At 70.7% G+C, this 55,819-nt stretch carries 58 protein-coding genes, 1 pseudogene and 1 riboswitch (1 of these 60 cut by a window edge); of the genes and pseudogenes, 22 read left to right on the forward strand and 37 right to left on the reverse strand.

Annotated features, from left to right (window positions below):
- Positions 1–71: 71 nt before the first annotated feature.
- A complete protein-coding gene (locus AB0M73_RS26870; protein ID WP_363895669.1) occupies positions 72–2,261 on the reverse strand; it encodes a LuxR C-terminal-related transcriptional regulator in 2,190 nt (729 codons plus the stop codon).
- A gap of 230 nt (positions 2,262–2,491) precedes the next feature.
- On the opposite strand from AB0M73_RS26870, the gene AB0M73_RS26875 reads away from it, so the two are divergent.
- The gene (locus AB0M73_RS26875) at positions 2,492–2,938 is read left to right on the forward strand and encodes a MarR family transcriptional regulator (RefSeq protein ID WP_363895672.1); all 447 of its coding nucleotides are present in this window, start codon (positions 2,492–2,494) and stop codon (positions 2,936–2,938) included.
- On the opposite strand, the gene AB0M73_RS26880 is transcribed toward AB0M73_RS26875, so the two are convergent.
- Positions 2,929–3,648 carry a hypothetical protein gene (locus AB0M73_RS26880; RefSeq protein WP_363895674.1) on the reverse strand — a complete coding sequence of 240 codons (720 nt, stop codon included), beginning with the start codon at positions 3,646–3,648 and terminating at the stop codon, positions 2,929–2,931. The genes AB0M73_RS26875 and AB0M73_RS26880 overlap by 10 nt on opposite strands.
- Positions 3,649–3,653: 5 nt before the next feature.
- Positions 3,654–3,974 carry a PadR family transcriptional regulator gene (locus AB0M73_RS26885; RefSeq protein ID WP_363895677.1) on the reverse strand — a complete coding sequence of 107 codons (321 nt, stop codon included), beginning with the start codon at positions 3,972–3,974 and terminating at the stop codon, positions 3,654–3,656.
- A gap of 196 nt (positions 3,975–4,170) precedes the next feature.
- On the opposite strand from AB0M73_RS26885, the gene AB0M73_RS26890 reads away from it, so the two are divergent.
- Positions 4,171–4,659, forward strand: coding sequence for a hypothetical protein (locus AB0M73_RS26890; protein ID WP_363895680.1), 489 nt, complete (start codon positions 4,171–4,173; stop codon positions 4,657–4,659).
- A 49-nt stretch (positions 4,660–4,708) separates the two neighbouring features.
- On the opposite strand, the gene AB0M73_RS26895 is transcribed toward AB0M73_RS26890, so the two are convergent.
- Positions 4,709–5,287: a GNAT family N-acetyltransferase gene (locus AB0M73_RS26895; RefSeq protein ID WP_363895683.1), complete on the reverse strand. Its 579-nt coding sequence runs from the start codon at positions 5,285–5,287 to the stop codon at positions 4,709–4,711.
- Between the two features lie 14 nt (positions 5,288–5,301).
- Positions 5,302–5,417: riboswitch (SAM riboswitch) on the reverse strand.
- An 85-nt stretch (positions 5,418–5,502) separates the two neighbouring features.
- Here AB0M73_RS26895 and AB0M73_RS26900 point away from each other — a divergent pair.
- Positions 5,503–6,087: a hypothetical protein gene (locus tag AB0M73_RS26900; protein WP_363895686.1), complete on the forward strand. Its 585-nt coding sequence runs from the start codon at positions 5,503–5,505 to the stop codon at positions 6,085–6,087.
- Positions 6,088–6,162: 75 nt separating this feature from the next.
- Here the strand turns inward: AB0M73_RS26900 and mutM are convergent, their stop codons facing one another.
- From mutM to AB0M73_RS26970, 14 genes and pseudogenes are all read right to left on the reverse strand, one after another.
- Positions 6,163–7,029, reverse strand: a complete 867-nt coding sequence (gene mutM / locus AB0M73_RS26905) for a bifunctional DNA-formamidopyrimidine glycosylase/DNA-(apurinic or apyrimidinic site) lyase (protein ID WP_363895689.1) — start codon at positions 7,027–7,029, stop codon at positions 6,163–6,165.
- Between the two features lie 86 nt (positions 7,030–7,115).
- Complete coding sequence (gene rnc / locus AB0M73_RS26910) at positions 7,116–7,859, reverse strand: ribonuclease III (RefSeq protein ID WP_052395720.1); 744 nt, start codon at positions 7,857–7,859, stop codon at positions 7,116–7,118.
- A 31-nt stretch (positions 7,860–7,890) separates the two neighbouring features.
- Entirely contained in the window at positions 7,891–8,073 is a 183-nt protein-coding gene (gene rpmF / locus AB0M73_RS26915; protein WP_043722758.1) for a 50S ribosomal protein L32, read from the reverse strand.
- A gap of 2 nt (positions 8,074–8,075) precedes the next feature.
- Positions 8,076–8,657 carry a DUF177 domain-containing protein gene (locus AB0M73_RS26920; protein ID WP_043722756.1) on the reverse strand — a complete coding sequence of 194 codons (582 nt, stop codon included), beginning with the start codon at positions 8,655–8,657 and terminating at the stop codon, positions 8,076–8,078.
- A gap of 269 nt (positions 8,658–8,926) precedes the next feature.
- Positions 8,927–9,652: a DivIVA domain-containing protein gene (locus AB0M73_RS26925; protein WP_363895695.1), complete on the reverse strand. Its 726-nt coding sequence runs from the start codon at positions 9,650–9,652 to the stop codon at positions 8,927–8,929.
- A gap of 120 nt (positions 9,653–9,772) precedes the next feature.
- Positions 9,773–9,859, reverse strand: a pseudogene (locus AB0M73_RS26930) (ribonuclease); the annotation flags it as partial.
- A gap of 24 nt (positions 9,860–9,883) precedes the next feature.
- Positions 9,884–10,366: a pantetheine-phosphate adenylyltransferase gene (coaD, locus tag AB0M73_RS26935; protein WP_363895698.1), complete on the reverse strand. Its 483-nt coding sequence runs from the start codon at positions 10,364–10,366 to the stop codon at positions 9,884–9,886.
- 30 nt (positions 10,367–10,396) lie between these two features.
- A complete protein-coding gene (gene rsmD / locus AB0M73_RS26940) occupies positions 10,397–10,954 on the reverse strand; it encodes a 16S rRNA (guanine(966)-N(2))-methyltransferase RsmD (RefSeq protein WP_363895701.1) in 558 nt (185 codons plus the stop codon).
- 10 nt (positions 10,955–10,964) lie between these two features.
- The gene (locus AB0M73_RS26945; RefSeq protein ID WP_363895704.1) at positions 10,965–12,653 is read right to left on the reverse strand and encodes a hypothetical protein; all 1,689 of its coding nucleotides are present in this window, start codon (positions 12,651–12,653) and stop codon (positions 10,965–10,967) included.
- On the reverse strand, positions 12,650–13,582 hold the full coding sequence (locus tag AB0M73_RS26950) for a hypothetical protein (RefSeq protein ID WP_363895706.1): 933 nt from the start codon (positions 13,580–13,582) through the stop codon (positions 12,650–12,652). Before AB0M73_RS26950 ends, AB0M73_RS26945 begins: the two co-directional genes overlap by 4 nt.
- 84 nt (positions 13,583–13,666) lie before the next feature.
- The gene (locus AB0M73_RS26955) at positions 13,667–15,352 is read right to left on the reverse strand and encodes a hypothetical protein (protein ID WP_363895708.1); all 1,686 of its coding nucleotides are present in this window, start codon (positions 15,350–15,352) and stop codon (positions 13,667–13,669) included.
- Complete coding sequence (locus tag AB0M73_RS26960; RefSeq protein ID WP_363895711.1) at positions 15,349–16,266, reverse strand: hypothetical protein; 918 nt, start codon at positions 16,264–16,266, stop codon at positions 15,349–15,351. Before AB0M73_RS26960 ends, AB0M73_RS26955 begins: the two co-directional genes overlap by 4 nt.
- Positions 16,267–16,372: 106 nt before the next feature.
- Entirely contained in the window at positions 16,373–17,257 is an 885-nt protein-coding gene (locus AB0M73_RS26965; protein WP_363895714.1) for an arginase family protein, read from the reverse strand.
- Between the two features lie 190 nt (positions 17,258–17,447).
- On the reverse strand, positions 17,448–20,825 hold the full coding sequence (locus tag AB0M73_RS26970; protein WP_363895717.1) for a pyruvate carboxylase: 3,378 nt from the start codon (positions 20,823–20,825) through the stop codon (positions 17,448–17,450).
- Positions 20,826–21,104: 279 nt separating this feature from the next.
- Here AB0M73_RS26970 and AB0M73_RS26975 point away from each other — a divergent pair, with 279 nt between their 5' ends.
- Genes AB0M73_RS26975 through AB0M73_RS26985 form a run of 3 tightly spaced genes read left to right on the forward strand, consistent with a single transcriptional unit; the run spans position 21,105 to position 24,252 of the window.
- Positions 21,105–22,004, forward strand: coding sequence for a sugar ABC transporter permease (locus AB0M73_RS26975; RefSeq protein WP_363895720.1), 900 nt, complete (start codon positions 21,105–21,107; stop codon positions 22,002–22,004).
- Positions 22,001–22,840 carry a carbohydrate ABC transporter permease gene (locus tag AB0M73_RS26980; protein WP_043722743.1) on the forward strand — a complete coding sequence of 280 codons (840 nt, stop codon included), beginning with the start codon at positions 22,001–22,003 and terminating at the stop codon, positions 22,838–22,840. The genes AB0M73_RS26975 and AB0M73_RS26980 overlap by 4 nt, the downstream gene beginning before the upstream one ends.
- Before the next feature lie 20 nt (positions 22,841–22,860).
- The gene (locus tag AB0M73_RS26985; RefSeq protein WP_363895723.1) at positions 22,861–24,252 is read left to right on the forward strand and encodes an ABC transporter substrate-binding protein; all 1,392 of its coding nucleotides are present in this window, start codon (positions 22,861–22,863) and stop codon (positions 24,250–24,252) included.
- Positions 24,253–24,358: 106 nt separating this feature from the next.
- Here the strand turns inward: AB0M73_RS26985 and sthA are convergent, their stop codons facing one another.
- On the reverse strand, positions 24,359–25,762 hold the full coding sequence (gene sthA / locus AB0M73_RS26990) for a Si-specific NAD(P)(+) transhydrogenase (RefSeq protein ID WP_363895726.1): 1,404 nt from the start codon (positions 25,760–25,762) through the stop codon (positions 24,359–24,361).
- A gap of 76 nt (positions 25,763–25,838) precedes the next feature.
- On the opposite strand from sthA, the gene AB0M73_RS26995 reads away from it, so the two are divergent.
- The 3 genes from AB0M73_RS26995 (at position 25,839) to AB0M73_RS27005 (ending at position 28,746) form a co-directional block, all read left to right on the forward strand.
- A complete protein-coding gene (locus tag AB0M73_RS26995) occupies positions 25,839–26,636 on the forward strand; it encodes an alpha/beta hydrolase (RefSeq protein WP_363895729.1) in 798 nt (265 codons plus the stop codon).
- Between the two features lies 1 nt (position 26,637).
- Positions 26,638–27,192 (forward strand): TetR-like C-terminal domain-containing protein, encoded by a 555-nt coding sequence (locus AB0M73_RS27000; protein WP_363895732.1) that lies wholly within the window; start codon positions 26,638–26,640, stop codon positions 27,190–27,192.
- A 159-nt stretch (positions 27,193–27,351) separates the two neighbouring features.
- On the forward strand, positions 27,352–28,746 hold the full coding sequence (locus tag AB0M73_RS27005; RefSeq protein WP_363895735.1) for a hypothetical protein: 1,395 nt from the start codon (positions 27,352–27,354) through the stop codon (positions 28,744–28,746).
- Here AB0M73_RS27005 and recG read toward each other — a convergent pair.
- Positions 28,743–30,926, reverse strand: coding sequence for an ATP-dependent DNA helicase RecG (gene recG / locus AB0M73_RS27010; RefSeq protein ID WP_363895738.1), 2,184 nt, complete (start codon positions 30,924–30,926; stop codon positions 28,743–28,745). The genes AB0M73_RS27005 and recG overlap by 4 nt on opposite strands.
- Before the next feature lie 76 nt (positions 30,927–31,002).
- On the opposite strand from recG, the gene AB0M73_RS27015 reads away from it, so the two are divergent.
- Entirely contained in the window at positions 31,003–31,620 is a 618-nt protein-coding gene (locus AB0M73_RS27015; RefSeq protein WP_043722735.1) for a TetR/AcrR family transcriptional regulator, read from the forward strand.
- The gene (locus AB0M73_RS27020; RefSeq protein ID WP_363895742.1) at positions 31,617–32,495 is read left to right on the forward strand and encodes a phosphotransferase; all 879 of its coding nucleotides are present in this window, start codon (positions 31,617–31,619) and stop codon (positions 32,493–32,495) included. The genes AB0M73_RS27015 and AB0M73_RS27020 overlap by 4 nt, the downstream gene beginning before the upstream one ends.
- A 7-nt stretch (positions 32,496–32,502) precedes the next feature.
- Here the strand turns inward: AB0M73_RS27020 and AB0M73_RS27025 are convergent, their stop codons facing one another.
- Entirely contained in the window at positions 32,503–33,681 is a 1,179-nt protein-coding gene (locus tag AB0M73_RS27025; protein ID WP_363895745.1) for a Glu/Leu/Phe/Val dehydrogenase dimerization domain-containing protein, read from the reverse strand.
- Between the two features lie 264 nt (positions 33,682–33,945).
- Positions 33,946–35,523: a DAK2 domain-containing protein gene (locus AB0M73_RS27030; protein WP_363895748.1), complete on the reverse strand. Its 1,578-nt coding sequence runs from the start codon at positions 35,521–35,523 to the stop codon at positions 33,946–33,948.
- Positions 35,524–35,713: 190 nt separating this feature from the next.
- Between AB0M73_RS27030 and rpmB the strand changes: the two genes are divergently transcribed.
- On the forward strand, positions 35,714–35,905 hold the full coding sequence (gene rpmB, locus AB0M73_RS27035; RefSeq protein WP_043722728.1) for a 50S ribosomal protein L28: 192 nt from the start codon (positions 35,714–35,716) through the stop codon (positions 35,903–35,905).
- 60 nt (positions 35,906–35,965) lie between these two features.
- Here the strand turns inward: rpmB and AB0M73_RS27040 are convergent, their stop codons facing one another.
- Positions 35,966–36,943, reverse strand: a complete 978-nt coding sequence (locus AB0M73_RS27040) for a bile acid:sodium symporter family protein (RefSeq protein WP_363895752.1) — start codon at positions 36,941–36,943, stop codon at positions 35,966–35,968.
- Between the two features lie 101 nt (positions 36,944–37,044).
- Between AB0M73_RS27040 and AB0M73_RS27045 the strand changes: the two genes are divergently transcribed.
- A complete protein-coding gene (locus tag AB0M73_RS27045) occupies positions 37,045–37,263 on the forward strand; it encodes a DUF2277 family protein (protein WP_363895755.1) in 219 nt (72 codons plus the stop codon).
- A gap of 1 nt (position 37,264) precedes the next feature.
- Here the strand turns inward: AB0M73_RS27045 and AB0M73_RS27050 are convergent, their stop codons facing one another.
- On the reverse strand, positions 37,265–37,915 hold the full coding sequence (locus AB0M73_RS27050) for a hypothetical protein (protein WP_363895758.1): 651 nt from the start codon (positions 37,913–37,915) through the stop codon (positions 37,265–37,267).
- 289 nt (positions 37,916–38,204) lie between these two features.
- Positions 38,205–38,882 carry a uracil-DNA glycosylase gene (locus tag AB0M73_RS27055; protein WP_043722719.1) on the reverse strand — a complete coding sequence of 226 codons (678 nt, stop codon included), beginning with the start codon at positions 38,880–38,882 and terminating at the stop codon, positions 38,205–38,207.
- 83 nt (positions 38,883–38,965) lie between these two features.
- On the opposite strand from AB0M73_RS27055, the gene AB0M73_RS27060 reads away from it, so the two are divergent.
- Positions 38,966–39,724: a DUF5710 domain-containing protein gene (locus tag AB0M73_RS27060; protein ID WP_363895762.1), complete on the forward strand. Its 759-nt coding sequence runs from the start codon at positions 38,966–38,968 to the stop codon at positions 39,722–39,724.
- 7 nt (positions 39,725–39,731) lie between these two features.
- Here AB0M73_RS27060 and AB0M73_RS27065 read toward each other — a convergent pair whose 3' ends face one another.
- Positions 39,732–40,391, reverse strand: coding sequence for a VC0807 family protein (locus AB0M73_RS27065; RefSeq protein WP_363895765.1), 660 nt, complete (start codon positions 40,389–40,391; stop codon positions 39,732–39,734).
- A 47-nt stretch (positions 40,392–40,438) separates the two neighbouring features.
- Here AB0M73_RS27065 and AB0M73_RS27070 point away from each other — a divergent pair, with 47 nt between their 5' ends.
- A complete protein-coding gene (locus tag AB0M73_RS27070; protein ID WP_363895768.1) occupies positions 40,439–41,017 on the forward strand; it encodes a helix-turn-helix transcriptional regulator in 579 nt (192 codons plus the stop codon).
- A 168-nt stretch (positions 41,018–41,185) separates the two neighbouring features.
- On the opposite strand, the gene AB0M73_RS27075 is transcribed toward AB0M73_RS27070, so the two are convergent.
- The 5 genes from AB0M73_RS27075 to AB0M73_RS27095 all read right to left on the reverse strand — a co-directional run bounded on the left by AB0M73_RS27075 (position 41,186) and on the right by AB0M73_RS27095 (position 45,915).
- Positions 41,186–42,163 carry a bile acid:sodium symporter family protein gene (locus AB0M73_RS27075; RefSeq protein ID WP_363895771.1) on the reverse strand — a complete coding sequence of 326 codons (978 nt, stop codon included), beginning with the start codon at positions 42,161–42,163 and terminating at the stop codon, positions 41,186–41,188.
- Complete coding sequence (locus tag AB0M73_RS27080) at positions 42,144–43,016, reverse strand: isocitrate lyase/PEP mutase family protein (protein WP_363895774.1); 873 nt, start codon at positions 43,014–43,016, stop codon at positions 42,144–42,146. The genes AB0M73_RS27075 and AB0M73_RS27080 overlap by 20 nt, the downstream gene beginning before the upstream one ends.
- Positions 43,017–43,416: 400 nt before the next feature.
- Positions 43,417–44,349, reverse strand: a complete 933-nt coding sequence (locus AB0M73_RS27085; protein WP_363895777.1) for a hypothetical protein — start codon at positions 44,347–44,349, stop codon at positions 43,417–43,419.
- Between the two features lie 32 nt (positions 44,350–44,381).
- The gene (locus AB0M73_RS27090; RefSeq protein ID WP_363895780.1) at positions 44,382–44,903 is read right to left on the reverse strand and encodes a gamma carbonic anhydrase family protein; all 522 of its coding nucleotides are present in this window, start codon (positions 44,901–44,903) and stop codon (positions 44,382–44,384) included.
- Positions 44,904–44,949: 46 nt separating this feature from the next.
- Positions 44,950–45,915 carry a thiamine-phosphate kinase gene (locus AB0M73_RS27095; RefSeq protein ID WP_363895783.1) on the reverse strand — a complete coding sequence of 322 codons (966 nt, stop codon included), beginning with the start codon at positions 45,913–45,915 and terminating at the stop codon, positions 44,950–44,952.
- A 96-nt stretch (positions 45,916–46,011) separates the two neighbouring features.
- Here AB0M73_RS27095 and AB0M73_RS27100 point away from each other — a divergent pair, with 96 nt between their 5' ends.
- On the forward strand, positions 46,012–46,245 hold the full coding sequence (locus AB0M73_RS27100; protein WP_184865781.1) for an Lrp/AsnC ligand binding domain-containing protein: 234 nt from the start codon (positions 46,012–46,014) through the stop codon (positions 46,243–46,245).
- Between the two features lie 12 nt (positions 46,246–46,257).
- On the forward strand, positions 46,258–46,821 hold the full coding sequence (locus AB0M73_RS27105; RefSeq protein ID WP_363895787.1) for a DUF3515 domain-containing protein: 564 nt from the start codon (positions 46,258–46,260) through the stop codon (positions 46,819–46,821).
- Between the two features lie 92 nt (positions 46,822–46,913).
- Here the strand turns inward: AB0M73_RS27105 and AB0M73_RS27110 are convergent, their stop codons facing one another.
- Positions 46,914–47,996 (reverse strand): D-alanine--D-alanine ligase family protein, encoded by a 1,083-nt coding sequence (locus AB0M73_RS27110; RefSeq protein WP_363895790.1) that lies wholly within the window; start codon positions 47,994–47,996, stop codon positions 46,914–46,916.
- A gap of 168 nt (positions 47,997–48,164) precedes the next feature.
- Here AB0M73_RS27110 and AB0M73_RS27115 point away from each other — a divergent pair, with 168 nt between their 5' ends.
- Positions 48,165–48,794, forward strand: coding sequence for a hypothetical protein (locus tag AB0M73_RS27115; RefSeq protein ID WP_363895793.1), 630 nt, complete (start codon positions 48,165–48,167; stop codon positions 48,792–48,794).
- Here the strand turns inward: AB0M73_RS27115 and AB0M73_RS27120 are convergent.
- Positions 48,725–50,110 carry a PLP-dependent aminotransferase family protein gene (locus AB0M73_RS27120; RefSeq protein WP_363895796.1) on the reverse strand — a complete coding sequence of 462 codons (1,386 nt, stop codon included), beginning with the start codon at positions 50,108–50,110 and terminating at the stop codon, positions 48,725–48,727. The genes AB0M73_RS27115 and AB0M73_RS27120 overlap by 70 nt on opposite strands.
- Before the next feature lie 67 nt (positions 50,111–50,177).
- Here AB0M73_RS27120 and AB0M73_RS27125 point away from each other — a divergent pair, with 67 nt between their 5' ends.
- Positions 50,178–50,807, forward strand: a complete 630-nt coding sequence (locus AB0M73_RS27125; RefSeq protein WP_363895799.1) for a pyridoxamine 5'-phosphate oxidase family protein — start codon at positions 50,178–50,180, stop codon at positions 50,805–50,807.
- Here AB0M73_RS27125 and AB0M73_RS27130 read toward each other — a convergent pair.
- The 4 genes from AB0M73_RS27130 to AB0M73_RS27145 form a co-directional block, all read right to left on the reverse strand.
- Entirely contained in the window at positions 50,797–51,267 is a 471-nt protein-coding gene (locus tag AB0M73_RS27130; protein WP_043722696.1) for a cysteine dioxygenase family protein, read from the reverse strand. The genes AB0M73_RS27125 and AB0M73_RS27130 overlap by 11 nt on opposite strands.
- Positions 51,268–51,397: 130 nt before the next feature.
- Complete coding sequence (locus tag AB0M73_RS27135) at positions 51,398–52,498, reverse strand: cystathionine gamma-lyase (protein WP_363895802.1); 1,101 nt, start codon at positions 52,496–52,498, stop codon at positions 51,398–51,400.
- Positions 52,495–53,499 (reverse strand): NAD(P)H-dependent glycerol-3-phosphate dehydrogenase, encoded by a 1,005-nt coding sequence (locus tag AB0M73_RS27140; RefSeq protein ID WP_084581422.1) that lies wholly within the window; start codon positions 53,497–53,499, stop codon positions 52,495–52,497. The genes AB0M73_RS27135 and AB0M73_RS27140 overlap by 4 nt, the downstream gene beginning before the upstream one ends.
- Positions 53,500–53,506: 7 nt before the next feature.
- Positions 53,507–54,247 (reverse strand): lysophospholipid acyltransferase family protein, encoded by a 741-nt coding sequence (locus tag AB0M73_RS27145; protein WP_363895805.1) that lies wholly within the window; start codon positions 54,245–54,247, stop codon positions 53,507–53,509.
- Positions 54,248–54,297: 50 nt separating this feature from the next.
- Between AB0M73_RS27145 and cofC the strand changes: the two genes are divergently transcribed.
- From cofC to AB0M73_RS27160, 3 genes are all read left to right on the forward strand, one after another.
- Positions 54,298–54,921, forward strand: a complete 624-nt coding sequence (cofC, locus tag AB0M73_RS27150) for a 2-phospho-L-lactate guanylyltransferase (RefSeq protein WP_363895808.1) — start codon at positions 54,298–54,300, stop codon at positions 54,919–54,921.
- A 30-nt stretch (positions 54,922–54,951) separates the two neighbouring features.
- Positions 54,952–55,140 carry a hypothetical protein gene (locus AB0M73_RS27155; protein ID WP_043722684.1) on the forward strand — a complete coding sequence of 63 codons (189 nt, stop codon included), beginning with the start codon at positions 54,952–54,954 and terminating at the stop codon, positions 55,138–55,140.
- A gap of 94 nt (positions 55,141–55,234) precedes the next feature.
- Positions 55,235–55,819, forward strand: partial view of an RNA degradosome polyphosphate kinase gene (locus tag AB0M73_RS27160; protein WP_363895812.1) — the start only. Its footprint extends 2,163 nt past the window's final position; 585 of the gene's 2,748 nt are visible here — the first part of the coding sequence; the start codon lies at positions 55,235–55,237; the stop codon falls past the right edge of the window.

Genomic DNA, 55,819 nt, shown 5'->3' on the forward strand with positions numbered 1-55,819 from the left:
CTGCGTTCAACGCAGGTAAGGCGTCCTTCCCTGCATCAGAACCGTGACTCGGTGTGGTCGGGCGTCAACGTTCAGGCGCCGTGCTGAGTGATGTGCGCGGCGACCTGGGTGCGGTTGTTGACGCCGAGCTTGTTCATGATGCTGCGCAGGTGCGTCTGCACGGTTCGCGCGCCCACGAACAGTTTCGCCGCGATCTGAGGATTGGTCAGCCCCGCCGCGACCAGCTCCGCCACCTCGCGTTCGCGCGCCGTCAGCTCGGACGACGGCGGCGCCACCGACCGCATCGGCCGGCCGGCCCGGGCCCCGATCGCCACCGCCCGGGCGAAGCCGATCGCCGCGCCCTCGGCCATCGCCGCCTCGAAGGTCCGCTCGCCCAACGCCGTCCTGAGCAGGCCGGCCGCCGCCTCGTGCCCCATGGCGAACGGCCCCGGCTCGTACAGGCGCAGCCCGATGTCCGACCACAGCTTGGCCGAGGCGCCCATGAGCAGGGCGGCCCGGTCGTGGTGGCCGGCGGCGGCGCAGGCCCACGACAGCGTCTCCATCGTCCAGCCGCAGCCCCACATGTCGTCGATCGCCTGGAACCGCCGCAGCGCCTCCTCGATCAGCGTGATAGCCCGCTCCGGATCCCGGCGGACGAAGTGCGCGCCGAACGCCCAGGTGGCATTGGCCAGCGAGTAGTCGGCCTGGAGGCGCTCGGCCCTGGCCACCAGCTCACGGCAGTTGGCCTCGGCGTTGCCGTCGCCGCTGTTGTAGGCCAGCCACATGTCCGCCGCGAACACGTCGCCGTCCGCGCCGGCCCGCTCGAACAGGTCGCGAGCCCGCGTCAGGTTCCGCACCACCGCGGCGTTGTCGGCCTCCACGATCCAGGCCCGGATTCCCTTGGCCTGCAACGTGGTCGCGTCGGCGATGTCGTCGCCCGTGTCGGGGATCAGCTCGGTCGACAGCGTCGGATCGCCCAGGAACACCGCGGTCATCGACGCCCACGCCAGCCCGATGGCCCGCAGCGGCGTCGGCTGCGGCTCGCCGCTGGCCAGCGAGATCCGCAGCCAGCGCAGGCCCTCGGCCAGACCGCCGACCACGTACCAGCAGTGCGACCGCAGCAGGGAGACGGCCATGTCCAGCGCGGCCGACGATTCGCCGGGCGTGCGCAGGCTCCAGTCCATCGATGCCAGCACGTTGGGCAGCTCGGCGCGGATGCGTTCCAGCCAACGCAGTTCGTCCGGGCCGAACCAGCTGGTGGCGGCGTCGTGGGCGAGCCGCTGGAAGTAGTCACGGTGGCGTTGGCGCACCCTCTCCGGGTCGTCCAGGCGCTGCGTTCCGTACTCGCGAATGGTCTCCAGCATCCGGTACCGCACCCGGCCGCCGCGGTGCTCGCTCGTCAGCAACGACTGCTCGGCCAGGCCGGCCAGCGCGGCGAGGACGTCCTCGCGGGGCAGGCGGTCGTCGGCGCACACCTGCTCGGCGGCGGCCAGGTCGAGGTCGCCGGCGAACACCGACAGCCGGGCCCACAGCAGCCGCTGGTGTTCCGTGCAGAGCTGATAACTCCAGTCCAGGGCGGCCGCCAGGCCGTTGAGCAGCTTGAACCGGTCGTCCAGGCGTTCCAGCAGGGTGGCCATGCCGATCGACCGCAACTGCGCCGCCGCGAGCTCGATGGCCAGCGGCAGGCCCTCCAGCCGCTGGCACAGCCGCAGCGCCGTGTCCCGATCGCCGGTCGACGGCGTGAAGTCGGGCATTGCCGCCTGCACGCGGTCCATCAGCAGGTTGACCGCCTCGGCCGCGAGCGGGCGCAGCTCGACGACGTGCTCGCCGGCGATGCCCAGCGGCTGCCGGCTGGTGGCGATCACCCGCAGCTCCGGCGCCACCGACAGCATCGCCCGCACGACGTCACCGACCGTGTCGACGAGGTGCTCGCAGTTGTCCAGCACCAGCAGCAGCCGCCGGTTCCGGACGTGATCGACCAGCACCTCCAGCGTGGTGCGGGTGGAGTGGTCGTGGACGCCGAGGCCCTTGGCGATCGTCTCGCACACCTGCTGCGCGTCGGCATTGCGGTTGAGCGTGGACAGATCGGCCCACCAGGCGCCGTCCGCGAAAGACCGCCGCAGCTCGTGCGCGAGCCGTAGGCTGACGCGGGTCTTGCCGACGCCGCCGACACCGGTCACCGTCAGCAGGTGCGCCGAGGTCAGCAGCCGGCGCATCGCCGCGAGATCGTCACGCCGCCCGACGAACGAGCTGATCTCGGTTGGTAGCGATCCTCCCGCCATGGACCAACCCTAAAACGCCCCCGGCTACGCCACCGCCTACGCCATCGCGCGGATGCCGTGACAATGCCCGAAAAGGCACGCTGGGTGACGGGGGTGGAGGGGAAGGCTGATGGTCCACCCGCCGGGGGGTTGGGTGGGCCATCGTCCCCTCATTCGCGCACTTGGCGGACCGGGTCCATGGCCGCGGGGATATCCTGGCCATCCGTTGTGACCGGTTCGTGGAGGCTGCCGTGACCACCGATCACCAGGTCGGCCAGCAGCAGTCGCTCCACCTGCTGATCTCACTGCACCGGCTGCTGCGCACCATCCGCCAGGCCGCGCCGGCGGGTCTGTATCCGACGCAGCTGATCGTGCTGAACCAGCTGTTGCAGGCCGGGCCGATGCGGGTCGGCGAGCTGGCCGCGCAGGTGCCGTGCTCGCAGCCCACCGCGACCACCATGGTCAGCCACCTGGAGGCGATGGGCCTGGTGGCCCGCGAGCCCGACCCGTCCGACGGCCGGGCCATCCAGGTCATGCTGACCGAGACCGGCCGGGAGACGATCATCTCCGTGACCCACGGCGACGCCGAGTTCATCGACGCCCGGCTGGCCGAGCTCACCCCCGAGGAGGCCGCCCAGGTGCTGGCCGTCGTGCCGCTGCTGGACCGGCTGTCCGGCCAGCGCGGCGATCAGAGGTAGATGGTGAAGTAGGTCAGCAGGAGCGCGGCGACCAGGGCGTTGGCCGGCACCACCAGCCACAGCAGGCGGCGGTCGACCCGGCTGTAATGGCCGACCAGGATCGAGATCACCGCCGCCGGCACGCCCAGGATGACCAGGCCCACGAGGCCGGCGCGGGTCAGCATGACCACCGGCAGCACCCGCACCAGCCACCAGGCCGGCTGCAGGCTGTAGACGTAGGCCAGCACCTTGCCCGAGACCGTGGACTCGTCCGGCTCGCGGAACTCCAGCAGCGCCCGGACGGCCGGCAGCTCGGCGACCGCGCGCATGCCGCCCGGGCCGCGGATCAGCAGCGGCAGCGAGATGGCCAGGCCGATCAGCCCCGACAGCGCGAACAGCGGCACCAGCACCTGGGCGCGGTAGGCGCCGACGATCACCGCGCCGGCCAGCAGCATCGCGCTGGCCGTCATGACCGTCAGGCCGGCCAGCCCCAGCACCTCGACGCCGTCGCCGCGTTCGGCCGTCAGCTGCTGCGTCGGCTGCTCCGGCTCGGGCGGCGGCGGGTAGCCGGCCGCCGAGCGCAGCTCCGCCGCGTACGCCTCCGGGTTGCCCAGCCGCAGCTCCAGCTGGTCCTCCCCGTGTTCGCGGGCCAGCTCGCGGACGTGCTCCTCGGTGTCCTCCAGCAGCTCGTCCACCTCGGCCGGCGGCAGGTCGGACAGGGCAGCCCGCATCCGCGTCAGGAAGCGCTCAGTAGTTGATCCATCGTCTTCGCGAACGTCCGCCACGTCCTGCACGACTCCTCCAGTCGAACGCGTCCCGACTCGCTGACGCGGTAGTACTTGCGGTGCGGTCCCTCCTCGCTGGGCACGACGTAGGAGGTGAGCAGGTCGGCCTTGTACAGCCGGCGCAGCGTGCCGTACACGGACGCGTCGGCCACCTCGTCCAGGCCGCTCTGCCGCAGCCTGCGCAGCACGTCGTAACCGTAGCCGTCCTCCTCCCGGAGCATGGCCAGGACCGCGAGGTCAAGGACGCCCTTGAGCAGCTGGCTGGTGTCCAACCGATCCTCCCGGTGATGCGCTGTGCCCACTATTACGCAATGCGCACTACTACGCAAGTCGGAGATGCCGGCACGGGAGGACTCCTCACATCCGGCGTTGTCCGGACGTTGATGTCCGGCGCCGGATCCCCGGCGCCGGACAACCCGTCCTCGCTACACCGGTGGTCAGCACACCAGCTGTCTACGAGGGGAATTCATGTCCACCATCTCCCGGCGGTCCGCCGCCGTCGGCGTCGCGTCCCTGGCCGCCATCGGCGCCCTGTTCGCCGCCGCCGTGCCCGCCTCCGCCGCCCCGGCCGCCGCTCAGTCCTGCGCCGTCAACCTTCAGACGCACACCACCGCCTGCGGCGCCGGCGAGTCCCAGGCCAAGCAGCTCGCCGCCGTGCCCGCCGCCTCCGTCCTCGCCGTGCGGCTCTACGACGGCTACAACTACACCGGCACGTCCTGGGACTACTACGTGCCCAAGGCCTGCACCGCCGGCTACGACGGTGAGTACGGCCTCGCCGACCTCGGGCCGGCCAGCAACAAGGCCAGCTCGGTGCACACGTACAACCACTGCGACGTCCACCTGCACGACCCGCTCAACTACGGCAACCCGCACTCCGTCTGGATCGACCAGGCCCCCGACCTCCGCACCATCGGCGACGGCTGGAACAACCGCGCCAGCTCCATCGGCATCTCCTGACGCATCACCCATGCCGCCGTGGATCCAGGGGGTCCACGGCGGCTGCGTGTCAGGGGCTTTCTTCGAGCAGGCGGGAGGCGTTCGGCCAGGCCATGCGCAGGGTGGGAGGGCCGTTGAGGCGCCATGGGTTGTCGCCGGGCGGCGCCGGGAGCGTCTCGACGCAGGTGCCGCCGCGAGCGACGTAGAAGTGCTGGGCGGCGGTGTTCTGCTGGAGCACCCACAGATACATGGCCTTGCCGGATGCCCGGTCGACCACGGCTTCGGCCGCACGGGTCAGGAGTTGGGTGCCGAGGCCGGCGCGGCGCTGGTCGTGGCGGACGTGGAGGTTGTCGACGAGGCTGCCCCACTGGGGATCGGCGTCGAAGACGACGTGGATGAAGCCCACCAAGCGGTGGTCGTGCTCGGCGAGCACGGTCTCGCTGTTGGTGGGCGAAGCCAGTCGGGTCGTCCACACGGCGCGGCGATCAGCCATGACGTCGCCGTCGAGGTATGCGTCGGCGTAGGCGCCACGGTAGAACCGGCGCCAGCTGTCGGCGTGGAGCTGCGCCACCTGGCCGGCATCGGCGGCCCCGGCGGGACGGAACAGCGGAGTTTCCCCTTGCAGGACAGTGTTTTGGTCAGCGGGCATGAGCAGCTCCGTCGCTTCGCGGCTTGCCCGACGCCGGTGCGCCGAGCCCGGTCCTCACCCGGAGCACCCCGCCCGCGAACGCCGGGGTTGCCGGCCAGCAAGCCGGGGCTGAACGCTGGCACTCATGACCTGGCGCCGAAATTAGCACCGGTGATCCACCGGCGCCACGGCCTATTTCGGCCACGGGCGGCGCGGTGTGCTGCAAGACTGCAGGCATGACCGAGGACTTGTTCGTACAGCAGGAAAAGCTCCAGATCGAGGCGCACGCCGTGTGCACCGACCTGAACATCGACGCCCTGCTGGCCGAGTTCGGCGACCCGGTGCACACCGGCAGCTCGGTGCTGGGCCTCATGGTCAAGCGGGACGTCGACATCACCGTGGCCTGCCCCAAGCTGGACACCGGGGCCGTCGCCCGGCTCGGGGCCGAGATCGCCCGGCACGAGCGGATCTGGAAGGTCCAGTTCCGCAACGACACCGGCCACTGGAACGTCGAGCCCGAGCAGTACCCGGACGGCCTCTACCTCGGCCTCGGCTACGGCTCCGCCGAGGGACAGCGCTGGAACTTCGACATCTGGTTCGTCGACGAGCCGTCACGCATGCCCGACCTCGACCACGTCAAGACGCTGCCACCCCGCCTGACCCCCGAGACCCGCCGCGCCATCCTGGCCATCAAGCACGCCTGGGCCGACAATCCCGCCTACGGCAAGACGGTGCGCAGCTACACCATCTACTCCGCCGTCCTCGACAACGGCGTCCGCACCCCGGCGGACTTCGACGGCTGGCTGGCCGATCGCGGGTAGCTCGTGGTGCGGCCACCGGCGGCAGAGTCGCGAGGCCCCGCCGGTGCTTCGCCCGGTTGCCGGAGGCGGCGCCATTTAGATACGCGGATTCTTGGGCATTGGCTGGCATTTCGGGCAGGAGTAGGAGGAGCGGTTCATGAAGGGGTCGCGGCGGATGACGCTGCCGCAGCGGCGGCAGGCGCGGCCCTCCTGGCCGTAGACGGCGAGGGCGCGGTCGAAGTAGCCGGACTGGCCGTTGACGTTGACGTACAAGGCGTCGAAGGAGGTGCCGCCGGCGGCGAGGGCCTCGGTCATGACGTCGGTGGCGGCCGAGAGCAGGGCGGCGGCCTGGGGGCGGGTGAGCTTGTCGGTGGGGCGGGCCCAGTGCAGCTTGGTGCGCCACAGGGACTCGTCGGCGTAGATGTTGCCGACACCGGACACGAGGGTCTGGTCGAGCAGGGCGCGCTTGACGCCGGTGCGCTTGCGCCGCAGGGCGGCGACGGCGGCGTCGGGGTCGAAAGCGGGATCCATGGGGTCACGGGCGATGTGCGCGACGGGGGCGGGCAGGGAGGCGCCGTCGACCTCGACGAGGTCGGCCAGGGCCAGGCCGCCGAAGGTGCGCTGGTCGACGAAGCGGAGCTCGGGGCCGCCGTCGTCGAAGCGGAGCCGGACCCGGAGGTGCTTCTCGTCGACGGCGTCCTCGGGCTGGACGAGCATCTGACCGCTCATGCCGAGGTGGGCGATGATCGCCTCGGAGTCGTCGAGCTCCAGCCACAGGTACTTGCCCCGGCGGCCGGCGGCGACGATCGAGCGGCCGGCGAGGCGGTCGGCGAAGTCGACGGGCCCGGGCACGTGCCGGCGGACGGCCCGCAGGTTGAGCACCTCGACGGCGGTGACGCGCCGGCCGGTGACATGGGCGTCCAGGCCTCGGCGCACGACCTCGACCTCGGGCAACTCCGGCATGTCCATCCTTCCCAGGAGAACCCAGAAGGGGGCATTCCTGGCGTGAGACGCCTGGAATGCCCCCTTCCGGGCACCACTTCGACAGATCAGCCGGTCGCGTCCTGCGCGCGCGGCCCTTCCGCCTTGAGCGTGGTGTAAGCGGCCTCGGCCGCCTTCTGCTCGGCTTCCTTCTTCGTTCGGCCGCCGCCGGAACCCAGTCCCCGCCCGCCGACATAGACGGTGGCGGTGAACTCCTTGCGGTGATCGGGTCCCTCGTCGTCCACCCGGTACTCGGGCACGCCGAGTCCGTGGGCGGCGGTCAGCTCCTGGAGGCTGGTCTTCCAGTCCAGTCCCGCGCCCTTGAGCGGCGCGGCCTCCAGCAGCGGGTCGAACAACCGGTGCACAAGGCCCCGGGCAACGTCGATGCCATGGGCAAGGTAGACGGCGCCGATCATGGCTTCGAGACCGTCGGCGAGGATGCTCGCCTTGTCCCGGCCACCGGTCAGCTCCTCGCCGCGCCCCAACAGCAGGTGCGCACCGAGGCCACCGTCGCTGAGGTCACGAGCGACGCCGGCCAGCGCCATCATGTTCACCACGCTCGCTCGCAGCTTCGCCAACTGCCCTTCGGGCAGGTCGGGGTGTCTGCGATAGAGGTGGTCCGTCACCACGAGTCCGAGGACGGCGTCTCCGAGGAACTCGAGACGCTCGTTCGGCGGCAGGCCGCCGTTCTCGTACGCGTAGGACCTGTGAGTGAGGGCCAACACAAGAAGCTCGGGGTCCAACTCGACACCCAGTGCCTCAAGTAGCAGGGCCCGATCTGGCGCCGGGCCCCGTGATCCCTTACCTCCCACCGCGCTCAGCCTTCTCGCCGGGAGGTGGCGGTCAGGCCGGCTGGACGACCTGGCGGCCGTCGTACTGGCCGCAGGCCGGGCACGCGATGTGCGACAGCTTGGGCTGGCGGCAGGCGCGGTTGGAGCAGGCCACCAGGTTCGGGGCGACGGCCTTCCACTGGGCACGGCGCGTACGGGTGTTGGAGCGGGACATCTTCCGCTTCGGGACGGCCACGACTAGCTCTCCTCCTCGGTCCCGCCGAACTTCTCCTGCAGAGCAGCCCAGCGAGGATCAATCGTCTCATGCGCGTGGTCGGGGCCCAGGTCGGCCCACTTGACGCCGCACTCGGCGCACAGTCCACGACAGTCCGGCGAGCACAGCGGAACCTGCGGCAGCGCGAGCACGACCGCGTCGCGCACCACCGGCTCCAGGTCGAACAGATCGTCGACGAGCCGTGAGATCTCGTCTTCGTCCGTGGTCGCCTCGGTCGCGCTGTCCGGATAGGCGAACAGCTCGGTGAAGCGGACCTCGACCGTGCCGGACAACGGATCAAGACACCGCGAGCACTCCCCGACCGTCTCCGCCGTGGCGGTCCCGGTGGCGAGCACACCCTCCACTACCGACTCGACCAGCAGATCCAACACGACCTCACTGCCCACCTCGACCCCGATGACGTCCGGGTAGCCGAAACCACCCGGTGCCGGAGCCACTCGGTGGTAGCTGCGGCTGGAGCCGGGTCGGCGGCCGATGTCCCTGGTGTCGATAACCCATGGGCCGGCCATCTGCTGGGTGCGCGCGTGTGATCGTTGCTTAGGCATGGTGGTTGTGTCGCTGGTGGGGTGACTTACCGTGGCCAGCCGGTCAAGAGTACTCAAGAAGAGGGCCAGAAGGAAAATCGCCTGGTCAGTGCCTATGCCGCGCGTTCCGCGCGGGGTGAGGCCGCTCGAACCCAGCGCCTTCGCTTGCCGACTTTAGCCCGCCGCGTCGGCTCGGGTGGCGGGGCACGTCGGGTGGCGGCGGGCGAAATCCGCCCACCGCTCCAGGCGCCGGCGCGGCCTCGCGACTCCAGGTCGGGGGCCGCGTTCGGTCAATCCCGGGCGTAGTCGAACGGGGCCGCCGAGGAGGCGGTGCTGGACATGGGGGCCCGCAGGCTGGCCCGGCCCTTGCCGACGGTGCGCAGGGTGTGGGCCAGCAGGTCCTCGAAGTCGGCGAGCTTGGCGTCGACGTAGGCGTCGCACTCGCCGCGCAGGCGGTTGGCCTCGCCGCTGGCGGCGTCCAGGACGCGCGCGGACTCGGCGTGCGCGGCCTGCACGACCTCGGTCTGCTGGACCAGCCGGTGCTGCTCGTTGCGGCCGTCCTCGACGGCGCGCTCGTAGGAGGCGCGGCCGGCCTGGACCATGCGGTCGGCCTCGGCGCGGGCCCGGCCGGTGAGGTCCTCGTACTCGTGCCGGCCGGCGGCGGCGACCCGCTCGGCCTCGTTCTCGGCCTCGGCGACCATGCGCTCGGCGTGCGCGCGGGCGTCGGCCACCATGCGCTCGGCCTCGGCGCGGGCCTCGGCCAGCATCCGCTCGGACTCCTCGCGGGCCTTGCCGACGCCGCTCTCGCTCTCGTGCTGGGCCTTGGAGATCATGCTGTCGCGGTGGTCGAGCACGTCCTGCGCGTCGTCCAGCTCGCGGGGGATGGCGTCCCGGATGTCGTCGAGCAGCTCGAGCAGATCGCCTCGGGGCACGACACAGCCGGAGGTCATCGGCACGCCGCGCGCTTCCTCGACAATCGTGACGAGTTCGTCGAGGGCCTCGAACACCCGGTACACGTCGCACTCCTCATCGGCTATACGGCTGGCAGTCTCCAGTCTGCCCGCTCCACCGCCGCCGCGCCGGGAGATCGGGGCGTGTCCGGCGCCCGATCTTTTCGACCGGGCGCCGGCGCGGGCTCACTGGTCGACGTTGACCAGGGAGAACGTCGCGTAGTGGTGGCCGGTGCAGAAGTGCTCGCCGGCGGAGCCGGTGACGACGCGACGGGCGCCGTTGACAGTTCTGCGCGTTCAGGCCCGCTCGGCCAGCCGCGCCGTCAGCCGTTGGTGGACGAGTTCGGGCAGCAGGTGGGCGACGTCGCCGTGGTAGGTGGCGACCTCCTTGACCAGCGAGCTGGACAGGAAGCTGTACTCCGGGTTGGTCGGCATGAACAGCGTCTCCACCCCGGACAGCCGGTGGTTCATCTGGGCCATCTGCAGCTCGTAGTCGAAGTCGCTGATCGCCCGCAGGCCCTTCACGATCGCCTTGACGTCGTTGGCCCGGCAGTAGTCCACCAGCAGCCCGTGCCACGAGTCGACCCGCACGTTGGGCAGGTGCGCGGTGACGTCGCGGATCATCTCCATGCGCTCGTCGACGGTGAACATCGTCTTCTTGCTCTTGTTGATCATCACCGTAACGATGACCTCGTCGAAGACGTCGGCGGCCCGGGTGACGATGTCCAGGTGGCCGTTGGTCACCGGGTCATAGGAGCCGGGGGAAACCGCACGCCTCATACGGCGGACCGTAACAGGGATGCCGGCCGATCACCGCGTGGCGGCGATCACGGCCCAGTGCAGGGTGGTCTCCCCGTATTTACGGCTGCGCGCCGGCTCGATGCCCTCGGGCCAGCGCGGATCCTCGCCACGGGTGGACCGCTCCACCACGAGGGTCGCGTCCTCGGCGGCCCACGACCGCAGGGCCTCCAACACCTCGGCCAACTCCTGGTCTCCCAGGGCGTAGGGCGGGTCGACGAAGATCACGTCGTACCGGTCGCCCGGCTTGGTGGCCAGCACCGACTGCACGGTGCCGTGCCGCACGTCCGAGCCGGGCAGCCCGAGGGCCTTGGTGTTGCGGCGCAGGATGTCGGCGGCGCGGCGGTCGGACTCCACGAAGGTCGCCTTCACCGCGCCCCGCGACAGCGCCTCCAGCCCCAGCGCGCCGGATCCGGCGTACAGGTCGAGGACTTTGGCCCCGTTCAGGCCCACGGCCGCCTCCAGGGCGCTGAACAGTGCCTCCCGCACGCGGTCCGAGGTGGGGCGGGTGCCGCTGGGCGGCACCTCCAGCCGACGTCCCCCGGCCGCGCCGGCCACGATCCTGGTCACGCGTCCATGGTTACGTATCGGACTTCGCGCCGCCGAGGTAGCCCAGGCCTTTGGCCAGCCGGATAGCGGCGGCGCCCGCGGCGAACGCGCCCCAGGCCGGGAGGGCGAAGTGCAGCAGGGCGTGTCCCACGTTGTCGCTGGTGACCAGGGCCGCGGTCGCCACCAGGGCCAGCACCGGGCAGAGGACCGCGACGAGGGCGAGCACGAGCTTGGCCTTGAGCGGCGTCTTGACCTTTATCACCGGCGGCGGTGCGGCCGGGGCCGGCCGCTGCGGGATCCGGTCGGCCGCGCGGGCCGGCTGCCGGACCATCAGCTCGTCGGCGATCTTGCCGTCGAGACGGGTGATCGCCCGCTCGGGGATGTCGTACAGGGTGGGCTCGATGCTGATGCTGATCCCGTCCGGGCCGACCAGCCGCCGCGCGCCGTCGGGCCAGCGCTGCATCAGCACGCACTCGCGGTACTTCACGGTCAGCACGCCATGCGGGGAGGTCACACTCACGCCGTCGTGGCCGAGGACGAGCACGAAATCGCCGTTCTGGAGCGACGGGTACTGCTCGCCGACGACAGCCTTGTCCGAGAACATCGGGGCCTCGGCGAAGCCGGCCCAGTCGGCCCGGCCGCCCCGGGGGACCTGCAACAACAGGGTGTCCATCAGCTGCCCGGCCACCTCGCCGAGATCGTCGACGGTGACGGCGGCCAGCTCGGCGCGGAACTCCTCCAGCGTGCAGCGGGTCCGGCCGTAGAGGATGTCGATGGCCTCGGTGAACAGCAGCGCCCGCGCCGCCTCCGGCCGATCGAGCGAGGTGGATGCCTTGTCCCGCACCGTTTCCAGCTCGTCGACGTCGAAGCGGCCGGCCTGCAACGCGGCCAGCACGTCGATCAGTCCACCCAGGACGGCGTCCTGCTTCTCCGGCAGCGCGTCGGCCATCGCGGTGATGGTGGCGTGCGAGCCGTCACGCGGCACGTACGCGGCGGCGATGGTGTAGGAGTTGCCGTCCTCGGTGCGCAGCGCCCGGAACAGGGCCCGCTCCAACACCATCGCGAACAGCGACGCCCGGGCCGACCGCTCCGTGACCGCGCTGAAGCTGATCTTGCCGCCGCCCTCGGCGAAGTACGCCGGCGTGGCCGGCAGGGCGGAGGTGATCTCGGGCAGCGGGTGCGGGGATCCGGACGGCAGCGTCAGGTTCAGCCCCTCCGGCACCTCGCCGGAGATCCACAGCACCGCGTTTTCCCGCGTGAACCGGGTCGCCGCCCAGTCCCGCACGTCCTCGTCGGTGATGGCCTCCAGGCCCCACTCCGGATAGCCCGCCGCGCCGAAGCCGACCGCGCCGTAGCGCCAGACCAACAGGTTGTCGTGCGGGCGGCCGGCCTGCTCGGTGCGCAGGATCGTCTTCTCCGTGGCGATCCGCTCCAGCGGCAGGTCACGCAACGAGTCGCAGACGTTGGTCAGGTACGTCACCACGGCCTGCTCGCTGCCGCTGGTGTAGAAGTGCGTGGTCGTGATGCCGGTGGCCGCGTTGGCGTCGTGCTCGATCAGGCCGTGCCGGTGCAGCGCCAGGTGCTCGATCAGGTGGGTCAGCCCGCGCCGGGACAGCGGCTCGTCCGCGCAGCCGACCCGGAACACCAGCCCCGCGACGAGCGGCCCGTTGCCCGGCGCGACCAGGGTCCTGATGCCGCAGACCTCGGTTTCCTTGATCACTTCGCACCGCCGAGCGCCTTGTCGCGCATCCGCCGGAAGAGGGCCTCGGGTGTGCCGGAAGCGCTCTGCCAGGGGTATTCGCTGAGCGCCTCGCCGAGGGCGGTGAAGTGGACCTTGGCCCGCTCCTGGTCGCCCATGCGCCCGAACAGCAGGGCGTAGACGCCGTGCGCGGTGGGCCAGTGGTAGCCGCCGGCGAAGTCCGGGTGCAGCACCGACTTCTCGGCCGACTCGATGATCTCCCGCTGCACGGAGACCTGTCGCAGGTAGCGGCCGGCCTCCGGGCCTTCGAGCTCGAAGTAGTGCTCCAGGTGCGCCTCGGCCATCACGATCGGGCTCAGCGAGCCCGGCGGCGCCGCGTCCATGCACTCCCGGCCGAACGCGTGCAAGACTTCCCAGTTGCCGCCCCATTTCGGGCACAGCTGCTGGAGCAGCCGGCCCTGCGCGGTGAAGCAGTGCGGCGCGGACCGGGCCAGCCGGTCGTAGCGGCGGCGGGACTCGCTCTGTCCCATTTGCAGGCCCAGCGCCGTGTTCAGGCGCAGGCACCAGGCCACCGCGTCGGACGGGTCCTCCGCGGTGAGCTTGATCAGGATCGGTTCGGCGACGCGCAACTGCTCGTGCATGCCCGCGAACTGGTCCCGGCTGACATGGGTGGCCCGGTAGCCGGACCGGATCTCCCACGCCTTGGCGATGCGCCGGGACGCGTGCAAGCGGCGGGCCAGCGGCGTCGGCGGCAGGGTGGCCAGGAAGTCCTCGGCCCCCTCGACTCCCCCGACCACGTTCACGGCGAAGGCCGTCATGTCGACGTCGGACAGGCCGGCGAAGAACAGCTCGATGGCCGTCCAGTCGGCGGCGCGCACCGCTTCGCGCAGCCCGAGGAGCTCCGGAAAGGCCGCCGCCTGGTCGAACGGGCGGGCCGAGGGCTTGATCACCAGCGAGACAATAGATGAAAACTCTTCATCTACGGGCGAGTAACGGGGCACGTCGTGGAATCGGTTCCGCGACGCGCCCCGCGGTCACACCCGCCGTCCCCGGAAGTACAGCAGCGCGAACGGGCCGGCCGTCGCCGCGACCAGCACCCACAGGATGATCACCCCGTCCGGCTCCAGGTCCGACTGGGCGTCGGTGGCCAGCGACGCCGTCCCGAAGACGGCCAGCAGCACGAAAAATGCCGCCGCGAGACCGAAGAGCACCATCCCGATCCGATTGATGACGGAACGGGTCCGACGCGGCGCGGCGACCGCGGCCACGGACTGAGCCGTCGGCTGCGAGGTCGGCTGCGGCACGGAGGCCCTGGCCGGCATCGGGATCCGCGCCTCGGGACGCACCTGCGCGTCGAGCCAGCCGATCGCGGTCGGCGGCATCTCGTACATCGTCGGCTCGACGCTGATATTGAAGCCGTCCGCGCCGAACAGCTGCCGCGCGCCGTCGGGCCAGCAGCGCATCGCCACGCAGTCCCGGAACATCACCGTCACCGTGCCGTCGCCGGTCACCAGGCTGACGCCTTCGCCACCGAGGACCAGGCTGCGCCCCTTGTGCTGCCGCGAGGCGTGGCTGTTGCCGTGGACCGCCATCGTCGAGAACAGCGGTGCCTGGGCGAACCCGGCCCAGTCGGCCGCCAACCCTTCCGGCACCTGCAACAGACCGGTCGACATCGCCTCCTGCGCGACCGCCTGCATGTCCTGAACGGTGATCGCCGCGAACTCCTCCCGCAGCTCGGTCACACCCGACCACGGGCGCCCGATGAGCAGGCCGCCGGCCGCGCGCGGCAGGAAGTCGGCCTCCGCGTCGGGCCGGTCGAACGCCGCCAGCGCCTTGGTTCGCACGGCGGCGAAATCCGCCTCGTCAATGCGGCCGACGCGCAGCGCGGCCAGCACGTCCACGAATCCGCCCAGCACCGCCGCCTGCTTCTCCGGCAGCGCGTCGGCGAAGCCCATGACCTGCGTGAGCTCGGTGTCGAGAGCCATGGCCACGGCCGACGGCGAGTACGAGTTGCCGTCCTCGTGCCGCAGCGCCCGGAACAGCACCCGCTCCAGCAGATCGGCGAACAACTCGGCCCGCGGCCCCCGGCGCACGAGCCCGCTGAACGCGACATTGCCGCCGGACTCCGCGTAGAACGCGGGCGTCGTCGGCAGCGCGGAGGTCAGCGTGGGCATCGGGTTCACCGGACCGGACGGCAGCCCGAGCCGCAGGTCCGGCGGCACGTCGCCGGCGATCCACAGCACCACGTTCTCCCGCGTGAACCGCGTCGCCACCCAGTGCCGGAGATCGTCGGGACCCAGCGCGTCCAGGCCCCACTCGGGATAACCGGCGGTGCCGTAGCCGATCGCGCCGTGCCGCCACATCGGCAGCGAGGAGATGCCGCGCCCGGCTTCCTCGGTGCGCAGCACGGATTTCTCGACCGGCAGCCGGTCCATCGGCAGGTTCGCCAGCGACTCGCAGACCGCGGTCAGGTAGGCGACGACCTCGGCCGGAGTGCCACTGGTGAAGAAGTGCGTGGTGGTCAGCGAGGTCGAGGCGTTGGCGTGGTGGTCGACCTGCCCGTGGCGGTGCAGCGCCAAGTGCTCGACCAGGTGCGTGATGCCGCGGCGTGGCAGCGGCTCGTCGGCGAAGCCGACCCGGAACGCCAGCCCGGCCCGCATCGGCCCGGAGTAGGGGACGACGAGCGTGCGCACGCCGTCGACCTCGGTCTGTCTGATCATCTGTTCCCCCCGAGCGCGGCCGATCTGAGCTCCTCGAAACCACCGGCCGGATTGGTGTAGCAGCTGGCCCACGGATAGTTGCTGGCCAGGTCGCCGAGCGCACGGAAGTGCACGGCGGCCTTGGCCTGGTTGCCGGCCCAGGACGCGAGCACGGCGAACACGCCGTGCGCGGCCACCCAGCCCGGAACCGGTCGGAATGCCGGATGCAGCAGGGACTTGCGCACCGCCTCGTCGAGCTCCGCCTCGACGCCGGCCAGGTACTCGCCCCGCCCGTCCCGGCCGATCGCCATGGCGTGCTCGAGATGGGCGTAGCCGACCACCGTCCCGCTCAGCGACCCGGGCGGGGCGGCGTCGAGGCATTCCCGCGCGAACTGGTGCAGCGATTCCCAGGAACCGCCCCATTTCGGGCAGAGTTGTTGCACCAGGGCGGTTTGCGCCGGAAACAAATGCGGATTGCTTCGGGCCAACCGGTCGTAACGTCGCCGGGCCTCGCTCTGGCCGAATTCGAGTCCCATACCCATGGTGATCCGTTTCAGCCACGCCACGGTGTCCGTGGGATCGGCCGCGGTGAGGTCGATCAGGATCGCCTCGGCCGCCCGCAGCGCCTCGTGCATGCCGGCGAACTGCTGGCTGGAGACGTGCTGGGACCGCTTGCTGGAGCGGATCTCCCAGGCCTGGGCGATGTGCCGGCAGGCCAGCAGCAGCCGGCTGAGCCGGGACGGCGGCACCCGCCGCAGGAACTCCTCGACCTCGGCGATGTCGGCCACGATCCACGTGGCCTCGGCGGCCGCGTTGTCATCGGGCAGGGACGCGAAGAACTGGTCGATGCCCGCCCAGTCGCCGGCGCCGGCCACCGAGCGCAACCGGAGGAATTCCGGGTGCGCGGCAGTGATGTCGAATCTCGGGGCCGTCACGTGCAGGACAATAGATCAACGGGAGTCACGGCCGGAGCGGGTCAACCGCACGCGAGTGGCTCAGGTGCGGCCCAGGGGCAAATGAGCCACTCACGTGGCCGGGAAATCACCGCACGGCGTGGGGCAGGGACGGGGTCGGCTGAGCCGGCAGGGCGGTGGAGTGGGCGTGGAGGGCGGCGCCGACGGCCCGCAGGACGGGCACCAGCGCCTGTAACCGGTCCGGGTTGTCGGTGGCGCACTCGGTGATGCCGGCCCCGATGATCGGGCGGATCGCGGCGACGGCGCGGATGGCGTCCACCAGCTCGCTGATCAGCAGGCCGCCGGGCACGGGGCAGGTGACGTCGGCGAACTCGCTGGGGTCCAGCACGTCGAGATCGATGTGCAGATAGAACTGCGGGGCGCGGGAGGCGATCACCGCGTCCACCACCCAGGAGGCGTCGTAGTCGCGTTCGATCGGCACGTGGCGGACCAGGCCTCGATCGATCATGGCCTGCTCGCCGGGGTCCAGCGCCCGCGCGCCGGCCAGCACGACCCGCCGGGACACGACCGGGGCGTCGAGCACGAAGTCGCGGTCGCCCTCGCCGAAGGCGTGGCGTAAGGCCATGCCGTGGTACGCGCCGGAAGGCGAGGTGGCCGGAGTGTTGAGGTCACCGTGTGCGTCGAACCACAGCACGCCCAGCGCCGGCCCGAACCGCTTGCGGGCGAAGCCGAGCGGCACGGTCTCGACGCCGCAGTCGCCGCCGATGGTCAGCACCGGGCCTTGCGCGTGCCGTAAGGCCTGCGCCTGAAACGCCCGGTTGGCCAGCAGCACTTCGCGATTGTGGATGCCACCGACGAGTTTCGACGTGCCGGCGCGCACCTGCACCCGGCGCACGTCGAGGCCGAGCACTCGACCGGCCAGGTCGGCCAGCGCCAACGAGGCGGTGGGCAACCACGGGGACTTCGGGACGACCGCGCCCTGCCGCTGGGCCACGGACTGCAACTCCAGCACGAATCACACCTTGCCAGCGAAGGAGATCGCGCCACCAGACGGCAACACGGGGAACATCTCGTCACTCTACCGGGTGAAGCGTCGCCGTGCCGCCACCGTTGCGTCCATTGTGGACAGACCGCCGATGCAGGGAAGGACGCCTTACCTGCGTTCAACGCGGGTAAGGCGTCCTTCCCTGCATAACAGGATGTCAGGACAGCACGATCAGGAGATCGCCGCCTTCCACCTGCTGCTGACGGGAAATGGCCAGGCGCTGCACGACTCCGGCCTTCGGCGCGGTGATCGCCGCCTCCATCTTCATCGCCTCGATCGTCGCGACGGTCTGGCCCGCCTGGACGCTGTCACCCTCGGCGACCGAGACGGTGACCACACCCGCGAACGGCGCAGCGACGTGGTTGCCGTTCCCGCGGTCGGCCTTCTCGGCGGCCGGCACGTCGGCGGCGACCGAGCGGTCCCGCACCTGGATGGGCCGCAACTGTCCATTGAGGACGGCCATCACGGTGCGCATGCCGCGCTCGTCGGCCTCGCCGATGGCCTCCAGCGTGATCAACAGCCGCACGCCGCGGCCAAGATCCACCGAGTACTCCTCGCCCGGGCGCAGGCCGTACAGCCAGTCCTTGCTGCGCAGCACGCTGGTGTCGCCGTATGCGTCCCGGTGGGTGAGGAACTCCCTGGTCGGCGCCGGGAACAGCAGGCGGTTCAGCGTGCCCCGCCGGTTGCTGGCCAGCCCCTCGGTGTCCTCGTCGGAGAGGTCCGCGACGACCCGGGGCGCGGTGCGGCCGCTCAGGGCCTTGGTGCGGAACGGCTCCGGCCAGCCGCCGGGCGGGTCGCCCAGCTCGCCGTGCAGGAAACCGATCACCGAGTCCGGGATGTCGAAGCGGCCCGGGTCGGCCTCGAACTCGGCCGGGTCCACGCCCGCGCCGACCAGGTGCAGCGCCAGGTCGCCGACGACCTTGGACGACGGCGTGACCTTGACCAGGCGGCCCAGCATGCGGTCGGCCGCCGCGTAGGTGGCCTCGATGTCCTCGAACCGGTCGCCCAGGCCCAGCGCGATGGCCTGCTGCCGCAGGTTGGACAGCTGCCCGCCGGGAATCTCGTGGGTGTAGACGCGGCCGGTCGGTGACGGCAGGCCCGCCTCGAACGGCGCGTACACCCGGCGCACGGCCTCCCAGTACGGCTCCAGGTCGCACACGGCCTGAAGATCAAGGCCGGTGGTGCGGGCCGAGTGGTCGGTGGCGGCGACGATCGCCGACAGCGACGGCTGCGAGGTGGTGCCGGCGATCGACGCGGTCGCGCCGTCGATGGCGTCCACCCCGGCCTGGATGGCCGACAGGTAGGTGGCCAGCTGCCCGCCCGCGGTGTCGTGCGTGTGCAGGTGGACCGGCAGGTCGAACTCCTTGCGCAGCGCCGTGACCAGCCGCGCGGCGGCCGGCGGGCGCAGCAGCCCGGCCATGTCCTTGATCGCCAGCACGTGCGCGCCGGCCCCGACGATCTGCTCGGCCAGCTTCAGGTAGTAGTCCAGGGTGTACAGCTGCTCGCCGGGGTCGGACAGGTCGGCGGTGTAGCACAGCGACACCTCGGCGATGGACTTGCCGGTCTCCCGCACGGCCTCGATCGCCGGCCGCATCTGCTCGATGTCGTTGAGGGCGTCGAAGATGCGGAAGATGTCGATGCCGGTCTTGGTCGCCTCCTCGACGAACGCCCTGGTCACCGCCTCCGGGTACGGCGTGTAGCCGACGGTGTTGCGGCCGCGCAGCAGCATCTGCAGACACAGGTTCGGCACCGACTCGCGCAGCGCCGCCAGCCGCTCCCACGGGTCCTCGGCCAGGAAGCGCAGCGCCACGTCGTAGGTCGCGCCGCCCCAGCACTCCAGCGACAACAGCTCCGGGGTCATCCGCGCCACGTGCGGCGCGACCTGGAGCAGGTCCTTGGTCCGGACCCGGGTCGCCAGCAGCGACTGGTGGGCGTCACGGAAGGTGGTGTCGGTGACCAGCACGCCCGACTCGTTGCGCAGCCAGGCGGCGAAGCCCTCCGGGCCCAGCTCGGTCAGCCGCTGCTTGGAGCCGGCCGGCGGCTCCGCGTTCAGGTCCAGCTTGGGCAGCTTGGCCCACGGGTCGATCACCTGCGGCCGGGGGCCGTTGGGCTTGTTCACCGTGACGTCGGCCAGGTAGGTCAGCAGCTTCGTGCCGCGGTCGGCCGAGTGCCGGGCGGTCAGCAGCTCCGGCCGCTCCTCGATGAACGCCGTGGTCACGCGGCCCTCGCGGAAGTCCGCGTCGTCCAGCACGGCCTGGAGGAACGGGATGTTGGTGGAGACGCCGCGGATGCGGAACTCGGCCACGGCGCGCCGGGCCCTGGCCACCGCCGCATCGAAGGTGCGGCCACGGCAGGTCAGCTTGACCAGCATCGAGTCGAAGTGCGCGCCGACCATGCTGCCGGCGCCGATCGCGCCGCCGTCCAGGCGGATGCCCGAGCCGCCGGGCGAGCGGTAGGCGCTGATCACGCCGGTGTCCGGGCGGAAGCCGTTCACCGGGTCCTCGGTGGTGATCCGGCACTGCAACGCCGCGCCGCGCAGGTAGATCGCGTCCTGGCTCAGGCCCAGGTCGCCCAGCGTCTCGCCGGAGGCGATGCGCAGCTGCGACTGCACCAGGTCGACGTCGGTGACCTCCTCGGTCACCGTGTGCTCGACCTGGATGCGCGGGTTCATCTCGATGAAGACGTGGTTGCCGCGCTCGTCGAGCAGGAACTCGACGGTGCCGGCGTTGCGATAGCCGATCTGCTTGGCGAAGGCCACCGCGTCGGCGCAGATCTTGTCCCGGACCAGCGGGTCCAGGTTCGGCGCCGGGGCCAGCTCGATCACCTTCTGGTGCCGCCGCTGCACCGAGCAGTCACGCTCGTAGAGGTGGATCACGTTGCCGACGGCGTCGGCCAGGATCTGCACCTCGATGTGGCGGGGCCGCACGACCGCCTGCTCCAGGAACACGGTCGGGTCGCCGAAGGCCGACTCGGCCTCGCGCATGGCGGCCTCGATCGACTCCCGCAGCTGGGCCGGCTCCAGCACGCGCCGCATGCCGCGCCCGCCGCCGCCGGCGACCGCCTTGACGAAGATCGGGAAGCCGATCTCGTCGGCCCCCGCGACCAGCGCGTCCACGTCGCTGGACGGCTCGGAGGACTTCAGCGTGGGCAGGCCGGCGGCCTTGGCCGCGGCGATCGCCCGCGCCTTGTTGCCGGTCAGCTCCAGCACCTCGGTCGGCGGGCCGACGAAGGTGATGCCGGCCGCGGCGCAGGCCGAGGCCAGCTCCGGGTTCTCGGACAGGAAGCCGTAACCGGGGTAGATGGCGTCCGCGCCGGCCTTCCGGGCCGCCTCCACGATCTCGTCGACCGACAGGTAGGCCCGCACCGGGTGCCCGGCCTCGCCGATCTCGTAGGCCTCGTCGGCCTTGAGCCGGTGCAGCGAGTTGCGGTCCTCATGGGGGAACACCGCGACCGTGCCGGCGCCCAGCTCGTAGGCGGCGCGGAAGGCTCGGATGGCGATCTCGCCGCGGTTCGCGACGAGCACCTTGCGAAACATCAGGCGTTCCTCCGTGGTTTTCCTGGGGATCCGTCCAGCTGGGAACGCTACCGTGGCCATCCGTTCAGATGGGAGAACCATCCCGCGTGATGGACATAACGGATGGCTCTCAAGGCGGGCCGGGAGTGAGCACGGTCACGCCGGGTCGCCTAGCCTGCGGCCATGTCCCGTGATGACCCCTCGGCCGAGCGTGACGTCGACGTTCTGTCGACAGTCGGCAATGCGGAGTTCACCGAAGAACCCCCGAACGGCCCAGTGACCCTCGCAGACTCCGCATCCGTGTCACCCTCAGTCATCAGCCGCTGGAACCCGCGGGAAGTGTCGCTCACCGTCCTGTTCCTGGCCCCCGCGGTCGTCGGACTCGGCGCCTTCGTGATCTTCCCGCTGTTCCAGGCGGTGTACCTGGCCACCATGGGCAGCGACATCCTCGGCAACCCCACCCGCTTCGTCGGCCTCCAGCACTTCGAGGAGCTGTTCACGCCCGACTTCGGCGCGGTGCTGGGCCGCACGGCCGGCTTCACCCTGATGGTGGTGGTCGCCGGCGTGGTGCTGCCGATGGCGCTGGCCGTGCCGCTGAGCCAGCGACTGCCGGGCATGCGGGTCTTCCGCACCCTGTTCACGCTGCCGTTCGCCTACTCCGCCTCGGCGGCGTCGGTGGTGTGGCTGCTCATGCTCAATCCGGCCATGTCCCCGGTGAACTGGCTGCTCCAGCTGATCGGCGTGACCGCGCCGGGCTGGACCACCGACTCGGGCTGGGCGCTGGTCACGGTCGCGGGCGTGACCGTGTGGATGGTGTCCGGCTTCAACCTGCTGGTGCTCGCCGCCGGTCTGGCCGGCCTGGACGAGCAGGTGCTGGAGGCGGCCCGCATCGACGGCGCCTCGGGCGTCCGCCACTTCACCGGCATCGTGCTGCCGATGATCTCGCCGAGCCTGTTCTTCGTGATCGTCACGACCACGCTGACCGCCCTGCAGAGCCTGGGCCAGCCGCAGGTGATGACCGACGGCGGGCCCAACGGGGCGACCAGCACGCTGGTCTACTCGATCTTCAACCAGGCCTTCCACAACAACAACAGCAACTACGGCCTGGCCAGCGCGCAGGGCCTTGTCCTGCTGGTCGTCGGCGTGCTGCTGGCCGTCGTGCAGTTCGGCGTCATCGAGAGGCGGGTGCACTACCGGTGAGCCGGTTGAACAGTCCGGGGCGTGTCACCAGCACGCTGACCTATGTCTGGCTGATCGTGGCGGCGGTCGTGCTGCTGTTCCCGATCCTGCTGACGGTGCTCGGCGGCTTCCTGCCGTCGATCGACCTGCTGCGCCAGCCGCCCAACCTGCTCGGGCACTACACGGTGGACAGCTATCTCGGCGCGCTGCGGCAGACCGTGGTGCCGCTGCTGCCGGCGTTCGGCAACTCGCTGTTCGTGGGCCTGGTGATCATGATCGCGCACCTGGCGACCTCGTGCCTGGCCGCGTACGCGCTGGTGTTCCTGCGCACGCCGCTGCGGACCCCGCTGTTCTGGCTGTTCATGGCCACGATCATGGTTCCGTACGAGGCGATCGTGGTGCCCAACGCGCTGTTCGTGCGCAGCCTCGGCATCGGCGACAGCCGGTTCGCGCTGGTGCTGCCGTTCCTGGCCAACGGGTTCGGCGTGTTCCTGCTGCGGCAGGCCTTTCGGCAGTTCCCGGGCGAGCTGCGCGACGCCGCCACCATCGACGGCTGCGGGCACTTCCGCTTCCTGTTCACGATCCTGCTTCCGGGCTGCCGGCCGGCCATCGCCGCGCTGGCCGTCTGGTCTTTCCTACAGGGCTGGAACATGTACTTCTGGCCCCTGATCATCTCGTCGACCAACAACTCGCTGAACACCCTGCAGACCGCGGTGTTCGCCTTGCGCAGCAACGACAGCGCCGATCCCGGCCTGTTGCTGGCCGGCATCACGATCACGCTGCTGCCGACCCTGCTGCTCGTGCTGTTCGGCCAGCGCTGGCTGGTCCGCGGCTTCACCGCCGGAGCCGTGAAGTGACCTACCTAGGGAGAATCCAGGTGCGAACCAAGTTGGGGCTGGTGGCCGTCGCCGTCGCGGCCGCCACCGCCGTCACCGCGTGCAGCTCGGCCGCGAGCTCCGGTGGGTCCGGGGCCGGCGGCGACGCCCTGTCCGCGCCGGCCGCCAACGCGCTGGACGGCAAGGGCGAAACCGACATCACGTTCTGGCACGCGATGACCGGCACCAACGGCGAGACGCTCAAGAAGCTCACCGACCAGTTCAACGCGGCCAACCAGGGCAAGGTCAAGGTGACCCTGGCCTTCAAGAACAACTACGACGACACGCTGTCGGCGTACAAGAACTCGCTCAAGGGCGGCGAGCTGCCCGACCTGCTCCAGGTGTACGACGTCGGCACCCAGTTCATGATCGACTCCAAGGCCACGGTGCCGGCGCAGTCGTTCATCGACGTCGACAAGTACGACGTGTCCGGCATCCAGCCCAACATCGCCGGCTACTACTCGATCGGCGGCAAGCTGTACTCGATGCCGTTCAACACCTCGATGCCGCTGCTGTACATCAACAAGGACGCCTTCACCAAGGCCGGCCTCGACCCCAACAAGCCGCCGACCACGCTGGACGAGATCAAGGCCGACGCCGAGAAGCTGACCGTCAAGGACGGCAGCGGCAACACCACCCAGTACGGCTTCGGCGCCTCGCTCTACGGCTGGTTCCTTGAGCAGTGGACCGCGGTGGCCAACGCCTCGTACTGCAACCCGGACAACGGCCGCAACGGCCGCGCCACCGCCGCCAACTTCGCGACGGACAACAACGTGAAGCTGCTGACCTGGTGGAAGTCCATGGTCGACCAGGGCCTGGCGCTGAAGCTGGACAGCGACACCAAGAACGGCGACTCCGCCTTCGTCGCCGGCAAGGACGCCATCACGCTGGAGTCCACCGGCTCGCTGGGCGACTTCACCAAGGCCGGCTTCCAGGTCGGCACCGGCTTCTACCCGAAGATCAACGCCTCCGACGCGGGCGGCCCGATCATCGGCGGCGCCTCGCTGTGGATCGTCGGCAAGGGCAAGGACGACGCCCACAAGCGGGCGTCCTGGGAGTTCGTGAAGTTCCTGGAGAGCAAGGACTCGCAGGCCACCTGGCACACCTCGACCGGCTACTTCCCGGTCAGCAAGGCCGCGCTGGACACCGACGTGGACAAGCAGTGGGTGGCGTCCAAGCCGCAGTTCCAGACGGCCATCACGCAGCTGCAGAACACCAAGCTGACCACCGCGACCCAGGGCTGCCTGTTCGGCGTGATGCCCCAGGTGCGCAAGGCCGCCGAGAACGCCATGCAGGCCGCGGTGCTCCAGGGCAAGGACCCCAAGCAGGCCCTCACCGACGCCGCCGCCTCCCTCACCCAGCCCATCAAGGACTACAACGACTCGGTGAAGTGAGGTAACCCCCTTCGCTACGTGAGTGGCTCATTTCGCATTTTCGGGGCACCTGAGTGGCTCAGGTGCCCCTGGAGCGAAAATGAGCCACTCACGTAGCGATCACGGCTCACTGCGACAGGCGTTCGATCTGGCGGATCTTGTTCATGGCGTCCAGGGCGGCGACCTTGTAGGACTCGGCCAGGGTGGGGTAGTTGAAGACGGCGTCGACGAGGTAGTCGACGGTGCCGCCGCAGCCCATCACGGCCTGTCCGATGTGGATCAGCTCGGTGGCGCCGGTGCCGAACACGTGCACCCCGAGGATGGACCGGTCCTCCGGCGACACCAACAGCTTCAGCACGCCGTAGGAGTCGCCGATGATCTGGCCGCGGGCCAGCTCCCGGTACCGGGACACGCCGATCTCGAACGGGATGCGCTCGTTGGTCAGCTGGTCCTCGGTGCGTCCGATGAAGCTGATCTCCGGAATGGTGTAGATCCCGATCGGCTGCAGCGTGGACATGGCCTGCACGGTCTCGCCGCACGCGTGGTACGCCGCCAGCCGGCCCTGCTCCATCGAGGTCGCGGCCAGCGCGGGGAAGCCGATCACGTCGCCGACCGCGTAGATGTGCGGCACCGAGGTGCGGAAGTACTCGTCGACCTCGATCCGGCCGCGCTTGTCGGCCTGCAGCCCGGCCTTGTCCAGCTGGAGCACCTCGGTCATGCCCTGCCGGCCGGCCGAGTACATGACCACCTCGGCCGGGATCTTCTTGCCGCTCTCCAGCACGGCGATGGCGCCGCGCTCGTGCCGCTCGACCGCGGCCACCGTCTCGCGGAAGCGGAAGGTGACGGCCAGGTCCCGCAGGTGGTACTTGAGCGCCTCGACGACCTCGCCGTCGCAGAACTCCAGCATCCGCTCGCGCTGCTCGACGACGGTGACCTTGGTGCCAAGGGCCGCGAACATGGACGCGTACTCGATGCCGATCACGCCGGCGCCGACCACGATCATCGACTGCGGCACCCGCTCCAGGGCCAGGATGCCGTCGGAGTCGATGATGGTCTTGCCGTCGAACTCCACTGTGGCCGGCCGGGCCGGCGCGGTGCCGGTGGCGATCACGATCTTGTCGGCGGTGACCGTGAGCTCGCGGCCGCTGCCGTCGACCACCTCGACGGTGTGCTCGTCCACGAAGTGCCCCATGCCCGGCAGCATCGCCACGTGGTTGCGGGTGAGCTGGCTGCGGATCACCTCCACCTCGCGGCCGATCACGTGGTTGGTGCGGGCCAGCAGGTCGGAGACGGTGATGTCCTCCTTGACCTGGTAGCTCGCGCCGTACATCTCGCGCTGGTTGAGTCCGGTCAGGTAGAGGACCGCCTCCCGCAGTGTCTTGGACGGGATCGTGCCGGTCTGGATGCACACCCCGCCCACCATGTCCCGCCGCTCCACGACCGCGGCCCTCTTGCCCAGCTTGGCCGTCGCGATGGCGGCCTTCTGTCCGCCGGGGCCGGACCCCAGCACCAGCACATCGAAGTCGCGCACGCGGCCAGTCTGCCCCTTGACACCGTAAGCTAATGCCATTAGCTTTTTAGCTACACCAGTTAGCCAGGAGGCGACGATGAACACCAGGTACCTCGACGTGAACGGCGGACGGATCGCGTACGACGAGACCGGCCCCGAGGACGGCCAACTCGTGCTCTGCCTGCACGGACTGGGCGAGACGCGCCGGTCCTACCGGCTGCTGACGCCGCTGCTGGCGGCGGCCGGATACCGGGTCGTGACCACCGACATGCGGGGCTGCGGCGAGTCCTCCGCCGAGTTCGCCGACTACTCGCCCGAGGCCGTCGGCGCGGACACCCTGGCCCTGCTGCGCCACCTCGGCCGGCCCGCCGTCGTGCTCGGCCACTCCTACGCCGGCGCCTCGGCCGTCTGGCTGGCCACCGAGGCCCCGGAGCGCGTCCGCGGCGTGGTGCTGCTCGGCGCGTTCGTGCGGGACGCCAAGATGAACCCCGTCATGGGCCTGCTCGCCAAGATGGTCGCCCGCAGCGCTGTGCTGTGGGGCGCCTACTACAAGACGCTGTACCCGACCCGGAAGCCCGCCGACTTCGACGCCTACGTCGCCTCGTTGAAGGCCTCCCTGCGCCAGCCCGGGCACCTCGCCGCGCTGGCGGCGATGATGGGCGGGTCCCGCGCGGACGCTGCCGCGAGGGTGCCTCGGGTGACCTGCCCGGCGCTGGTTGTCATGGGCACCAAGGACTCCGACTTCCCGGACCCGGTCGCCGAGGCGCGCTGGATCGCCGACACCCTCGGCGGCCCGGCCACCGTGGACATGGTCGACGGCTCCGGGCACTATCCGATGACCGACGCTCCCGACACCACCGCCGCCGCGATCACCGCTTTCCTCAAGGAGGTCTGACATGCCCCGGGTCGGCCTGTCCCCCGACGCCGTCGTCGACGCCGCCGTCGCCGTGATCGACGCCGACGGCCCGGACGCGCTGAGCCTGGCCGCCGTGGCCAGCCGGACCGGCGTCGCCACCCCGTCGCTGTACAAGCACGTGTCCAGCTTGGACGCACTGCGGACGCTGGTGCAGTTGCGGGTGATCACCGAGCTGGGGGACGAGCTGGCGCGAGCCGTGCTCGGTCGCAGCACCGACGACGCGTTGCGGGCCTTGATGAACGCCTACCACGGCTACGCCGTCACCCACCCCAACCGGTACGCCGCGCTGCCGCAGCAGCCCCGATCGGACCCGGCGCTGGCCAAGGCCGGTGACCGCGCCATCGAGGTGATCCTGGCCGTGCTGCGCGGATACGGGCTGGAGGGTTCGGCGGCGATCCACGCCACCCGGTGCGTGCGGGCCGCCATGCACGGCTTCGCCTCGCTGGAAATCTCCGGCGGTTTTCAACTGGCGGAGGACCTCGGGGAGAGTCATCGTCTACTGGTGAACACCGTGGTGGCCGGCTTCGGCCGCTGAAACCGTTGGCAACAGCGAGAAAAACGGCGGGTATACCCGTCAATTCCGTCAAGCAAACCACTCGTTCGGGTCTTTTTTCCACGAACGGTGAGGCGGAGATCACTTTTCAAGGTCATCAGCTCTTAACATCGGCCTGTCGGCCGCTGGAGGGAGCACCACATGGCCACTTCATCGGACCCGTCGGGCATCACCCGACGCGGCGCGCTGCGCACTGCCGGCGCCCTCGCGGTGACACTGCCGGCGGTCGCCGCCGGAACCGGCGTCGCGTTCGCCAGCCCGCCGCCGCTGCCCAGCGGGCCGCCGCACCCTCCGGGCCGGGTCGTCACCCAGACCCCGATCCTGTACGGCGACCAGTTCCCGGCCGGCGCGATCTGGCCGCCACCGCCGTACCAGATCACGCAGGCCCGGATCCAGGAGATGAAAAACGCCGGCCTCAACTTCTTCATCACCGGCAACTACCTGGACGACGGCTACATCGTCTCCCGCGCCCTCGGGATGGCCGACGCCGTCGGCGGCATGCACGTGATCGTGCGCGACGACCACGACATCGCCAACCTCGCGCGCTGGTTCACCATCACCGACGATCGCTCGGTGCCGATGTCGGTCAGCACCGCCGACGCCGCCGCCATGGCCGCCCGCGCCTTCGGCGTCTACGCCTCGCACCCGTCCTTCGCCGGCTTCTCGCTGCTGGAGGACACCGAGCCCTGGACGTACGGCAACCTCAACGCCGTGGTCAACGCCCTGCGCTCGGCCAACCCGTACTACCTGCGCTACAGCAACCTGCCGCCCGGCTCCGGCCCCGGCTACCAGGCCACGCTCGTCGACTACGTGAACCAGACCAACGCGCAGATGCTGTCGTTCGACCGGTATCCCATGATGGCCGACGGCTCCACCGACCCCGGTTTCGTCAGCAACTGGGCCGACGTCCGGGCCGTGGCCAACCAGGTCGGCAAGCCCGCCTGGGGCTACGTGCAGACCTGCGGCTTCGACGGGCACCGCTCCCCCAGCTACGACGACATCGCGTGGCAGGTCAACACCAGCCTGGCCTACGGCGCCAAGGGACTTCAGTACTTCCCGTACTGGACGCCCTCGCCCGAGCGCGGCGGCAACTTCCAGCCCGCCATGATCGACTCCCTCGGCCGGCGCACCCAGCACTACTACGACGTGCAGGACATCAACTCCAGCATCCTCGCCGGCATCGGCAGCCAGCTCCGGGCCATGACCTCGGAGTCGGTCACGCACGCCAACGAGACCGCGACGCCGGCCCGCAGCGCCCGCTTCGGCCCCGACAACTACGTCACCGAGGCCTCCGGCGACGCCGTCGTGCTCAGCCGCTTCGTCGACAAGGCCGGCGGCCGCTGGCTGTTCGTGGCCAACCGCTCCAACCGCGCCGCCGCCAAGGCCACCGTCAAGCTCCGGTCATCGGCCGTGGCCCGGGTGTCCCAGTTCGACACCCGCTCCCGCACCGTCACCGCCCAGCGCGACCCCGGCGGCATCTCCGTGTCCCTGCGTCCCGGCGCTTCCGCCCTCTACCACCTGGCCGCGCACAGCTAGCTCTTCTCCAGGAACTCCGCGCGGGAGGCATCGACGACCTCCCGCACCATCTGCGCGAGGCCGGGGTGCTCGACCAGGTCGGGGTCCTCGCCGACGACCCGCTGGGCCTCGGCGCGGGCCTCCTCGATCACGTCGAGATCGTCCAGCAGGGACAGCATCTTCAGTCCGGACTTCACGCCGGACTGGGCCGCGCCGAGGATGTCGCCCTCGCGGCGCAGCTCCAGGTCCATCTGGGCCAGCTCGAAGCCGTCCAGGGTGTCGGCGACGGCCTGCAGCCGCTGCATGGTGGAGCTGCCGGCCGGCACCTCGGAGACCAGCAGGCACAGGCCGGGGGCGCTGCCCCGGCCGACGCGGCCGCGCAGCTGGTGGAGCTGGCTGACGCCGAACCGGTCCGCGTCCATGATCACCATGACGGTCGCGTTCGGCACGTTGACGCCGACCTCGATCACCGTGGTGGCCACCAGGACCTTGACGTCGTTGGCGGCGAAGGCCCGCATCACGGCGTCCTTGTCCTCCGGCGGCATCCTGCCGTGCAGCATCTCGACCCGCAGCCCCTTGAGCGGGCCGCCGGTGAGCCGGGGCAACACGTCGGTGACCGCGAGCGGCGGCCGCTGGTCGCTGTTGCCGCCCTTGGGTTCCTTGGGTTCGGCGTCCTCGTCGTCGCCGATGCGCGGGCACACCACGTAGGCCTGGTGCCCGGCCGCGACCTCCTCACGGATGCGTTCCCACGCCCGCCGCAGCCACTCCGGCCGCTCCGCCACCGGCACCACGGAGCTGGTGATCGGGGACCGGCCCTGCGGCAGCTCACGCAGCGCCGACACCTCCAGGTCGCCGTACACGGTCATGGCCACCGTGCGCGGAATCGGCGTCGCCGTCATGACCAGCACGTGCGGGCTGACGCCCTCGCCGGACTTGCCGCGCAGGGCGTCCCGCTGCTCGACGCCGAACCGGTGTTGCTCGTCGACCACGACGAACCCCAGTTCCGCGAACGACACCTTGTCCTGGATCAGCGCGTGCGTGCCGACCACGATGCCGGCCGCACCGGAGGCGATGTCCAACATCGCCTGCCGCCGCTGCGCCGTGTTCATCGACCCCGTCAGCAGCACGATCCGGGTCGCCTGCTCCGGCGCGCCCAGCTCGCCGGCCGTCGCCAGGTCGCCGAGCATCTCCCGCAGCGAGCGAGCATGTTGCGCCGCAAGGACTTCCGTCGGCGCCAGCATCGCCGCCTGCTTGCCCGCGTCCACCACCTGGAGCATGCCGCGCAGCGCCACCAGCGTCTTGCCCGAGCCCACCTCACCCTGCAGCAGCCGGTTCATCGGGTGCGTGCCGCCGAGTTCCTCGGCCAGCACTTCGCCGATCTCGCGCTGGCCGTTGGTCAGCGTGAAGGGCAGCCGCTCGTCGAACGCGTCCAGCAGGCCACCCGTGCGCCGCGCGCTGGGCTTCGCCGGCCGGGCCGCCGCCGACTTCCGCCGCTGCGCCAGCGCGAGCTGGATCGACAGCGCCTCGTCCCACCGCAGGCGGCGCTTGGCCTCGTCGATCGCCTCCTGGGTGTCCGGGAGGTGGATCAGCTTCAGCGCCGACATCAGGTCGAGCAGGGCATACCGCTTGACCAGGTCGCCCGGCAGCGGGTCGACCACGCCGTCCCACATGCTCAGGACCTGCTCCACGCAGCGGGCGATGCTCCAGGTCGGCACGCCGTGGACCGCCGGGTAGACCGGGATCAGCTTGCGGGCGAAGGACGCGATCGCCTGCTCGCCGTCCTCGCCTTCGCCGTCGAGCAGCTGGAACTCCGGGTGGGCCAGCTGCATCGTCTTGTTGAACTTGCTGACCTTGCCCGCGAACAGGCCGCGGGCCCCCGGCACCAGCTTGTTCAGGTTGGCGATCTTCTGGCTGAAGAAGACGAGGCTCAGCGGCCTCGTGCCGTCGGTGACGATCACCTCGGTCATCGTGCCCCGCCGGGCCCGCATCGGCTTTTTCGTCATCTTGGCCACGTCGGCCAGCACCGTGACGTGCTCGTCCAGCTCCAGGCTGGCGATGGAGGTCAGCTGGCCGCGCTCGTCGTACCGGCGTGGGTAGTGCCGCAGCAGGTCGCCGACCGTGCGCAGGCCCAGTCCGTCGGCCAGGGCCACTGCGGTCTTCTTGCCCAGCAGCGGTTCGAGGGAGTCGTCGATGGCAGTCATCGGGTGCTATTCAACCCCGTGCCCCTGACACCGCTAATCTGGCCGCCCCTGCGAGCCCTTGCCTAGGAGCTGCCCCATGCCCCGCCCCAGCGTCGAGGCCGAGCGGCGGGCCCAGATCCTGCGCGCCACCTGCCAGGTCATCGCCGAGAGCGGGCTGCGCAACCTGCGCATCTCCGACGTCGCCCGGCTGGCCGGCGTCTCCGGCGGCACCGTGCACTACTACTTCGACACCAAGCAGGACCTCGCCCAGGCCGCCTTCGAGGACTGCTATGAGCGGTCCCTGGAGCGCCGCCGCTGGCTGCTCGACTCCCGGGCCGACTCCCTCACCCGCCTGCGCCAGATCGTCGACTCCTACGTGCCCGGCACGCCCGAGACCATCGAAGCCTGGAAGGTCTGGGTCGAGTTATGGGCCGAGAGCCCCCGCTCCCCCCGCCTGCGTGAGCTCAACGAGCGCCTCTACGGCGACTGGCGCCGCATCGTCGCCGCCGTCGTCCGCGACGGCCAGTCCCGCGGCCAGCTCGCCGACGGCGACCCCTTCGTCCTGGCCAACATGCTCGTCGGCATGATCGACGGCCTCGCCGTCCAGGTCCTCGCCGGCTCCCACTCCCTCACCGCCGGCCGCATGCGCGCCACCTGCCTGGCCTTCGTCGACACCGTCCTGGCCCGCCGGCCGTCCGCTAACGTCGTGGAGTGACATCGGACGTGACCGTGTGGTTGAGGGCTCGATTCGGTCCCGAGGTCGATGCCTGGGTCGACGCGATCCCCGCCCTCGCCCAGCAGTTGGCCACACGGTGGGAAATGCGGCTGGGCGAGATGTTCGCCGGCGGGGCCTCGTCGGTGGTGTTGCGGTGTGAATGGCCGGACGGCACGCCCGCGGTGCTCAAACTCAGCCCGGATCACGCGCTGCTCGGCCGGCAGGTCGAGATGCTGGGTCTGTTCGCCGAATCGTGCCGGGTGCCGGCCGTCCTGGCCGCCGATCCGGCACTGGGGGCCATGGTCCTTGAGGAGATCGTGCCCGGCACCGAGGCCGAGCATCTGCCCCTCGATTCCCTGCCCGGGCAATGGGGCGAGCTGCTGGCCGCCCTGCACTCCGTGGCGCCGCCGGAAACCTGGCCATGGGACCTCCGTTGGCGGTGTGACGAGTCCTTCGCCCGCGTCGGCCGCCGCCTGTCCGACCCGCTGATCAGCCCCCATGTCAGCGCCGACGTCTGGCAGCGGGCGCAGGGCCGGTGCCAGGCGCTGCTGGACACTCAGGACCGGCGGGTGTTGCTGCACGGCGATCTGCACCTGGGCAATGCCCTCGACGGCGGCCCGCGCGGCCTGGTGGCCATCGATCCCAAGGCGTGCGTGGGCGATCCCTGTTACGACGCCGTCGACTACGTCGTGGCCGGCGCCGGCCATGACGGCATCGCCGTTCGCTGCGAGCAGGTCGCGGCGGCCTGCGGCCTGGACGGCGACCGGCTTTACGCGTGGGGCCAGGTCATCGCGCCCTTCGCCGCCATCGGCCAGCTGTACGACAACGCCCCGCAGGCAGTGGTCGACGAACTACTGGCGTTCGCCCGAGGTTAGTGAGCGCTCACGCCGCGGAGCCGAACTTGGCGTCTATGTCGCGGACGGCCAGGTCGGCGATGCGGGCGGCGGCGGCGCGGGGGGTGACGGCGGCGTGGTCGGCCTCGTCGAGGACGGCGGTGACCAGGCGGCGCATGGTGGAGCGGATCTTGCGGAAGGCGCTGTCGGAGTTGGGCTGGACGTCGCCGAAGAGGGTCCACCACCACCAGCTGCCGCTGGCGGAGTTGGCGACGACGTCGGGGATGACGAGGGTGCCGCGGTGCACGAGGCGGCGCTCGGCCTCGGGCAGGACGGGCATGGTGGCGGCCTCGACGACGACGCGGGCCCGGACCTGGTCGACGTTGCGCTCGTCGACGGCGTAGGACACGGCGGCCGGCACGAGGACCTCGGCCTCGACGTCGAGCCACTTCTCGCCGGGCAGGAGATGGTCGCCGGGGGCGAGGTCGTCGCGGTCGACGGTGCCATGGGCGTCGCGCCCGCGCAGCAGGCGCTCGACGTCGAGACCGTCCTCGTTGGCCACGATGCCCTTCACGTCGGCGATGCCGACGACCTTCACCCCGGCCTCGGACAGGAACCGCGCGGTGGAGCCGCCGATGGCGCCGAAGCCCTGGACGAACGCGCGCACATCCTGGACGGGCAGGCCCAACCGGTCCAGGCCCGTGAGGGCGGCCTCGGCCACGCCGCAGCCGCCGACGAGCTCCTTGAGCCGCAGGCCGCCGACCCGGACCTGGGAAGCCTTGCGCAGCCGGGCCCGCGCGGCCCGCTCGTCGTCGAGCAGGGGGTACACGGCCTGGATCGACGAGGAGAAGCCGAGTTCGGCCAGCGCCTTGTCGATCGTGGACTGTCGCAGGCCGAGATCCTCGCCCATGGTCCAGAACTGCTCGACGTACGGCCGCATCGCGGTCAGGTAACGGCGCAGCACCTCGGTGGCCCGAGGGTCGTACGGATCCCAGTCGATGCCGCCTTTCGCGCCGCCCAACGGGATGTAGCGACCGGCGGGGTCGTAGTTCAGCGCCTCGCGGACGGACATGCCGGCGGCCAGGCCGCGAACCTCGTCCAAGGTGCAGCCCGCGCGCATCCGCAGCCCGCCACTGCTCACGCCACGCACCAGCCGGTCGATCACGAGATAGCCGTGGCAGCCGGTCACGGGATCGGTCCAGGTGACCTGAAGGTAGGGTTCACGCACCGGGCCACCTCCTCGCTGGTGACGTGCGGATATGCAGGTACCGCACAGTTGACCCGACACCTGACTGATGTGTCAATCAACGCGCCCCGACCGCAACCGAGGTGTCAGCTGCCGGACACCAAAGGGGTCGAGGCAGCGCCGCAACGGGTCGTGAGGCGGTGGCGACGATGCGTGCGCGGGCGACCGCGATGGTCGCTCACGGTGATCGCGCCGTCACCGCGGAAATCCACTGTGGACGATCCGAAGAGAACCGTCCACAAGGGACTATTCGACGCCGACGAGCGCGACCGTGCCCGGCTGGCCGCCGGCGTATCCGGTCAGCTCCGCCTCGGGATGGCTCAGCCGCAAATGCCGACCCAGTTCCTCGTCGAGGCCCGCCGGAGCGTCCGCACCGGCGAAAACGGTCACCAGCTCGCCCCCGCCGTCCAGCATCCGGTCCACCAGGCGGCAGGCGGCGGCGACCAGATCGGCCGGCGAGGGCTCGATGAGGACGACCTCGCCGTCGATCATGCCCAGCGCGTCGCCGGGCTGGCAGCGGCCGACCCAGGTGATGGCCTCCCGTTGCGCGATCACGAGTTCCCCACGCCTGGTCGCCGCGGCGGCCTCGGCCATCGCGACGACGTCGTCGCCGGAACGCCGCGTCGGGTCGTGGACGGCGAGCGCGGCGAGGCCCTGCACCGGCGAAGCGGTCGGCACGACGACAACGTCGCGGCCGTCCCGTTCCGCCGCCTGGGACACGAGATCGGCCAGCCCGATGTCGTTGGGCAGCACGACAACCTGGGCCGCGCCGGTCTCGGCCAGCACGTCGACCAGATCGCCGACGGCCGGTTCACGGCCGTCCCTGAGCATCAGCACCGAGGCGCCCTCGGCCCGGAACAGCTCGGCGGCGTCCTCGCCGGCGACGATGGCCACCACCGCCCGGTCCCGCGCGAACTGGGCCCGCTGCGCGGCGAAGCGGGTGACGGTGATCCGGTGCGGGCGCCCGTTCTCGACGCCGACCTCGATCGCCGCGCCGACGTCGTCGCAGTGCACGTGGACCGACCACAGCCCGTGACCGTCGCCGGCCACCACGACGCTGTCACCGAGCCGGGCCAGCCGCTCGCGCAGCACCTGCTCGTCGGCGAGACCGTCGAGCAGGTACATCACCTCGTACTCGAAGCCGCTGCTCTCGTGGACCAGGGCGGTCCTGAGTGCGCTCATCGGTGGCAAGTCGTGTTCGACGTCACTGTCGAGGCGCTCGGACACCACCATCGCCAGGGCGTCCAGGAGCAGCAGCAGCCCCCGGCCGCCGGCGTCGACGACGCCGCGCTCGGCCAGCACGGCCAGCTGCCGCGGGGTGTCGGCAAGCGCTTGCGCGGCGGCCTTCGCCGCGGCGCGCGCCACGTCGTCCAGCAGGTCGGAGGCACATTCCTCGGCGGCGTCGGCGGCGGCCGTGAGCACGGACAACACCGTGCCGGCGACCGGCTTGGACACGGCCGCCGTGGCCAGTTCGTCGGCCCGGCGCAGGGCACCCCTCAGGGCGGTGCCGCTGACCGTACGAGCGCCTTCCCAGCTCTCGGCCAGGCCGCGCAGCACCTGCGAGAGGATCACGCCCGAGTTGCCCCGTGCGCCCGCCACAGCCCCCTTGGCCAGCGCCGACACCGCCGTGCCGACCGCGTCCGCCGGGTCACCGACCAGGGCGTCCAGCGCCGACCGCATCGTGTGCAGCAGGTTCGTGCCGGTGTCGCCGTCGGCGACGGGGTAGACGTTGATGCTGTCGATGGCCTCGCGGTCCGCGTCCAGCGCGCGCACCCCGGCTGCCGCCCACCGGCGGACCGCGTCGGCGTCCAGCGCCTGAAGCACGTCCGACCCCTCCTCTCCCAGCCCTCCGCGGCGAGGGTAGCGGGGCCGGTTTGGAACCCCGACGGATCACCGGTTACCCTGTTCTGGTTGCTCTGGTCCGTGCTTGGTCCGGATCAGCGCGTCCGTACCGGTGGCAACGCTGGAGTCGGATGCCACCTGAGGACCGAAATTACTTGAAGGAGTGTCTGACATGGCTGCCGTCTGCGACGTCTGCGGCAAGGGGCCGGGCTTCGGCATGTCGGTCTCGCACTCGCACCGCCGGACCAACCGCCGGTGGAACCCGAACATCCAGTCGGTGCGCGCCAAGGTCGCGCCCGGCCAGCGTGCTCGGGTCAACGTGTGCACCTCGTGCCTGAAGGCCGGCAAGGTCGTCCGCGGCTGAGTCCGTAGATCTGCAAAAGACCCAAGGGACGAGTCCCTTGGGTCTTTTGCTGTGTCCTGATCAGGCGACGGGCGCTGGTTCCGGGCTGGGCGCGGGAGTCCGGGCGAAGCGCTGGGCCAGCCAGGCACAGACCATGAGCTGGATCTGGTGGAACAGCATCAGCGGCAGCACGATCAGTCCGACCGAGGCCGCCGGGAACAGCACACTGGCCATGGGCAGGCCGCTGGCCAGCGATTTCTTCGAGCCCGCGAACATGATCGTGATCCGGTCCTCGCGGGAGAAGCCGAGCAGCTTCGGGCCGAACCAGGTGACCGCGAGCACCACGCCCAGCAGCGCGATGTTCACGCCGACCAGGGCGAGCAGGCTCGTGATCGACAGTTGGCCCCAGATGCCGGCGACGACGCCCTCGCTGAACGCCGTGTAGACGACCAGCAGCACCGAGCCGCGGTCGACCAGGCCCAGCACCGACTTGTGCCGGCTGACGAAGCCGACCAGCCAGCGCCGGGCCAGCTGACCGAGCACGAACGGCAGCAGCAGTTGGAGCGTGATGTCGACCAGCGCGTGGCCGGAGAAGCCGCCGCCGCGGGTGGTGAGCAGCGTGCCGACCAGCAGCGGCGTGAGCACGATGCCGACCAGGTTGGAGAACGAGGCCGCGCAGATCGCCGCCGACACGTTGCCGCGGGCGATGGACGTGAAGGCGATCGAGGACTGCACCGTCGAGGGCAGGCAGCAGACGTAGAGCAGGCCGATGTACAGCTCCGGCGAGATCACGCCGGGCACCAGCACCCTCAGGCCCAGCCCGAGCAGCGGGAACAGCACGAAGGTGGCGGCGAACACGATGCCGTGCAGCCGCCAGTGCCTGATACCGGCGAGCGCGTCCTGCGGCGACAGGCGGATGCCGTACAGGAAGAACAGCAGGCCGATCGCCACCGTCGTCGCGTCGCCGAACACCGGCACCCACAGCCCACGCGCCGGCAGCAGCGAGGCCAGCGCGACCGTGCCGAGGATGGCCAGGATGTAGGGGTCGATTCGGCGCATGTCTCCAGGATCGATGCAGAACGCCAATTCGGAAACACGCTAACCGCTCTGACTGTGTTCACGAAACGTGATAAGTCAGGGTTCGCGCGCACAATGGCCCCATGTGCCGAAGCATCAAGACCCTGCGCCCGCCGTTCACCGACCACGTGACCGACGCCGACGTCCGCGCCGCCGCCCTCCAGTACGTGCGCAAGCTCTCCGGCTTCCGCGCCCCCGCCGCCCACAACGCCGAGGCCTTCGCCAAGGCCGTCGAGGCCGTCGCCGCCGCGACCGCCGAACTCCTGTCCTCCCTGGAGGTCCGCGGCCAGCACCAGCACTGAATCAGGCGCGTCGCTTCAACCGTCCGGCCGCGACCAGCGCAACCAACGCGAAGAAGATTGTTCCGTAGGCCGGGTGCTGCACACTGCCGTCCGCCCCGAGCTGCGGTTGCTGGACGACGGCGAAGATCATCCCCGTGACACCGCAGACCATGAAGCAGGCGAGCGCGGGTCGGCCCACGGTGCCGAGCCGCCTGAATGCGAGCCGGTCAGCGGCCCACAGCGCGAACATGTCCAGCGTCAGCCCGCTTCGGCCTCGCGTCGCCAACCACCAGACCATCCCGGCCGCGCCCACCACGGCCAGGCCGATCACCAAGCCGGCCATGCGGGCGCCGACCGAGTCGTCCCCGGCCACACCGAGCGCGATGCCACCGGGAACCAGCGATACCAGGGTGAGCGGACCAAAGCTCAGCAGCCACTCCCCGACCGCGCGCGGCCATCGCCTACGACGACGTCGGGCCGAGACCGCCGCCGGCAGGCTCGGCCCAGGCAGGCTCGGCGCGGACATCGCGTAGTAGTTGTTGTGGAAGTGGACGCCGCCATTGACGTCACGCCCCTGGACCACGTTGCCGTGCACGGTGCCGGACAGATCGTTGCGCATAGTGGGCCGCCGCCCGGCTTCATCGACCGGCGGCCGCGGTTGGTCACTGGTCATGGCAGCTTCCCGTCGACGCACGGCACACGTGACAGCATCGGTTCGGGGCTTTGGGCGTTACTGCCTCGGAAGATCGTCCTGCGCCGGCGTTCACGGACACGGCGCACCACCCCGCCAGGTCACCCAGCAGCACCGCCGCCACCAGGTGCGGAACGAACGGGAGCAGGCTTCAGGCCGGGTGCCGGCACGGCCTCAGCCGCCGTCCGGTCGACGGAGAAGTGTCCGTCTTGGTACACGTCACCGTGCAGGTCGTTCTTGGTCTCACCCGGCTCCGGTAAGTCCTCGTCCGTCACGGCAGCTTCCAGTCGATGGGCTGCGCGCCCTGCCTGGTCAGCAGGTCGTTGGCCCGACTGAACGGCTTCGAGCCGAAGAAACCCCGGTCCGCCGACATCGGGCTCGGATGCGCCGACTCGATGCACGGCACCCCTTGCAGCAACGGCGCCAGGCTGCGGGCGTTGCTGCCCCACAGGATTGCCACCAGCGGGGTGCGACGGGCGTGCAGTGCGCGGATGGCCTGCTCGGTGACCTGCTCCCAGCCCTTGCCCTTGTGCGAGTTCGGCCGTCCCGGCGCCACCGTCAGAGATCGGTTGAGCAGCAGCACTCCCTGCTCCGCCCACGGCGAGAGGTCGCCGTTCGACGGTCGCGGCAGGCCCAGGTCGGACTCCATCTCCGTGTAGATGTTGGCCAGGCTGCGCGGCACCGGCCGCACCTCGGGCGCCACCGAGAAGCTCAGGCCCACCGCGTGCCCCGGCGTCGGATACGGGTCCTGCCCCACGATCAGCACCCGCACGTCCGCGAACGGCTGTTTGAACGCCCGCAGCACGTTCTCCCCCGCCGGCAGGTAGGTGCGCCCCGCCGCCACCTCGGCGCGCAGGAACTCCCCCATCGCGGCTATCCGCTCCGCGACCGGCTCCAACGCCTGCGCCCAGCCGGCTTCGACAACTTCGTTCAAGGGACGGGAAACCATGGCGCGAACTGTATCCGGCGGGTCTGACACTCCCGGCGAGGACCGACGAGCGCGGCTGGGTCGATCACATGCGGGAGTGCCCAGTGACGATCTTGGATAGCCTGCCGCCTCGATCGGGCAACGACTTCACGGGAGTGGACATGGCCGACCAGCGGGTCTGGCTTGACGTGCCGTACCAGGAGAAGGACCAGGCCAAGGCCCTCGGGGCACGCTGGGATCCGTCAGCCAAGCGCTGGTACGCGGCGCGGGCCGGTGTTGACGGCCTGCAGCGGTGGGAGGCCTTGCCGGACGTCCCGACGCTGTTGCCCGGCGAGGATCGCGCCTTCGGCTCCGGGTTGTTCGTCGACCTGGTGCCGAGTTCGTGCTGGTTCACCAATGTCCGCTCCTGTGTCGACCAACGCGACTGGGAACGGTTGCGGCGCATGGTGCTCCAGCGAGCGGACAACCGCTGCGAAGGATGCGGGCGAGGCGAGGCACGCCCGGAACAGCGGTGGCTGGAGGTCCACGAACGCTGGTCGTACGACGACAGGGCCCGCGTGCAGGCGCTGCGACGGTTGATCTGCCTGTGCACCGACTGCCACCGGACCACCCACTTCGGCCTGGCTCAGGTCAAGGGGCTGGCCGAACCGGCCCTGGCCCATCTCATGGCCGTCACCGGGATGTCCCGGCCGCAGGCCAATGAGCACGTGCGCACTGCGTTCCAACTGTGGGAACAGCGGTCCAGGACCACCTGGGTGCTCGACCTTGCCATGCTCACCAGCGCGGGAGTCACGATCGTGCCACCACCGGAAGCCGCGCGGCGGGCCGCCGTCGCCGAGCAGACTCTTCGAACTCGGCGCTGACGGCCGGTCACGTCTGTTCGAGCAGCCGGTCGATGATTTTCCGGGGGCGTTGGATGAGCACGGCGCTCACGGCGACCAGGGCCCCGCACATCACGAAGGTGAGGATGTTGCTGACGTCGACGGCATGGGCGATGGCGTCGTCCGGCGCCGCGAGGAGAAGGTACGTCTTGGTCACGCCGGTGACGACCATGGTCAGACCGAGTGCGGCCGTGAGCAGTCGCTGCCACCGGCGGTATTCGGGCACCTCCCGCCACGCGCGCTCGAAGGCCTGTTCCCGTTTGAGGTCCCCGAAGGTGGCGAGGGACTTCGTGCTCGCGTGCGCCAGCGGCGTTCGGTAGACGAGGGTGACGAGACAGAACAGGCCGGCAATGAGGATGTACGCCGCCTCGCGCAGTGCGGCTATGCGGGGGCTGAGCGTCGCCAGTGAGAGCGTGATCGTCGCGGCGATCTCGCACAGCACCAGGAATCCGATCAGGTCGATCCGTCGACGGCGGACCGTGACCACCAACGCAATGACGGCGACGCCGATGGCCGGCGCCGTCAGCGCCCAGAAGACCCCGACGTCGAAGGCGCGCAGGAGGTAGTAGCCACCGACGGACAGGGCGATCTCCAGCGTGCTGGACACCAGGCCGCCGGCTCGCGGCGACCGTTGCGCAACGGATGACATCGGAACTCTCCCCACTTAGTACGTACTGGACTAGTACACTACGTACTATGGCACTCCGTGGGCACCTGTCGCCCGTCGCGATCGCGGTTCTGGCCCTACTGGCCGAGGAGCCGATGCACACCTATCGGATGCAGCAGCTGATGCAGGATCGCGGCGTCGGCCTCGTGGTCAACGTGCGCAACCGCTCCGGCCTCCACTCCGCCATCGAGCGCCTGACCCGCGACGACCTCATCCGCGTCCGTGCTGTCGAACGCGACGCCCGCCACCCCGAGCGCACCGTCCACGAGCTCACGCCCCATGGCCGCCAGTCCCTGTTGACCGGCCTGCGCGACAACATCGCCGCCCCCGCACAGGAGTTCCCCCTGTTTCCCGCCGTGGTGTCCTTCCTGCACCTGCTCAGCCCCCAGGACGCGCGAACCCACCTGGAACTGCGAGCCGACGCACTGCAACGGCGGCTGACCGAAACGCAGGCGGTGCTCACCGCCTCACGCGAGCACAGCGTGCCTCGACTCCACCTGCTTGAGCACGAATACCTCGAGTCCGCCATCTCGGCGGAACTGGCTTGGGTGCGAACAGTGTCCCGCGATATCAACGCCGGCACCCTGACCTGGGAGCAGTACGCCTGACACGACGCAGGTCCGCCAGACGCGGTCGGCCGCCACAGAGGGCGGCGCGTGGCGGGTGGCGCGAACAAGCTTGTGAATCCCTGTCACCAAGCCGAGAAACCGGGGAGAGGGGCCGGGTGGGTGGTCGGTGGCCAGGACAGGACCCCACGACCGAACCCACCCGGCGCCTCAGGCGCTGGCCAGCGCGACGGCTTCCTTGCGTGCGCCGTACCGTCGGGCGAGCCAGGCGCACACCATGAGCTGCAGCTGATGGAAGAGCATCAGCGGCAGGACGGCCAGGCCCACGGTGGCGGCGGGGAAGAGCACCGTGCCCATGGGCAGGCCGCTGGCGAGGGACTTCTTGGAGCCGCAGAAGACGATGGCGATCTCGTCCTCGGCGGAGAAGCGCAGCCGGCGGGCGGCGAAGGTGGTCGCGAGCATGACGACGGCCAACAGGACGGCGTTGACGGCCAGCAGCACGACCAGGGACAGCCAGGACAGACGGCCCCAGATGCCGGCCACCACGCCCTCGCTGAAGGCGGCGTAGACGACCAGGAGGATGGAGCCCCGGTCGACGTAGCCGAGGATCTTCTTGTGGCGGGTGAGGAAGCCGCCGATCCACCGGCGGAGCAGCTGCCCGGCGACGAAGGGGGCCAACAGCTGCATCATGATGTCCCGCACGGCGCCGAAGGAGAGGCCGCCGCTGCTGGTGAACAGGAAAACGGTGACCAGCAGCGGCGTGAGCACGATGCCGACGAGGTTGGAGAAGGAGGCGCTGCAGATGGCGGCGGCGACGTTGCCGCGGGCGATGGAGGTGAAGGCGATGGAGGACTGGACGGTGGAGGGCAGGCAACACAGGAACATCAGGCCGGCCCACAGGTCCGGGGGCAGCGCCCACGGCACGAGCAGCCTGCAGAGCAGGCCCAGCAAGGGAAACAGCACGAAGGTGGCCGTGAAGACCAGGCCGTGCAGCCGCCAGTGCTTGAGGCCGTCCAGCGCCTCACGGGTGGAAAGCCTGGCCCCGTAGAGGAAGAACAGCATGCCGATGGCGATCGTGGTCGCGTGGCCGAAGCCGGTGGCCACCGCCCCGCTCGCCGGGAGCAGCGAGGCGACGGCCACCGTCAACAGCAACGCCACGATGTAGGGGTCAACCCGCAACCGTGACATCGCGCCGGTCCAGCTTGGGGTGGTGCCGGGAGATGTTGCGCTCCAACAGGTCGATGGAAGCGGCGACACCGACGTCACCTTCGGAGACCTCGGGCAGGCGGCCGTCGTTGGCCCGCAGCTCCAGCAGGGCGTTGTCGATGGCGGTGTGCGCGGCGAACAGGCAGGGCGTGGAGTAGATGGCCACGTTGACGCCGAGGTCCTCGAGCTCGGTGAGGGACAGGCGCGGCGACTTGCCGCCGGCGATCTGGTTGAACAGCAGGGGCTTGTCGCCGATGACGGCACGCACCTTGCTGATCCACTCGACGGAGCGCACGCCGTCGACCAGCAGCACGTCGGCGTCGGTCTGGGCCAGCGCCTCGGCCCGGCGCAGGATCTCGGACTCCTCGGTGGCGTCGGTGCGGGCGACGACCACGAGGTCCTTGCGGGTCTCCAGCACGAGGTTGAGCTTCTCCAGGTACTCCTCGAGCGGGAGGATCTGCTTGCCGTCGACGTGACCGCAGCGGCGCGGCCGCTTCTGGTCCTCCAGGATCACGCCGGAGGCGCCGATGCGCTCCAGGTTCTCCACGACGTGGCAGGCGACCTCGGGGTCGACGTAGCCGTCGTCGATGTCCACGAGCAGGTGCTGCTGGGGGAAGGCCAGCCGCAGCCGCTGCACGAAGTTGACCATGTCCGGCCATGCGATGAAGCCGATGTCCGGCAGCCCGTAGTAGGACGCGGCGAAACCGAAGCCGGAGACGAACATGCCGCCGTAGTGTTGCGCGGACAGCGACGCGGAGAACATGTCGAACACGCCGATCAGCGGCGTGATGCTGTCGCTTTGCACATCGCGGCGCAGAGCGCTGCCGTAAGTCATGCGTAAACCCCTTTGAATGAGCGAAGACGTCTCATTGCCCCACAGTGAGATGCATTCGAACCGCGAAGGTCAAGAGAACATTACCTTGACCGTCGCGTCTGACGGTAGTGACCGGGGATCGGGACAGCCAGCGTCCGATCGGGCAGACATCCCACGTGAGCATCACTCACGGTAGCTAGATGCCACTCTTATGCAGTAATGACCGCCGCGCCTCCGACCTGGCCGGGAAGCGCGAGAAAGTCAAACGTAAAATCTGGGTAAAATACGTGGGTGAGGTGGAACACCGATTGGTCTTACCGTGCTCCACGATCAGAAGGGCGGCAAACGGAAAACACGGTAAAACGCGCACGATCGGCACCACCATAGTCCGACCGAGTGACTCTCACATGTACCGAGAGTGTCAGCGCAGGCGACCACTCACACGCGTGAGCACAACGGCCGGCCAATCTGCGCCGTAAAGAAGTATTTCGACGTCACCGGGCGCGTCGGGATCCATGCGCCACTTCTGCCGCACGGCGGCCAGGGCGGCCAGCGGACGGGTGGCCAGCCGGCGCGCGGACCACGGCAGCCGGGCGTGCGCGAGCAGGGTGCCCTCGTCCGGATCGGCCAGCACGACGCGGGTCCAGTCGCCCCGGACGGGCAGCAGCCGCACGTCCGTCCAATCAGGACCATCCTGCAACCACTGGGTGGCCGTGGCGGCCTTGTTCCGCATGCGCAGCGAGACCAGCACCGGCGCGGTCGGACCGGGCGCCTGGAACACGTGGCCGAACTGTCGCGGGCGCAGGAACTTGCGCCCCTTCGGTTGGTACGGCAGAGACAACGGCAGCACCTGCTCGTCGCCGTCGAGCACGAGCACGCAGTGCCCGCCATGGTCGACGTCACCGAGCAGCACAGCGGGCGCCGGCTCGCCGTCCACGCGCAGCGCCCCGAGGTCGATGCCGTCGGGCACGCCGAACAGCTGGTCGACATGGCCGCCCTGGTCGGCGGCGATGGAGATCTCCGGCAGCGCCCGGCCACCCGGGCTGTACCACCGCATCTGGGCGTACACACGGCGCTGCGGCTCGCGGTGCGCCACCAGGGAGATGAGCTCGTTGCGACGGGGTTCGCGGGCGCTGTCACCGCGAATGAGGGACAGGCCGGTCACGCCGAGGGCGACGGCGGACCCGACCAGGACCAGCCACAACGGCAGCCACACGGACACCAGGGCGAGAACGGCCGCGCCGACGAGGCGTAACCACAGGGGCACACGGGAGTGGGTGATCGGCGGTGGCGCATCGAAGCGGGCCGGCAGAACCAGCTCATCTGGTAACGCGTCGTCCTCGGCGGTGGCCACAACGCCCCTTTCCAGTGTCCCTCGGAAGGGTACTAGTCGAGGCGGCGAAGTCCGTGGCGATACGCCCGCGCGTTGCCGACATAAAGCTCGACGATGCCCTTGGTCATGTCCTCGGGGACCTCGTGCCCCTCACGGACGCGCGCCGGCACACCCAGCGCCATCGCCCGCGGCGGCACGACTCCGTTGAACGACACCACCGCGCCCGCGCCGACCACCGCGCCGTCACCGATGACGGAACCGTTGAGCACCACCGAACCCGAGGCGATCAGGCAGCGGTCGCCGACCGTCGCCCCCTCGACGTGCGCGTTGTGCCCGACCACGCAGTCGGAGCCGATGGTGGTGGTGTGGAACTGGGTGCAGTGCAGCACCGTGCCGTCCTGGATGCTGGTGCGCTCCCCGACGGTGATCGTCCCGTAGTCGCCGCGCAGCACGGCGTGCGGCCACACCGAGGAGTCGGCGCCGATGGTCACCGAGCCGATCACGGTGGCGTCCGGATGCACATAGGCGTCCGGGTGGACGGACGGGACGAGATCACCCAACGCGTAAATGGCCACGGGGAAGTTTCCTTTGCTCAGTTTCCTTTGCCGGCGCTGTCGCGGGTCAACGCCAGTGCTCCCAGCCCGAGGTGCCCTCGTACGGCCGGCCGTCCACGGTCACGCCGGCGCCGCGGCGCACGGTGCCGATGGTGGTCCAGCCGTCGGGCACGTCGGCCGGCTCGGGGAAGGTGGCGGCCAGGGCGTGGTCCTCGCCGCCGGTGAGCACCCAGTGCCGCGGGTTCGCGCCGAGCGCCGAGCCGACGTCGATCAGCCGCTGGTGCACGGGCAGCAGATCGGTGCGGATGTCGATCGCCACGCCCGAGGCTTCCGCGATGTGGCCGACGTCACTGAGCAGCCCGTCGGAGACGTCGAGCATGGCCGACGCCCCCGCCTCGGCCGCCTGCGGTCCGGCGCCGTAGGGCGGCTCCGGCGCCTGCTGCGCGCCGACGATCGCCACCGGCGATCGGAAGCCACGTCCGAGCACCGCCAAGCCGGCCGCCGCCCACCCGAGCCGCCCGCACACGGCGAGCACGTCGCCGGGGGCGGCGCCCGATCGGGTAACCGGAGCCAGTCCTCGCATGTCACCGAGGGCTGTAATCGATATCACCACGGTCGGGCAGCTGACCATGTCGCCGCCGACCACGCCCGCGCCGGCCCGGCGGGCCTCCTCCCAGAGGCCGTTGGTGATGCCGTCGATCAGCGCGGTCGGTGTGTCGGCGGGGCAGGCCATGCCCACCAGGAGAGCGGTCGGGGCGGCCCCCATGGCGGCGACGTCGGCCAGATTGACCGCGGCCGCCTTACGCCCGACCTGCTCGGGAGACGACCAGTCCAGTCGGAAGTGGACACCCTCGACGAGCACGTCCGTGCTGGCCACCACCCGACCGTCGGGGGCAGCCACCACCGCGGCGTCGTCGCCGGGGCCGAGCAGGGTCGTGGACGGCTGCGTGCGGCCGCGCGTGACCCTCCTGATGAGACCGAACTCACCCACTCCGGCGACCGTGTCCGCGTCTGGGGGCGGCTCCGGGCGCACAATTGCCTCCGATCATGAGCAGTCGGAACCCCGACTGAGGTACGTTCTGGCCACGTTCCTACCCCGTGCCGGCTGATCGAGACGAAGGGGCGCGCCGTGGTCCACGCGTACATCCTGATCCAAACCGAGGTCGGAAAGGCGGCTGCGGTCGCAGCTGAGATCTCCGGCATACCCGGCGTCACCACGGCGGAGGACGTCACCGGCCCCTACGACGTGATCGTGCGCGCCGACGCCGACACCGTCGACCAGCTGGGTCAGCTGGTCGTGGCCCGGATCCAGAACGTGGAGGGCATCACCCGGACCCTGACGTGTCCGGTCGTGCACCTGTGATGGAGTAGCGGGGTGAGCGCCACCCCGTCCAAGCCCGTGCTGGCCGCCGCGATCGGCCTGCCGGCGCTGCTCGCCGTCGTCGTGGCGGCGATCGGCGTGATCGGCGGGCCGGCCGCGGCGCCGCCGTCCGGCGACCAGAGCGACAGGACCGGCCCGCTGGCGCTGGTCTCCATCGACGCGCCCGATGCCGGCAAGCCGGCGTGCGGCGACCTGATCAAGGCGCTGCCGCAGCAGATCACCGACGCCGGCGCCACGGTGCCGCGACGTGAGCTGGCCAAGCCCGCCCCGCCGGCCACCGTCGCCTGGGGCGATGCGCAGCACGAGCCCATCGTCCTGCGCTGCGGCATCGGCCGTCCACCCGAGCTGACGCAGACCGCGCAGCTGGGCGGCGTGAACGGCGTGCAGTGGCTGGACGTCGTGGGCGACGCCGGCACGGTGACCCACTACGTCGTCGACCGCTCGGTGTACATCGCGCTCACGGAGGCCAAGGACACCGGCACCGGTCCGGTGCAGGCCGTGTCCGCCGCGGTCACCGCCACCCTGCCCGCGCAACCGGTCGCCCCCAATCCGGGCTGACCCCGCCCAATCCTCATGCAGGGAAGGACGCCTTACCCTCGTTGAACGAGGGTAAGGCGTCCTTCCCTGCATGAAGATGGGGGTGGTGACGGTCAGCGGAGGCCGGTGCCGCGGGCGATGGCGGTCTCGACGAGGGTGGTCAGCAACGTCGGGTAGTCGAGGCCGGTGACGGCCCACATCTTGGGGTACATGGACACGTTGGTGAAGCCGGGCATGGTGTTCAGCTCGTTGATCACCAGCTGGTTGTCCGGGGTGACGAAGAAGTCGACGCGGGCCAGGCCCTGGCAGTCCAGGGCGGTGAACGCCCTGACGGCCATCTCCCGCAGCCGGGTGGTGACGTCGTCGTCCAGCTTGGCCGGGATGTCGAACTCGCAGGCCTCGTCGGTGTCGAGGTACTTGGAGTCGAAGTCGTACCAGTCGACGGTGTCGCTGATCATGCGGATCTCGGCCGGCAGCGAGGCCTCGACGCGGCCGTCGGGGAACTCGAGGACGCCGCACTCGATCTCACGGCCGACGATGGCCGCCTCGACCAACACCTTGGGGTCGACGGCCCGCGCGAACTCGATGGCCGCGTCCAGGTCGTCCCACGACGTGACCTTGGTGATGCCGGTGGAGGAGCCGGCGCGGGCCGGCTTCACGAACACGGGCAGCCCGAGCCGGTCGCGTTCGGCCTGCGCCAGCGTCTTCTCGCGGCGCGGCACGACGGCGTACGGACCGACCGGCAGACCCTCGGCCAGCAGGAGCTTCTTGGTGTACTCCTTGTCCATGGCCACCGCGCTGGCCAGCACACCCGGCCCCACGTACGGAATGTCGGCCAGTTCCAGCAGGCCCTGGATGGTGCCGTCCTCGCCGTAGGCGCCGTGCAGCACCGGGAAGACGACGTCGACCTCCGCCAGCGCCTCGCCGCCGCGGGCCGGCTCCAGCGCGATCAGGTTGTGGTTGACCAGCGTGAGCTCCGCACCCGAGTCGACCTCGGGCATCGTGCGGCCGGTGACGGCGAGCTGGTCGGCCGAGCCCAGCACCCAGGCGCCCTCGGTGGTGATGCCGACCGGCACCACCTCGTAGCGCTCCCGGTCCAGGTGTCTGAGCACGCTGCCGGCGGACACGCACGACACGCCGTGCTCGGTGCTGCGGCCGCCGAACACCACGGCGACGCGAATCCTGGGCTGGTTCATAGGCAGCGACCATACCCGGCTGGCCGAAGGGTGGCGCTGGGCCACCAAATTGTCGCTCTCCGTGGTGAATTCACACCCGGAGCTGTCTGCGCCTGTCGACATCGCTGCCCTCCCACCTAGGGGTGCTCACGGATGTCAGACGCCCCAGCCCGCCCCAGAGTTGTTGGCATGACGGCAAAAAGATGGCGGCAGCTGGCGCTGTGGCTGCACGTGGTGTCCGGCGTGGGCTGGCTCGCGCAGGCGTTGGCGCTGGTCAGCCTGCTCACGTTCGGACTGGCCCGTCCGGCGCAGCTGCCGGCGGCGGTGGCCATGGCCAACCGGCTGGACATGACCTTGTTGGCGCAGGCGGCGAACGTGTCCACATTCACGGGTTTCATGCTGGCCGCCGCCACGGCGTGGGGATTCTTCAAGCACTGGTGGGTTCTGGCCAAGTTCGCCATCTCGACGGTGCAGCTGTATCTGGGCATCTTCGTGCTGGCGCCGGCGCTGCGCGAGGGCCATCCGACGGTGCTGATGCCGATCGGCGCGGCGCTGATGGCGGGCGCGATCGCCTTCCAGGCCTGGGTTTCCGTCGCCAAGCCCTGGGGTCGCACTCCCCTGTACGCGAAGCTGCCGACCGCGCCGGGGTGGGTGTTCGCGGCGATCACGTTGGTGCCGCTGGCCGATCTGGCCATCGGCTACGCGCTGGGCTACCCGATGCCCGCGCTGAGCCTGCTGTTCCTCATCGGCTACGTGGTGAGGAGGTCGATGAGCGGCGGCAGGACACTGATGAGCTGGTCACGGGAGCAGGCCGTGTAGCCGATCGCGACGCCGTGCCAACGGGACGGCCCGGTGTGATGGCGTTCGAGGCCGTCCATGCGGACGCCGAGGCGGGTGGCCTGGTGCACCACCGAACGTTCCTTCTCGATGGACGGCAGCAGCACCACCACGTGCGAGCCGGCGTCGTCGCCGAGCACCGGAATCCCGGCCGCACGAAGGGTTTCCACCACGAGCACCCGCCGCTCGGACAGCTCGCGGCGCAGCCGCCGCAGGTGCCGGCCGAGATCTCCGTTGCGTGCCAACTCGACCAGCACCCGCTGCCCGGCCGGGGCCGGTCCGGTGCCGGTGCGCTCCCGGTAGGCCAGCAGCGTGCCGGCGACCTCCGGCGGCCCGACGAGCCAACCGGCGCCGAGCGTCGGGGTGAGGATCTTGCTGGTGGTGCCCAGATGCACGACGACATCCGGCGCCAACGCGGCCAGCAGCGGCAGCGGGGCCACGTCGTAGCGGAGTTCGCCGTCGTAGTCGTCCTCGATGATCAGCCAGCCCTCGCGGCGGGCCCGTTCCACCAGCGCCACGCGACGGGCCGCCGGCAGCCGGCTGCCCAGCGGGTACTGGTGCGCCGGCGAGCAGTAGACGGCCCGGATGCCGGACGGGATCTGGTCGACCAGGATGCCGTCGCGGTCGAGCGGCGCCGGCAGCACCTGGACGCCGACGGCCTTCAATGCCTCGACCGTTCGCCGGTAACCGGGTTCCTCCACGGCGACGGTGTCGCCGGGTTGGAACACGCTGACCGCCAACTCGGCGACGGCGGCGCTGGTGCCGCCGGTGGCCAGCACGGCTTCGGTCGCGAGCCCTCCTCGGATCGTCAGACCCCGATGCCGCAGCAGGTGTTCGGCCACCGCCTCGCGGTATTCGGGCAGCCCGGCCGGATGGTGCCGTACCAACGGCTCGTTGTCGGCGGCGGCCCGCCACGCCCGACGCCAGGCGGCACGGTCGAGGCCGCCGACCCAGGGCCGGCCCAGTTCCAGGGAAACAAGGTCCGGCGACGGGGCGTCGGTGCGGGGGCGACCGGACGGCACGGGCGAGGATCCCGGCGGCGCGGTCGTCACGTATGTGCCGGAGCCGTGCTTGCCGACGATCCAGCCCTCGGCCAGCAGCTGGTCGTAGGCGGCGGCGGTGACGGTGCGGCTGACCTTGAGGTGGCTGGCCATGGTCCGGGTCGACGGCAGGCGGTCGCCGGCCCGCAGCTGCCCGGCCGCCGCGGCCGCGCGCAGGGCGTCGGCCAGCTGCACGGCCAGCGGGGTGCGGGCCTCGCGGTCCAGCGTGATGAGCAGGGCGTCGTCCGACTCCGGCAAAGTGGCCTTCTCAATTCGGGAAGCAGTGGCTCTTTCATGATGCCACTTGCCGGTCGATGCTGGTGACGTGAGCCGACCACCACTGTCACCGACACCACGGACCGTCGTCAACCGACATCGGGAACGCGCCGCCACCGACCGCGCGGCGCTGGACGACGTGCTCGACTCCGGCCTGATCTGCCACCTCGGTGTGCTGTTCGACGGCGCGCCGGTGGTGCTGCCCACCGGCTACGGCCGCGACGGCGACACCCTCTACCTGCACGGATCCACCGGATCACGCAGCATGGGCCCCGGCCCGGTCTGCGTCACCGTGACGATCGTCGACGGCATCGTCTACGCCCGCTCGGTCATGCACCACTCCATGAACTACCGCAGCGCCTGCGTGCTCGGAACCACCCGGCTGGTGGACGACCCCGAGGAGAAGCTGCGCGGCCTCGAAGTCGTCACCGAGCACCTCGCGCCCGGGTCGTGGGACCACGCGCGGCTGCCCAACAAGAAGGAGCTGGCCGCCACCGTTGTGCTGGCCCTGGACCTCACCGAGGCGTCGGTGAAGATCCGCAACGCCCCGCCGGCCGACGAGGACTTCGACGTCGAGGCCAACACCGCCTGGGCCGGGGTGCTGCCGCTGTCCACGGCCTGGGGCAAGCCCGAGCCGGACTCACCGCTGCCCGTGCCGGAGCACGTGCTCAATCGGTGACGGGGCCCTGCACCGGGTCGAAGCGGTAGGGCGTCATGCGCTGCCGGGTCGGGCCGAACACGTGGATGCTCACCGCGGGGTCGATGCCCTCGTTGCGCATCTGGTGCACGTAGTTCGGCCCGAACACCCGGGACTGGCCCTGGTTGAGCACGTGCAGCGCCTGGGCGGCGTGGCCGGGGCGGCCGACCACCTCGGTCAGCACGCCCTGGACCACGGTGAACGCGCCCTCGGCGCCGCCGTGGTCGTGCAGCTCGGCGCCCTGCCCGGGCAGCCAGCTCATCAGCCACACCTCGTAGCGGGACGTGCTCTGCACCAGCGCGGTCCAGCGCTCGACCGGGTCGTAGCGCAGCAGATGCGCCCAGCTCGAACGGTCGGCGAGGACCTCGCGGAGGATCTTGGTGGGCTGCTGCGGAGCCACGCGGGCGGCCGACAGCACGGTGTTTTCCGGAACGGCGAACATGAGATCGGTGTCTTCCTACGGGTGCGGGTGAGTGCGCGGGCAGATCACCGAGGAAGACACAGCGCGCCACAGACCCGACAGAGGTCGATGTGACCCCGTCGTTCGGTCATGGCACGCAGCAACATGCCGCCTATTGAACCGGCGACTCCAGCGCCCGGTCAAGCGCACCCACCACGTCGGTGACCAGATCGTGGGAATCCTCCAGTCCGGCGGAGAACCGGAGCAGCCCCTCCGGCACCGGGTCGCCCCAGTGGGCCCGCCGGTCGGCGGTGCTGTGCAGGCCGCCGAAGCTGGTCGCCGAGGCCACCAGCCGGCTGTTGGCCAGGAACCGGGCCACCAAGTCGGCCGAGGCCAGCTCGAACGTGAAGACGCCGCCAAACCGCCGCATCTGCCGGGAGGCGATCGCGTAGGAGGGGTCCTCCGGCGATCCCGGCCAGCGCACGTTGGCCACCGCCTCGTGCCCGCGCAGCTTGGCCACCAACGCGGCGGCGTTCTCGGCCTGCCGGGCCAGCCGCACGTCCAGCGTGCCCAGCCCGCGGTGCACCATCCACGTCTCGAACGGGCCGGGGATCGCGCCGCTGACCGACCGCTGCCGCTGCAACTCCGCCCCCAGCGCCTCGTCGGTCACCGAGATGTGTCCGAAAAGGACATCGCTGTGGCCGGCGACGGCCTTGGTGTCGCTGGCCACGCAGATGTCGGCGCCGAGCTCCAACGGCCGCTGACCGATGGGCGTGGCCGTCGTGTTGTCCACGGCGACCAGCGCGCCGGCGGCATGGGCCAGCTCGGCGATCGCCTTGATGTCGCACACGTCCAGGCCCGGATTCGACGGCGTTTCCAGCAGCACCAACCGTGCGCCGGCCACGACCTCCGGCGTCCACGGGCCGACGGTCGGCACCTCGCGCGCCTGGACGTCCAACTCGGCGAGGAACGTCCGCACGAGGTAGTACCCATCGGCGGGGACGACTACTACATCGCCCGGAGACAACACCGTCCGCAGGAGCGTGGTGATCGCGCCCATGCCGGACGGGAACACCGTGCACAGGCCGCCGTCCAGCGCGCCGATGGCCGACTCCAGCGCCCGCCAGGTGGGGTTGCCGGCCCGGCCGTAGAAGTCGTCCGCGCCAAGGTGGAACGGGGCGGCGAGCACCGGCCCGGCCAGGAACGGTTGCCCGGCAACGGGTTCGGCCGCACCCGCGTGCACGCACCGCGTGCCGTCGCCCCACTCGGTCATGAACGCTCTGCCTTCTGCGCCCGTCCCAGCAATTCCGCCGCCATCTGGCGCGGATTCAGGCTGACGTGGCAGACCCGGTGCACGCCGTCGGTGATCGGCATGTCGACCCCGTGCAGCTCGCCGAGGGCCTTGATCGAGGAGCATGACTTCACGCCCTCGGCCACCTGCCCGTGCGTGGCCTCCTGGGCCTGGGCCAGCGTTTCGCCCTGGCCGAGGCGCTCGCCGAAGGTGCGGTTGCGGGACAGCGGCGAGGCGCACGTGGCCACCAGGTCGCCGAGGCCGGCCAGACCGGCGAAGGTCAGCGGATCCGCGCCGAGCGCCGCGCCCAGGCGAGCGGTTTCCGCCAGGCCACGGGTGATCAGCGAGGCCATGGTGTTGTCGCCGAAGCCCAGCCCGTGCGCGATGCCACACGCCACGGCGATGACGTTCTTGCACGCGCCGCCGAGCTCGCAGCCGACGACGTCGGTGATGGTGTACGGCCGGAAGTAGCCGTTGGCGCTCGCGCGCTGCACCGCCACCGCACGCTCGTGATCCGTGCACGCGATGACGGTCGCGGTCGGCTGCTGCGCGGCGATCTCCCGCGCCAGGTTCGGCCCCGACACCACGGCCACCTGGTCGGCCGGCACCTGCGCGACCTCGGCCACGACCTCGCTCATCCGCTTGCCGGTGCCCAGTTCGATGCCCTTGGCCAGGCTGACCAGCGTCACCCCGGCCGGCAGCGACCCGCGCCAGGCGGCCAGGTTGGCGCGCAGCGTCTGGCTCGGCACCGCCAGCACGACCGCCTCCGCACCGTCCAACGCGAGCAGCGGATCGGCGGTCGCCCGCAGGGTCTCCGGCAGCCGGATGCCCGGCAGGTAGCCGGTGTTCAGCCGCTGCTCGGTGATCTCGTCGGCCACCTCCGGCCGGCGCGCCCACAGCACGACGTCGCGGCCCGCGTCGGCGAGCACCTTCGCGAACGTGGTCCCCCACGACCCGGCCCCCAGCACCGCGATGCGCTGCAGCTCCACGTCAGTCCCCGCTCTTCTCGGCCTTGACCGGGGAGAAGAAACCCTCGGGCGCCTGCTCGCCGCGGGCCTCCGCCACGAGCTCCTTGACCTTCCCCATCAGCAGATCCGTCACCTCGCGCAGCACCTGCGCGGTGGCCGGCTGGCCCCGGTAGGCCGACAGGTCGATCGGCTCACCGAGGATCGAGACGACCTTCTTGCGCGGGAACGGCCGGAACTTCTTGCTGTACCCGTCGTAGAGGTCGCGGGTGCCCCAGCGGGCGGCCGGGATCACCGGCACGTCGTTGGCCAGCGCCAGCCGGGCCACGCCGGTGCGCGGCGCCATCGGCCAGCCGTCCGGGTCCTTGGTGATCGTGCCCTCCGGGTAGATCACCAGCAGCTTGCCCTGCTCCAGGCCCTCACTGGCGGCGCGCAGGCTGTCCTTGGCCGCGCGCAGGCTCTCCTTGGCGGCCTCCCCGCTGGGCCGGAAGACCGGGATCTGGCCGGCGCCGGCCATCACCTTGCCGAGCACCGGGACCTTCCACAGCGAGGCCTTGGCCATGAAGCGCGGCACCCGGTCGTTGTTGTGCACAAGGATGGCGTCGAACACCGGGTCGAGGTGCGAGACGTGGTTCATCACCAGCAGCACGCCGCCGTGCCGGGGCAGCTTCGGCCCCTTGATCACCCGACGGGCGAGCAGCTTCACCGTCGGATACAGGACGATGGCGCACATCCTGATCCACGGCCCGCCCTTCTCCTTGCGCATCGCTCTCCCTCACGTTCGAAATCGTCGGCCCGAGTCTGCATGATGGAGGGGTGCGGAGCTACCTCGACCTCGTGGTGCCGGTGAAGCGGCTGGACCGGGCCAAGTCCCGGCTGGTCGGCGCGGCCGACGGCGGCATCGGCGACCCGCTGGCCCATGCCGACCTGGTGGTGGCGGTCGTGCTGGACACGATCACCGCCGCGTCCGGGGCCGACGGCGTGCGCGACGTGGTGGTCGTCACGTCCGATCTCATGCTGACGGCGGTGTTGCGGGCCGAGGGAATTCGGTGCGTGGCCGAGGCGGAGCCGGGTCTGAACGAGGCGTACCGGCACGGGGCGTCGATGCTGGGCCGGCACGTCGGGGCGTTGCAGGCGGACCTTCCGGCGCTGCGATCGGCGGAACTGGCCGCCGCGATCGCCGCCGCCGGCGACAAGCGGGCGTTCGTTCCGGATCGCCAGGGCACCGGCACGACGCTGCTCATCGGCGCGCCCGGCCAACCGCTGGACCCGCGGTTCGGCGTCGGATCGGCGCAGGCGCACCGGGAGTCCGGGGCCGTCGAGCTCGTCGGGGACTGGCCGTCACTGCGGTGCGACGTGGACACCGAGGAAGACTTGGAGGTGGCCGCCGGGCTCGGCCTCGGGCAGCGCACCGGGCGTCGGTTCCGGCTGTCGGCCTGATCCACAGTGGACCGCGCTAGGCTGCTCGGTGTGGAACAGGCCACCGTGCACACCGTCACACCGGACGGTTCGGCGATCGTGCTGCGGGACGACGGTCTGCTGGTCGACGTGCCCGCGGCGGCGGTTTCGGCCGGCGGCTGGCGTGCGCCCCGGCCTGGGCAGCGGGTCACGCTGCGACGCGAGAACGGTGTGATTGTCGGGATGTTCCCGCCCTCCTAGCTTGTCTGGCAGCCCCCCTCGTAGCTCTGTGTGTTCACCGTGTCGTTCCTCGCGGGCAGCGCCTTTTCGTTCGCGCTGGGGAACAATGGCCTCCGTGCGTACGGAAACCAACGACGAGGCCACGGCCGAGCAGACCAAGCCCGCCACCGCCGGGGCGCGGCAGCCACGAGCGACCCCCAGGCGAGCGAGCACCCGTAGCACCGCGGCCACCGCCAAGGCCGCGGCGGAGACCCCTGCGCCCGCTGGGCGGCGCAGCACCGCGAAGGCCGAATCCCCGGCCGAGCCGGCGACCACACCCCGCGCGACACGGTCCCGTGCCGCCAAGCCGGAAGCGGAATCCGCGCCGGCGCGCACGACCCGCAGCCGGGCCAAGGCCATCCCTAAGGAGCCGGCCGCCAAGCCCGCGGCCGCGGCCAAGCCGAAGGCGCAGGCCACCAAAGCGGCCACGGCCACACCAGCCGCCGCCAAGCCCGCCACGGCCAAAGCCCCGGCAGCGAAGGCAGCTACTGCCAAGCCGGCTGCGGCCAAGCCGGCCGCCGCTGAGCCCGCCGCCAAAACCGCGGCCGCGAAGCCACGGACCAGAACGCCGCGCACCCGTGCCACCGTCTCGCCCGTGGTGGAAGCAAAGGCCGAAATCGCGCCGCTGACCGAGAACAAGACCGCCGTCGTGACGCCGGTT

The sequence above is a fragment of the Kutzneria sp. NPDC051319 genome (assembly GCF_040682195.1).
In the GTDB taxonomy this organism is placed as follows: Bacteria; Actinomycetota; Actinomycetes; order Mycobacteriales; family Pseudonocardiaceae; genus Kutzneria.

Coding starts and splice junctions, on each gene's coding strand:
- AB0M73_RS26870 (WP_363895669.1), bottom strand. CDS start 2,261: ATGGCGGGAGGATCGCTACCAACCGAGATCAGCTCGTTCGTCGGGCGG.
- AB0M73_RS26880 (WP_363895674.1), bottom strand. CDS start 3,648: ATGCGGGCTGCCCTGTCCGACCTGCCGCCGGCCGAGGTGGACGAGCTG.
- AB0M73_RS26890 (WP_363895680.1), top strand. CDS start 4,171: ATGTCCACCATCTCCCGGCGGTCCGCCGCCGTCGGCGTCGCGTCCCTG.
- AB0M73_RS26895 (WP_363895683.1), bottom strand. CDS start 5,287: ATGCCCGCTGACCAAAACACTGTCCTGCAAGGGGAAACTCCGCTGTTC.
- AB0M73_RS26900 (WP_363895686.1), top strand. CDS start 5,503: ATGACCGAGGACTTGTTCGTACAGCAGGAAAAGCTCCAGATCGAGGCG.
- mutM (WP_363895689.1), bottom strand. CDS start 7,029: ATGCCGGAGTTGCCCGAGGTCGAGGTCGTGCGCCGAGGCCTGGACGCC.
- AB0M73_RS26920 (WP_043722756.1), bottom strand. CDS start 8,657: ATGCCTAAGCAACGATCACACGCGCGCACCCAGCAGATGGCCGGCCCA.
- coaD (WP_363895698.1), bottom strand. CDS start 10,366: ATGAGGCGTGCGGTTTCCCCCGGCTCCTATGACCCGGTGACCAACGGC.
- AB0M73_RS26955 (WP_363895708.1), bottom strand. CDS start 15,352: ATGATCAGACAGACCGAGGTCGACGGCGTGCGCACGCTCGTCGTCCCC.
- AB0M73_RS26970 (WP_363895717.1), bottom strand. CDS start 20,825: ATGTTTCGCAAGGTGCTCGTCGCGAACCGCGGCGAGATCGCCATCCGA.
- AB0M73_RS26995 (WP_363895729.1), top strand. CDS start 25,839: ATGAACACCAGGTACCTCGACGTGAACGGCGGACGGATCGCGTACGAC.
- AB0M73_RS27000 (WP_363895732.1), top strand. CDS start 26,638: ATGCCCCGGGTCGGCCTGTCCCCCGACGCCGTCGTCGACGCCGCCGTC.
- AB0M73_RS27005 (WP_363895735.1), top strand. CDS start 27,352: ATGGCCACTTCATCGGACCCGTCGGGCATCACCCGACGCGGCGCGCTG.
- recG (WP_363895738.1), bottom strand. CDS start 30,926: ATGACTGCCATCGACGACTCCCTCGAACCGCTGCTGGGCAAGAAGACC.
- AB0M73_RS27015 (WP_043722735.1), top strand. CDS start 31,003: ATGCCCCGCCCCAGCGTCGAGGCCGAGCGGCGGGCCCAGATCCTGCGC.
- rpmB (WP_043722728.1), top strand. CDS start 35,714: ATGGCTGCCGTCTGCGACGTCTGCGGCAAGGGGCCGGGCTTCGGCATG.
- AB0M73_RS27040 (WP_363895752.1), bottom strand. CDS start 36,943: ATGCGCCGAATCGACCCCTACATCCTGGCCATCCTCGGCACGGTCGCG.
- AB0M73_RS27045 (WP_363895755.1), top strand. CDS start 37,045: ATGTGCCGAAGCATCAAGACCCTGCGCCCGCCGTTCACCGACCACGTG.
- AB0M73_RS27050 (WP_363895758.1), bottom strand. CDS start 37,915: ATGACCAGTGACCAACCGCGGCCGCCGGTCGATGAAGCCGGGCGGCGG.
- AB0M73_RS27055 (WP_043722719.1), bottom strand. CDS start 38,882: ATGGTTTCCCGTCCCTTGAACGAAGTTGTCGAAGCCGGCTGGGCGCAG.
- AB0M73_RS27065 (WP_363895765.1), bottom strand. CDS start 40,391: ATGTCATCCGTTGCGCAACGGTCGCCGCGAGCCGGCGGCCTGGTGTCC.
- AB0M73_RS27070 (WP_363895768.1), top strand. CDS start 40,439: ATGGCACTCCGTGGGCACCTGTCGCCCGTCGCGATCGCGGTTCTGGCC.
- AB0M73_RS27075 (WP_363895771.1), bottom strand. CDS start 42,163: ATGTCACGGTTGCGGGTTGACCCCTACATCGTGGCGTTGCTGTTGACG.
- AB0M73_RS27080 (WP_363895774.1), bottom strand. CDS start 43,016: ATGACTTACGGCAGCGCTCTGCGCCGCGATGTGCAAAGCGACAGCATC.
- AB0M73_RS27110 (WP_363895790.1), bottom strand. CDS start 47,996: ATGAACCAGCCCAGGATTCGCGTCGCCGTGGTGTTCGGCGGCCGCAGC.
- AB0M73_RS27115 (WP_363895793.1), top strand. CDS start 48,165: ATGACGGCAAAAAGATGGCGGCAGCTGGCGCTGTGGCTGCACGTGGTG.
- AB0M73_RS27130 (WP_043722696.1), bottom strand. CDS start 51,267: ATGTTCGCCGTTCCGGAAAACACCGTGCTGTCGGCCGCCCGCGTGGCT.
- AB0M73_RS27135 (WP_363895802.1), bottom strand. CDS start 52,498: ATGACCGAGTGGGGCGACGGCACGCGGTGCGTGCACGCGGGTGCGGCC.
- AB0M73_RS27145 (WP_363895805.1), bottom strand. CDS start 54,247: ATGCGCAAGGAGAAGGGCGGGCCGTGGATCAGGATGTGCGCCATCGTC.